This is a genomic window from Amycolatopsis halotolerans (genome assembly GCF_042647905.1).
Lineage (GTDB): Bacteria > Actinomycetota > Actinomycetes > Mycobacteriales > Pseudonocardiaceae > Amycolatopsis > Amycolatopsis halotolerans.
Genome location: NZ_JBHRWI010000055.1, coordinates 1 through 54,920, shown reverse-complemented (window position 1 = coordinate 54,920; position 54,920 = coordinate 1). Strand labels below are relative to the sequence as shown.

58 protein-coding genes (1 of these 58 running past the window's edge) are annotated in these 54,920 nt (G+C 67.9%); 28 read left to right on the top strand and 30 right to left on the bottom strand.

Annotation, left to right across the window (positions count from 1 at the left end; all coding sequences use genetic code 11):
- Nucleotides 1-350: the 5' portion of a TetR/AcrR family transcriptional regulator gene (locus ACFORO_RS36945; protein ID WP_377869689.1), read on the bottom strand. 205 nt of this gene lie to the left of the window's left edge; only the first 350 of its 555 coding nucleotides appear in the window; its start codon is at nt 348-350; its stop codon lies beyond the left edge, outside the window.
- A 100-nt stretch (nt 351-450) separates the two neighbouring features.
- Here ACFORO_RS36945 and ACFORO_RS36940 point away from each other — a divergent pair, with 100 nt between their 5' ends.
- Nucleotides 451-1,155: an SDR family NAD(P)-dependent oxidoreductase gene (locus ACFORO_RS36940; RefSeq protein ID WP_377869688.1), complete on the top strand. Its 705-nt coding sequence runs from the start codon at nt 451-453 to the stop codon at nt 1,153-1,155.
- A 5-nt stretch (nt 1,156-1,160) separates the two neighbouring features.
- Here ACFORO_RS36940 and ACFORO_RS36935 read toward each other — a convergent pair whose 3' ends face one another.
- Nucleotides 1,161-2,414 carry a primosomal protein gene (locus tag ACFORO_RS36935; protein ID WP_354742329.1) on the bottom strand — a complete coding sequence of 418 codons (1,254 nt, stop codon included), beginning with the start codon at nt 2,412-2,414 and terminating at the stop codon, nt 1,161-1,163.
- A gap of 152 nt (nt 2,415-2,566) precedes the next feature.
- Here ACFORO_RS36935 and ACFORO_RS36930 point away from each other — a divergent pair, with 152 nt between their 5' ends.
- On the top strand, nt 2,567-5,071 hold the full coding sequence (locus ACFORO_RS36930; RefSeq protein WP_377869687.1) for a DEAD/DEAH box helicase: 2,505 nt from the start codon (nt 2,567-2,569) through the stop codon (nt 5,069-5,071).
- Between the two features lie 37 nt (nt 5,072-5,108).
- On the opposite strand, the gene ACFORO_RS36925 is transcribed toward ACFORO_RS36930, so the two are convergent.
- Nucleotides 5,109-6,275: an FAD-dependent monooxygenase gene (locus ACFORO_RS36925; RefSeq protein WP_377869686.1), complete on the bottom strand. Its 1,167-nt coding sequence runs from the start codon at nt 6,273-6,275 to the stop codon at nt 5,109-5,111.
- A 21-nt stretch (nt 6,276-6,296) separates the two neighbouring features.
- A complete protein-coding gene (locus ACFORO_RS36920; protein ID WP_377869685.1) occupies nt 6,297-6,878 on the bottom strand; it encodes an NADPH-dependent F420 reductase in 582 nt (193 codons plus the stop codon).
- Between the two features lie 73 nt (nt 6,879-6,951).
- Here ACFORO_RS36920 and ACFORO_RS36915 point away from each other — a divergent pair, with 73 nt between their 5' ends.
- Complete coding sequence (locus ACFORO_RS36915) at nt 6,952-7,269, top strand: winged helix-turn-helix transcriptional regulator (RefSeq protein ID WP_377869684.1); 318 nt, start codon at nt 6,952-6,954, stop codon at nt 7,267-7,269.
- 34 nt (nt 7,270-7,303) lie between these two features.
- Here the strand turns inward: ACFORO_RS36915 and ACFORO_RS36910 are convergent, their stop codons facing one another.
- Nucleotides 7,304-8,293 (bottom strand): sugar-binding transcriptional regulator, encoded by a 990-nt coding sequence (locus ACFORO_RS36910; RefSeq protein WP_377869683.1) that lies wholly within the window; start codon nt 8,291-8,293, stop codon nt 7,304-7,306.
- A gap of 131 nt (nt 8,294-8,424) precedes the next feature.
- Between ACFORO_RS36910 and ACFORO_RS36905 the strand changes: the two genes are divergently transcribed.
- From ACFORO_RS36905 to ACFORO_RS36880, 6 genes are all read left to right on the top strand, one after another.
- Nucleotides 8,425-9,432, top strand: coding sequence for a zinc-dependent alcohol dehydrogenase family protein (locus ACFORO_RS36905; RefSeq protein WP_370932073.1), 1,008 nt, complete (start codon nt 8,425-8,427; stop codon nt 9,430-9,432).
- A complete protein-coding gene (locus ACFORO_RS36900) occupies nt 9,419-10,765 on the top strand; it encodes an ABC transporter substrate-binding protein (RefSeq protein ID WP_446681591.1) in 1,347 nt (448 codons plus the stop codon). The genes ACFORO_RS36905 and ACFORO_RS36900 overlap by 14 nt, the downstream gene beginning before the upstream one ends.
- Nucleotides 10,762-11,694 (top strand): carbohydrate ABC transporter permease, encoded by a 933-nt coding sequence (locus tag ACFORO_RS36895; RefSeq protein ID WP_377869681.1) that lies wholly within the window; start codon nt 10,762-10,764, stop codon nt 11,692-11,694. The genes ACFORO_RS36900 and ACFORO_RS36895 overlap by 4 nt, the downstream gene beginning before the upstream one ends.
- A gap of 89 nt (nt 11,695-11,783) precedes the next feature.
- Entirely contained in the window at nt 11,784-12,572 is a 789-nt protein-coding gene (locus tag ACFORO_RS36890; RefSeq protein ID WP_116201681.1) for a carbohydrate ABC transporter permease, read from the top strand.
- 12 nt (nt 12,573-12,584) lie between these two features.
- The gene (locus ACFORO_RS36885; RefSeq protein ID WP_377869680.1) at nt 12,585-13,667 is read left to right on the top strand and encodes an ABC transporter ATP-binding protein; all 1,083 of its coding nucleotides are present in this window, start codon (nt 12,585-12,587) and stop codon (nt 13,665-13,667) included.
- 111 nt (nt 13,668-13,778) lie between these two features.
- A complete protein-coding gene (locus tag ACFORO_RS36880; protein ID WP_377869679.1) occupies nt 13,779-14,348 on the top strand; it encodes a DUF3995 domain-containing protein in 570 nt (189 codons plus the stop codon).
- A gap of 30 nt (nt 14,349-14,378) precedes the next feature.
- On the opposite strand, the gene ACFORO_RS36875 is transcribed toward ACFORO_RS36880, so the two are convergent.
- Complete coding sequence (locus tag ACFORO_RS36875) at nt 14,379-14,978, bottom strand: TetR/AcrR family transcriptional regulator (RefSeq protein ID WP_377869678.1); 600 nt, start codon at nt 14,976-14,978, stop codon at nt 14,379-14,381.
- Between the two features lie 51 nt (nt 14,979-15,029).
- Here ACFORO_RS36875 and ACFORO_RS36870 point away from each other — a divergent pair, with 51 nt between their 5' ends.
- Nucleotides 15,030-15,833 (top strand): class I SAM-dependent methyltransferase, encoded by an 804-nt coding sequence (locus ACFORO_RS36870; protein WP_377869677.1) that lies wholly within the window; start codon nt 15,030-15,032, stop codon nt 15,831-15,833.
- A gap of 174 nt (nt 15,834-16,007) precedes the next feature.
- Here ACFORO_RS36870 and ACFORO_RS36865 read toward each other — a convergent pair whose 3' ends face one another.
- The 3 genes from ACFORO_RS36865 to ACFORO_RS36855 are packed head-to-tail and all read right to left on the bottom strand — an operon-like array spanning nt 16,008 to nt 18,685.
- Complete coding sequence (locus tag ACFORO_RS36865; protein WP_116201635.1) at nt 16,008-16,202, bottom strand: ferredoxin; 195 nt, start codon at nt 16,200-16,202, stop codon at nt 16,008-16,010.
- Nucleotides 16,203-16,242: 40 nt separating this feature from the next.
- Nucleotides 16,243-17,448 carry a cytochrome P450 gene (locus ACFORO_RS36860; RefSeq protein ID WP_377869676.1) on the bottom strand — a complete coding sequence of 402 codons (1,206 nt, stop codon included), beginning with the start codon at nt 17,446-17,448 and terminating at the stop codon, nt 16,243-16,245.
- A 10-nt stretch (nt 17,449-17,458) separates the two neighbouring features.
- A complete protein-coding gene (locus ACFORO_RS36855; protein WP_377869675.1) occupies nt 17,459-18,685 on the bottom strand; it encodes a cytochrome P450 in 1,227 nt (408 codons plus the stop codon).
- A 205-nt stretch (nt 18,686-18,890) separates the two neighbouring features.
- On the opposite strand from ACFORO_RS36855, the gene ACFORO_RS36850 reads away from it, so the two are divergent.
- Nucleotides 18,891-19,523 (top strand): TetR/AcrR family transcriptional regulator, encoded by a 633-nt coding sequence (locus ACFORO_RS36850; protein ID WP_377869674.1) that lies wholly within the window; start codon nt 18,891-18,893, stop codon nt 19,521-19,523.
- Nucleotides 19,524-19,569: 46 nt separating this feature from the next.
- Nucleotides 19,570-20,208 (top strand): DUF4232 domain-containing protein, encoded by a 639-nt coding sequence (locus tag ACFORO_RS36845; protein WP_377869672.1) that lies wholly within the window; start codon nt 19,570-19,572, stop codon nt 20,206-20,208.
- 12 nt (nt 20,209-20,220) lie between these two features.
- Here ACFORO_RS36845 and ACFORO_RS36840 read toward each other — a convergent pair whose 3' ends face one another.
- The 10 genes from ACFORO_RS36840 to ACFORO_RS36795 all read right to left on the bottom strand — a co-directional run bounded on the left by ACFORO_RS36840 (nt 20,221) and on the right by ACFORO_RS36795 (nt 29,163).
- Nucleotides 20,221-21,069 (bottom strand): helix-turn-helix domain-containing protein, encoded by an 849-nt coding sequence (locus ACFORO_RS36840; RefSeq protein ID WP_354742299.1) that lies wholly within the window; start codon nt 21,067-21,069, stop codon nt 20,221-20,223.
- A 140-nt stretch (nt 21,070-21,209) separates the two neighbouring features.
- Nucleotides 21,210-21,449, bottom strand: coding sequence for a hypothetical protein (locus ACFORO_RS36835; RefSeq protein ID WP_377869671.1), 240 nt, complete (start codon nt 21,447-21,449; stop codon nt 21,210-21,212).
- Between the two features lie 139 nt (nt 21,450-21,588).
- On the bottom strand, nt 21,589-22,341 hold the full coding sequence (locus ACFORO_RS36830) for an ESX secretion-associated protein EspG (protein WP_377869670.1): 753 nt from the start codon (nt 22,339-22,341) through the stop codon (nt 21,589-21,591).
- Nucleotides 22,342-22,356: 15 nt separating this feature from the next.
- Complete coding sequence (locus tag ACFORO_RS36825) at nt 22,357-23,700, bottom strand: hypothetical protein (protein ID WP_377869669.1); 1,344 nt, start codon at nt 23,698-23,700, stop codon at nt 22,357-22,359.
- A complete protein-coding gene (locus ACFORO_RS36820) occupies nt 23,700-24,329 on the bottom strand; it encodes a DUF3558 domain-containing protein (RefSeq protein ID WP_377869668.1) in 630 nt (209 codons plus the stop codon). The genes ACFORO_RS36825 and ACFORO_RS36820 overlap by 1 nt, the downstream gene beginning before the upstream one ends.
- Entirely contained in the window at nt 24,326-24,763 is a 438-nt protein-coding gene (locus tag ACFORO_RS36815) for a hypothetical protein (protein WP_377896725.1), read from the bottom strand. The genes ACFORO_RS36820 and ACFORO_RS36815 overlap by 4 nt, the downstream gene beginning before the upstream one ends.
- A gap of 362 nt (nt 24,764-25,125) precedes the next feature.
- The gene (locus ACFORO_RS36810; RefSeq protein ID WP_377869666.1) at nt 25,126-25,992 is read right to left on the bottom strand and encodes an aldehyde dehydrogenase family protein; all 867 of its coding nucleotides are present in this window, start codon (nt 25,990-25,992) and stop codon (nt 25,126-25,128) included.
- Complete coding sequence (locus ACFORO_RS36805; RefSeq protein ID WP_377869665.1) at nt 25,985-27,418, bottom strand: aldehyde dehydrogenase family protein; 1,434 nt, start codon at nt 27,416-27,418, stop codon at nt 25,985-25,987. Before ACFORO_RS36805 ends, ACFORO_RS36810 begins: the two co-directional genes overlap by 8 nt.
- A 1-nt stretch (nt 27,419) precedes the next feature.
- Nucleotides 27,420-28,394, bottom strand: a complete 975-nt coding sequence (deoC, locus tag ACFORO_RS36800) for a deoxyribose-phosphate aldolase (protein WP_354742283.1) — start codon at nt 28,392-28,394, stop codon at nt 27,420-27,422.
- Between the two features lie 136 nt (nt 28,395-28,530).
- Entirely contained in the window at nt 28,531-29,163 is a 633-nt protein-coding gene (locus ACFORO_RS36795) for a DUF1707 SHOCT-like domain-containing protein (protein WP_377869701.1), read from the bottom strand.
- Nucleotides 29,164-29,268: 105 nt separating this feature from the next.
- Here ACFORO_RS36795 and ACFORO_RS36790 point away from each other — a divergent pair, with 105 nt between their 5' ends.
- Both ACFORO_RS36790 and upp read left to right on the top strand, forming a co-directional pair.
- Nucleotides 29,269-29,712, top strand: coding sequence for a protein-tyrosine phosphatase family protein (locus ACFORO_RS36790; protein ID WP_377869664.1), 444 nt, complete (start codon nt 29,269-29,271; stop codon nt 29,710-29,712).
- A 452-nt stretch (nt 29,713-30,164) separates the two neighbouring features.
- A complete protein-coding gene (upp, locus tag ACFORO_RS36785; RefSeq protein ID WP_116205731.1) occupies nt 30,165-30,788 on the top strand; it encodes a uracil phosphoribosyltransferase in 624 nt (207 codons plus the stop codon).
- Here the strand turns inward: upp and ACFORO_RS36780 are convergent.
- Nucleotides 30,781-31,371, bottom strand: coding sequence for a TetR/AcrR family transcriptional regulator (locus ACFORO_RS36780; RefSeq protein WP_377869663.1), 591 nt, complete (start codon nt 31,369-31,371; stop codon nt 30,781-30,783). The genes upp and ACFORO_RS36780 overlap by 8 nt on opposite strands.
- Before the next feature lie 94 nt (nt 31,372-31,465).
- Between ACFORO_RS36780 and ACFORO_RS36775 the strand changes: the two genes are divergently transcribed.
- From ACFORO_RS36775 to ACFORO_RS36740, 8 genes are all read left to right on the top strand, one after another.
- Nucleotides 31,466-31,867: a MerR family transcriptional regulator gene (locus tag ACFORO_RS36775; protein ID WP_354739482.1), complete on the top strand. Its 402-nt coding sequence runs from the start codon at nt 31,466-31,468 to the stop codon at nt 31,865-31,867.
- On the top strand, nt 31,864-32,844 hold the full coding sequence (locus ACFORO_RS36770; RefSeq protein ID WP_377869662.1) for an aldo/keto reductase: 981 nt from the start codon (nt 31,864-31,866) through the stop codon (nt 32,842-32,844). The genes ACFORO_RS36775 and ACFORO_RS36770 overlap by 4 nt, the downstream gene beginning before the upstream one ends.
- A gap of 199 nt (nt 32,845-33,043) precedes the next feature.
- Nucleotides 33,044-34,588: an NAD(P)-binding domain-containing protein gene (locus ACFORO_RS36765; protein WP_377869661.1), complete on the top strand. Its 1,545-nt coding sequence runs from the start codon at nt 33,044-33,046 to the stop codon at nt 34,586-34,588.
- Nucleotide 34,589: 1 nt separating this feature from the next.
- Complete coding sequence (locus ACFORO_RS36760; protein ID WP_377869660.1) at nt 34,590-35,615, top strand: alpha-hydroxy acid oxidase; 1,026 nt, start codon at nt 34,590-34,592, stop codon at nt 35,613-35,615.
- Complete coding sequence (locus tag ACFORO_RS36755; RefSeq protein WP_377869659.1) at nt 35,612-36,934, top strand: cytochrome P450; 1,323 nt, start codon at nt 35,612-35,614, stop codon at nt 36,932-36,934. Before ACFORO_RS36760 ends, ACFORO_RS36755 begins: the two co-directional genes overlap by 4 nt.
- Nucleotides 36,931-38,202 carry a cation:proton antiporter gene (locus ACFORO_RS36750; RefSeq protein ID WP_377869658.1) on the top strand — a complete coding sequence of 424 codons (1,272 nt, stop codon included), beginning with the start codon at nt 36,931-36,933 and terminating at the stop codon, nt 38,200-38,202. Before ACFORO_RS36755 ends, ACFORO_RS36750 begins: the two co-directional genes overlap by 4 nt.
- Before the next feature lie 92 nt (nt 38,203-38,294).
- On the top strand, nt 38,295-38,942 hold the full coding sequence (locus tag ACFORO_RS36745; protein ID WP_354739736.1) for a response regulator transcription factor: 648 nt from the start codon (nt 38,295-38,297) through the stop codon (nt 38,940-38,942).
- Complete coding sequence (locus tag ACFORO_RS36740) at nt 38,939-40,120, top strand: sensor histidine kinase (protein ID WP_377869657.1); 1,182 nt, start codon at nt 38,939-38,941, stop codon at nt 40,118-40,120. The genes ACFORO_RS36745 and ACFORO_RS36740 overlap by 4 nt, the downstream gene beginning before the upstream one ends.
- Here the strand turns inward: ACFORO_RS36740 and ACFORO_RS36735 are convergent.
- Nucleotides 40,095-40,787 (bottom strand): YczE/YyaS/YitT family protein, encoded by a 693-nt coding sequence (locus ACFORO_RS36735; RefSeq protein WP_354739470.1) that lies wholly within the window; start codon nt 40,785-40,787, stop codon nt 40,095-40,097. The genes ACFORO_RS36740 and ACFORO_RS36735 overlap by 26 nt on opposite strands.
- A gap of 23 nt (nt 40,788-40,810) precedes the next feature.
- Nucleotides 40,811-42,505 (bottom strand): adenine deaminase C-terminal domain-containing protein, encoded by a 1,695-nt coding sequence (locus ACFORO_RS36730; protein ID WP_377869656.1) that lies wholly within the window; start codon nt 42,503-42,505, stop codon nt 40,811-40,813.
- Nucleotides 42,506-42,695: 190 nt separating this feature from the next.
- On the opposite strand from ACFORO_RS36730, the gene ACFORO_RS36725 reads away from it, so the two are divergent.
- A complete protein-coding gene (locus ACFORO_RS36725) occupies nt 42,696-43,604 on the top strand; it encodes a LysR family transcriptional regulator (protein ID WP_354739466.1) in 909 nt (302 codons plus the stop codon).
- 117 nt (nt 43,605-43,721) lie between these two features.
- Here the strand turns inward: ACFORO_RS36725 and ACFORO_RS36720 are convergent, their stop codons facing one another.
- Nucleotides 43,722-44,075: a hypothetical protein gene (locus ACFORO_RS36720; protein ID WP_370940397.1), complete on the bottom strand. Its 354-nt coding sequence runs from the start codon at nt 44,073-44,075 to the stop codon at nt 43,722-43,724.
- A 40-nt stretch (nt 44,076-44,115) separates the two neighbouring features.
- Nucleotides 44,116-44,550, bottom strand: coding sequence for a hypothetical protein (locus tag ACFORO_RS36715; protein WP_377869655.1), 435 nt, complete (start codon nt 44,548-44,550; stop codon nt 44,116-44,118).
- Nucleotides 44,551-44,711: 161 nt separating this feature from the next.
- Here ACFORO_RS36715 and ACFORO_RS36710 point away from each other — a divergent pair, with 161 nt between their 5' ends.
- Complete coding sequence (locus ACFORO_RS36710; RefSeq protein ID WP_377869654.1) at nt 44,712-45,095, top strand: hypothetical protein; 384 nt, start codon at nt 44,712-44,714, stop codon at nt 45,093-45,095.
- Nucleotides 45,096-45,131: 36 nt separating this feature from the next.
- A complete protein-coding gene (gene hisS, locus ACFORO_RS36705; RefSeq protein WP_377869653.1) occupies nt 45,132-46,427 on the top strand; it encodes a histidine--tRNA ligase in 1,296 nt (431 codons plus the stop codon).
- 454 nt (nt 46,428-46,881) lie between these two features.
- Here hisS and ACFORO_RS36700 read toward each other — a convergent pair whose 3' ends face one another.
- Both ACFORO_RS36700 and ACFORO_RS36695 read right to left on the bottom strand, forming a co-directional pair.
- Nucleotides 46,882-47,331: a flavodoxin family protein gene (locus ACFORO_RS36700; protein ID WP_354739458.1), complete on the bottom strand. Its 450-nt coding sequence runs from the start codon at nt 47,329-47,331 to the stop codon at nt 46,882-46,884.
- Nucleotides 47,332-47,341: 10 nt separating this feature from the next.
- Nucleotides 47,342-48,970, bottom strand: a complete 1,629-nt coding sequence (locus ACFORO_RS36695) for a phospho-sugar mutase (protein ID WP_377869652.1) — start codon at nt 48,968-48,970, stop codon at nt 47,342-47,344.
- Between the two features lie 57 nt (nt 48,971-49,027).
- On the opposite strand from ACFORO_RS36695, the gene ACFORO_RS36690 reads away from it, so the two are divergent.
- Entirely contained in the window at nt 49,028-50,179 is a 1,152-nt protein-coding gene (locus ACFORO_RS36690; protein ID WP_377869651.1) for a glycosyltransferase, read from the top strand.
- A 102-nt stretch (nt 50,180-50,281) separates the two neighbouring features.
- On the opposite strand, the gene ACFORO_RS36685 is transcribed toward ACFORO_RS36690, so the two are convergent.
- The 3 genes from ACFORO_RS36685 to ACFORO_RS36675 are packed head-to-tail and all read right to left on the bottom strand — an operon-like array spanning nt 50,282 to nt 52,466.
- A complete protein-coding gene (locus tag ACFORO_RS36685; protein ID WP_354739453.1) occupies nt 50,282-51,067 on the bottom strand; it encodes a purine-nucleoside phosphorylase in 786 nt (261 codons plus the stop codon).
- Entirely contained in the window at nt 51,064-51,492 is a 429-nt protein-coding gene (locus ACFORO_RS36680) for an ABA4-like family protein (protein ID WP_377869650.1), read from the bottom strand. Before ACFORO_RS36680 ends, ACFORO_RS36685 begins: the two co-directional genes overlap by 4 nt.
- Complete coding sequence (locus ACFORO_RS36675; RefSeq protein WP_377869649.1) at nt 51,489-52,466, bottom strand: hypothetical protein; 978 nt, start codon at nt 52,464-52,466, stop codon at nt 51,489-51,491. Before ACFORO_RS36675 ends, ACFORO_RS36680 begins: the two co-directional genes overlap by 4 nt.
- A 116-nt stretch (nt 52,467-52,582) precedes the next feature.
- Here ACFORO_RS36675 and ACFORO_RS36670 point away from each other — a divergent pair, with 116 nt between their 5' ends.
- A complete protein-coding gene (locus tag ACFORO_RS36670) occupies nt 52,583-53,203 on the top strand; it encodes a MerR family transcriptional regulator (RefSeq protein ID WP_377869700.1) in 621 nt (206 codons plus the stop codon).
- Nucleotides 53,204-53,243: 40 nt separating this feature from the next.
- On the opposite strand, the gene ACFORO_RS36665 is transcribed toward ACFORO_RS36670, so the two are convergent.
- Complete coding sequence (locus ACFORO_RS36665; protein WP_377896727.1) at nt 53,244-54,596, bottom strand: FAD-dependent monooxygenase; 1,353 nt, start codon at nt 54,594-54,596, stop codon at nt 53,244-53,246.
- 120 nt (nt 54,597-54,716) lie between these two features.
- Between ACFORO_RS36665 and ACFORO_RS36660 the strand changes: the two genes are divergently transcribed.
- On the top strand, nt 54,717-54,887 hold the full coding sequence (locus ACFORO_RS36660; RefSeq protein ID WP_377896724.1) for a hypothetical protein: 171 nt from the start codon (nt 54,717-54,719) through the stop codon (nt 54,885-54,887).
- Nucleotides 54,888-54,920 lie beyond the last annotated feature (33 nt).

Sequence of the window (54,920 nt, the reverse complement as noted above, 5' to 3'; positions counted from 1 at the left end):
CTCAGCGGCAGCCGCCGGGCGAGTGCGTCGCTGAGTCCGTGGTCCTTGGCCTGTAAGGCAAACAATCCGTCGAGGAAGCCGGTGAAGCCCTGCCACGGGTCCGGCTCCGCCAATGCCTTCGTCGCCAGGTCGTCCAACGCGGCGAGTTGCGCGGGGAGGATCGCGTCGACAAAAGCGTCTCGCGTCGGGAAGTGCGCGTACAGCGTGCCGATGCTGACCCCGGCGCTGCGGGCGATCTGCTCCAGCGGCGCGTCGAGGCCGTGCTCGCCGAACGCGCGCGTCGCGGCGGCCAGCAGCTTGTCGCGGTTGCGGGCGGCGTCCGCGCGCAACGGCTTCGATCCGGTGGCCATGGGACCCATCGTACAAAGTCGAGGGTGTCCTCGGGTTTTGTGGTAGCTTGGCGAACGAAGTCGAGGGCACCCTCGAGTTAATCCTGGGGAAGGACAAGCCATGACCACTCGCCCGACCGCTGTCGTGCTCGGAGCCGGACCCGGCCTCGGAATGTCGATGGCACACCGGTTCGCCGACGAGGGTTACCACATCGCCCTCGTTTCGCGTACCGCTGAGCGGCACCCGGCCTACCTGGCCGAATTCGAAAACGCGGAAGCGTTCGTCGGCGACGTCCGCGACGGCATCGGGACGACGCTCGACGAAATCACCGAGCGGTTCGGGATCATCGACGTCGTCTACTACGGTCCGGCCGCGATCGAACCGGACAGCATTCCCACGGACATCGCCGAAGCGACCGCGGACGCCGTTCAGAAGGCGATGAGCTGGGTGTATCCGGCGGTCGAGGTGGTCGGCAAACTGCTGCCGGGAATGCTGGAGCGCGGCAGCGGCGGATTCCTGTTCGCCGGCGGGCTCAGCGCGGTGCGGCCGATGCCCGCGCTCGGCGCGCTCGCGGTGTCGTCAGCGGCGTTGCGGAACTACGCGCGGACGCTGCACGAGGGGCTGGCCGGGACCGGGGTGTACGCGGGCAGCCTCATCATCGGCGGGCTGATCGAACGCGGCGACATTCACCGGATGGTCGCCGGGCAGCCGGAAAAATACGGCGACGCCGGCGGCCACACCCTGGATCCGGATGCGATCGCCGGCGTCGCCTGGAAGATGTTCTCCGCCGGTGACTCGGCCGAGAGCGTGTTCGACGCCCTCTAAAAGGTTCAGACCACCGTGAGGCGGTTTTCGAAGTCCTCCACCAGCTTGCGCCACGCGCTCTGCTCGGTGTCGAACGGAGCGCTCGGCTCGAGCCGGCTCGGGTCCGGCCGCAGCACGAAGGACACCAGCCAGCCGAGGCTTTCGTTGGCCGCCAGCGCGGTTTCGACGGTGTCGTCGCCGGCCCATTCGGCGGCGTCGGTGATCAGCTCGACAGCCAGCTCGAGCTGGGTCGGGTCGATCGACTCCGGGCCCTCGGCGATGTCGTCGTCGAGGCCGGGGAACACGTAGGTGTTGTCGGTGTCGACCTCCACCTCGAGCTCGTCGGCCGCCGCCTTCTCGCGGACCTCGTCCCAAGTGGACACGCCGGCGATGTCGGTGTCGGCCAGTTCGTCGCCGGCCTTGATCGCCTTGAGCAGCGCCTTCGGCGAGCTGAACACGTCGATCTCGCCGTCGTTGCCGAGGAACACCGGCTTGTCGTCGAGGTAGCAGCGCAGCGTGTAGTACTCCGCGCCGGAGGTGACGATCTTGATCGGGTCGATGCCGACCTCGCCCCAGAAGCCGACCGGCTCGTCCTCGGCGTCCTCGTCCTCACCGTCGACGGCCTCGAGGTCTTCCGGCCCGCCGTCCTCCTCGCCGGCTTCCGCCTCAGCGGACTCCTCGTGGAAGGCGGCCAGCTCTTCGGCGGTCTGCTCCAGCACCGCGGCGTCGACGTCCGGCACGGTCACCAGGTTGTCGATCGCGTCGAGCACGGTGTCCCACTTCTCGGAGACGGCCTTCGACAGGTCGTTCCACAGCGCTTCGCCCTCGCGCCCGGTGAACGGCAGCCGGCCCTGCTCCAGCAGCGAGAATCCCTCGTAGGCGTCGAGCACCTCGTGCACCTCGTCGAGCTCGCACACGTCGGCGAGCGAACGCACGATGCCGACGATCTCGGCCAGTTCGCCGATCGTCCACGAGTCCGGCTCCTCGGCGACCAGTTCGGGCACGCCGACGAGGTCGTAGGAGTGGTCGTCGTCAGGGATCAGCTCGGGCACGTTCAGCGCGGGCACCGCGTCCCACGCCGGGTGGTCGAGCAGGTCGTGCTGCTCGGCCGTGCGCACGAAGGCGGCCAGGTGCGCGGCGTCCGGGAAGGCGTACAGGTCGTCCTCGTCGCCGAGGAACGCTTCCCACTCCTCGCCGTCCTCCCGCCAACGGGGGGCCCAGAGGGTGACCACGTCGCCCTGCGGCAGCCCGAGTTCGATCGGGATGATGTCCTGTGCCATTGCCGAATCCTCCGCGAGTACCGCCCGTGTGCGCGCCCGCCTGTCCGTCCCCTCCGGCAGCGCGCGGTACCGGAAGCCTACGGGTTAGGGCAAGCACCCGCGATCTCCCCTGCACCCGCGGCCGGGGACGGGATGGCACGATGGTCGACACAATGACTCTCACCGACCTCCTGCCAGCGGATCCCGACGCAGATGCCCTGTTCGAAGCCTTCACGACGTGGACGGCCGAACGGGGGATCGAGCTGTACCCCGCGCAGGAGGAGGCGGTGATCGAGGTCGTCTCCGGGGCCAACGTGATCCTGTCGACGCCGACCGGATCCGGCAAAAGCCTCGTGGCGGTCGGCGCGCACTTCACCGCGCTCGCACACGGCAAACGCAGTTTTTACACCGCGCCGATCAAGGCGCTCGTGTCGGAGAAGTTCTTCCAGCTCATCGAGATCTTCGGGGCTGAGCAGGTCGGCATGATGACCGGCGATTCGAGCGTCAACGCGGACGCCCCGATCATCTGCTGCACCGCGGAAATCTTGGCGAACATCGCGTTGCGCGACGGCGCCGACGCCCCGGTCGGCCAGGTCGTCGCGGACGAGTTCCACTTCTATTCGGAACCGGACCGCGGCTGGGCGTGGCAGGTCCCGCTGATCGAGCTGCCGAACGCGCAGTTCGTGCTCATGTCGGCCACCCTCGGGGACGTCTCGTTCTTCGAAAAGGACCTGACCCGGCGGACCGGACGGCCGACCGCGGTGGTCACGTCGGCGCAGCGGCCGGTGCCGCTCACCTTCCGGTACGCGCTCACGCCGCTGCACGAGACGATGTCCGAGCTGCTGGGCGGCGGCCAGGCGCCGGTGTATGTCGTCCATTTCTCGCAGGCCGCGGCCATCGAGCGGGCGCAGACGCTGATGAGCATCAACGTCACCACCAAGGCGGAGAAGGAGGCGATCGCCGACCTGCTGGGCGACTTCCGGTTCTCCGCCGGATTCGGCAAGACGCTCTCGCGGCTCGTGCGGCACGGCATCGGCGTGCACCACGCGGGCATGCTGCCGAAGTACCGGCGGCTGGTCGAAACGCTGGCGCAGTCCGGGCTGCTGAAGGTGATCTGCGGGACGGACACGCTCGGCGTCGGCATCAACGTGCCGATCCGGACGGTGGTGTTCTCGGCGCTGACGAAGTACGACGGCGTGCGGCAGCGGCATTTGAAGGCGCGCGAGTTCCACCAGATCGCCGGACGCGCGGGCCGGGCCGGGTACGACACCGACGGTTACGTCGTCGTGCAGGCCCCGGATCACGTGGTGGAGAACGCGAAGGCGCTGGAGAAGGCGGGCGACGACCCGAAGAAGAAAAAGAAGATCGTCCGGAAGAAGGCGCCGGAGGGCTTCGTCAACTGGACCGAGAGCACGTTCGACCGGCTGATCGCGGCCGATCCGGAACCGCTCACGTCCAGCTTCCGGGTCAGCCACTCGATGCTGCTGAACGTGATTTCGCGCCCCGGCAACGCTTTCGACGCGATGCGGCATCTGCTGGAGGACAACCATTCGGACCGTCCGACGCAGCGGAAGCTGATCCTGCGGGCGATCGAGATCTACCGTTCGCTGCTGGCCGCCGGTGTCGTGGAACGGCTGCCCGAGCCAGATGCCGAGGGGCGCATTGTCCGCCTGACGGTGGATCTGCAGTTCGATTTCGCTTTGAACCAGCCGCTTTCGCCGTTTGCGCTGGCCGCGGTGGAATTGCTCGACATGGAGTCGCCGTCGTACGCTTTGGATGTGGTGTCCATTGTGGAATCCACTGTGGACAACCCGCGGCCGGTGCTGTCGCAGCAGCAGTTCAAGGCGCGTGGTGAAGCCGTGCAGGCGATGAAGGCCGATGGGATCGAGTACGACGAGCGGATGGAGCTTCTCGAGTCCGTCACGTACCCGAAACCGTTGGAGGAATTGCTTAACGCGGCATATCAGTCTTATCGCGCCGGGCATCCGTGGGTGGCGGATTACGAGCTGTCGCCGAAGTCGGTGGTGCGCGATATGTACGAGCGCGCGATGAACTTCGTGGAATACGTGGGCTTCTATCAGCTCGCTCGTTCTGAGGGTTTGGTGCTGCGCTACCTCGCCGACACTTACGACGCGTTGCGGCACACCGTGCCGGACGAGGCGAAGACCGAATCGTTGCAGGACCTCATCGAATGGCTCGGCGAATTGGTGCGCCAGGTCGACTCGAGCCTGCTGGACGAATGGGAAGCGCTGCGGCATCCGGACGAGGAGGGCCCGGTTTCGCACCGCCCGCCCGCCGAACCGCCCGCGGTCACGCGCAACGAGCGGGCGTTCCGGGTGCTGGTGCGCAACGAATTGTTCCGCCGGGTGGAGTTGGCTTCGCGCCGGGCTTACGACACCCTGGGCTCACTGGACTCCGGCTCCGGCTGGGACTCCGGCGCGTGGGAAGACGCGATCGAGGACTACTTCGACGAGCACGATTCGCTCGGCATCGGCCCGGACGCGCGTGGCCCGGCTTTGCTGCTGATCGAGCAGGAGCCGGACTTGTGGCGGGTGCGGCAGATCTTCGACGATCCGGCCGGGGACCATGACTGGGGGATCAGCGCGGAGGTTGATTTGCGTGCTTCGGACGAGGTGGGCACTGCTGTGGTCCGGGTTGTGGATGTGAATCAGCTCTGAGGACTGCTTCAAGTCCGTGAGGGGAACCCTGAGGGACTCAGAGTCCCTCAGGGTTCCCCTCACGGACGTCCAAGATCGGCGGTTGCCAACGGGTGTAGCGCAGCATCGACCGGGCCATCACCGACGTCGGCATGGCCCGGAACATTAGATTCCGCACCGCGATCCCGACCGGGTTCGTCAGCTGCTGGCCCATCCGGCCGGTGCGTCGGGCGGCGAGGGCGACGGCTTGGCTGCGCGGGCGGCGTTCGGCGTCGTATCGGGTGAGCGCGGTGTCGATGTCGGCGGACGACAGCGCGGCCGCCAGCGTCACGGCGTCTTCCAACGCCTGGCAGGCACCTTGTCCGAGGTTCGGTTGCATAGCGTGTGCGGCATCGCCGAGAAAGGCAACGCGACCGGCCACATAGGACGACAACGGCGTAACCAGCTCGTACACATCGTGGTGCAGAACAGCTTCCGGTTCAGTCGCGTCGAGCAACGCGGTGATCGGCTCGTGCCAGGAGCCGAAGCGGCGGCGCATTTCGGCCAGCGGATCCGGGTACCGGGTGCCCGGCGGAACGGTCAACACTGCGTGCCATTCCGCTCGGCCGTCCGCCAGGACGATGTGGCCGAACTCCACTCCTCGGCCCCAGGTGAGGTTGAAGTCCGCAGAGGACAGTCCGATCGGTTCGGCGGTAATGGCCCGCACTACCGAAGATCCACTGTAGACAGACCCGGGATGCGAGGGAAAGAAGTGCTTGCGCAGTCGGCTGTTGACGCCGTCGGCGGCGATAACCACGTCCGCTTCGTGGCGGCCGGACGCGGTGAGCACAGTGTTGCCCTCGACGGCGGTGACCTCATCTCGCACCACCGGCGAGGGCAGCAGCGACCGCAACAACCGATGCAGTTCGTACCGTGCGATGCCGACGATCGGGGTTCCGGCGACGCGTTCGAGCTCGGCTCCGTCCATGCGGGCCAGCCAGGTGCCGCGGGGGTCGCGGGTGCTCACCGTGCGCTGGAAGCGGCCGGCGGCGCGGAGTGCGTCGCCGGCTCCTAAAGCGTCGAGAGCTCGAACTCCGTTGGCGGCCAGGGAAATGCCGGAACCGGCGTCGTCCAGTTCGCCGGGCAGGCGTTCGAAGACCGTGGCTTGCCAGCCGGCTCGGGACAAGCCGATCGCTGCGGCCAGGCCGCCGATTCCCCCGCCGACAATGATCGCTGATCCGCCCATAGGCGACCAGGATAGGCCCGATCAGCTCCCCATGAGCATGGAACGCGCGTCCAAGCCGTCGAACCACAGGCCGATCGCCAGCCCGGCGGCGGCTTCCAGCAGGGCGGCTCGCTCCAAGCCGCCAGCGGGCAGGGGAGTGCAGCCCAGGTCTTGGACCAGCTCCGTTGCCACCGCGACGGCGTCCGGGGCACCGCACAGCGGGACACCGAGCGGGCGGCCCTCGAACAGCGGCGGGGTCATGCGCCAGACGTCCACGTGGGCGAGGTTGAACGCCTTCACCACCGACGCGCGGGGGGCGTATTCGGCGATCCGGGCGGCCACCGGTTCGCCGGTCGCGCCGGGGGTGTTGGTGCAGTCGATGAGGATCTTGCCGGCCAGGTCGAGCGGCGTGAGCAGGGCTTCCAAGGCGGTGGTGGGGACGGCCAGCAGGATGGCGTCCGCTCGGGCGGCCGCGTCGGCCCAGTCCGCGGCCTCGGCGCCGAGCTCGGCTGCCAAGGCGGCGGCACCGGCGGGGGAGCGGCCGGAAACGGTCAGGTCGTGCCGGGTCCATTGGCCGCCGAGGGCGGACGCCATTCCGCCGGTGCCGAAGAGGGCGATGCGCATGGGAAGGTCTCCTGTCGTCGCGTGGTTGTACGGAAGCGACGTTATGGACCAGCGCAGGAACCGAAAGGTAACCATGGAGTTCATCGCCGATTGCCGCACCCGGCTCGCGTTCGACCTCGTGGCCAACACCTGGCATCCGGTCGTGTTGTGGGCGTTGAGGAACGGCCCGCTGCGGCACGGTGAGCTCCGCACGCGCATCGGCGGGATCAGCGCGAAGGTGCTCACCGAGGCGGTGCGCAGGCTGGAACGCGACGGGCTCGTCGAGCGTGCGGCAGGGGCGTATCAGCTGACTGAGCTGGGGGTGAGTTTCCTCGGGCCGATCGAGGGGTTCGGAAGGTGGGCGGAGGAGTACGGGGATCGGGTGGTGGAGGCGCAGGCTCGGGTGTCGTGAGTGGCAATGCCGGTTCTAACCGGCGCGCCAGCACTCACGACGGGTCCGGTAACGGCCTGGCCCGCGCGAGCTCCAGCAGCGGCACGGCGGCCGCGGCGTCGGTGACCAGCGTCGACACCAGTCCGGACCGCAACACGGCGTCCACCGCCTCGGCTTTCGGGCGGCTGTAACCGATCGCGATCACCTCGGGCACTGAGCTCAGCTCCTCGTGGCTGATCGCCAGCACGTGGTGCGCGAGCCCGGTGCCGAGCGAATTCCCGTCCGCGTCGAACAGCCGCGCGGCGACCTCGGCGGTCGCGCCCCGGGCGGCGATGGCGGCGCGTTCGGCCTCGTCCAGCGCGTCGTACACAGTGGACTCCCCGGCTTCCCACGAACCGATACTCACCACGGCCTTGGTGAGTTTTCCGAACTGCGCGAACGTTTCCGCGATGCCCGGCTGGTGCCGCAGGATCTCGGTGGTCCGCCGGTCGGGCAGGACGAGCGGACCGAAGATCGGGTACGAATCGCCGCCGGACACCGACGTCACGCGGCTGACCGTCTCCACTGAGCGGCCGCGCATGTCCATCCCGGCCTGCACCCCGCACAGCTGCACGATCGGGCAGCGCGGCAGGGTCCGGATCGCCTCGGTCATCGCGTTGACCGACCGCGCCCAGGACAGCCCGATGACGTCGTCCGGCGTCGCGATCTCCTCCAGCAGCCGGGCGGCCAGCGCGCCGACCTGCTTGCGGACGATCTCGCGCGGCTCCGTCTCGGATGCTCGTTCGAGCACGAGGACGCGGTCCAGCCGGTAGGCGCGGCGGATGTCGTCGGACAGTTCGACGTCGATCGGCGCGGGCAGGTCGAACTCGATCCGCACCAGTCCGGACTCGAGTGCCGCGTCCAGCATCCGCGCGACCTTGAACCGGCTCATGCCGAACTCGTCGGCGATCTCCAGCTTCGAGGCGCCCTGCACGTAGAACCGCCTGGCCATGGTCGCCAGCAGCAGCGTTTCGGTCAGCGGCGGTGGCCCCTTTTTCCTGCTCACATGAGCAGGATAGCGCAAAAATGAGCTTTGCCGGTTGACGGATCCGCAGGCAGGGGCCTGTAATGCCTACGCATGTTACCTACGGCATAAGTCAAAATCGCTCAAATGAGCATCTTGGAAGGTGATGACGCATGCGCGCCGCGATCGTGGACCGGCCCGGGGAGATCCGGGTCGGCGAGGTTCCCGATCCGAAGCCCGGGGAGCGCCAGGTCGTCGTGAAGGTGGGTGCCTGCGGGATCTGCGGCACGGACCTGCACATCGCCGACGGGCATTTCCCGCCGACCCCGTATCCCATCGTTCCCGGGCACGAGTTCTCCGGGGAGATCGTCGAACTCGGCGCGGACGTGCCCGCCGAGTGGAAGGTCGGCGACCGGGTCGCGGTCGACCCGTCGATCTACTGCGGATACTGCACCCCGTGCCGGTCCGGGCACGGCAACCTCTGCGCGAACTGGAACGCCACCGGCGACACGGTCAACGGCGCTTTCGCCGAGTACGTCGCGGTGCCCGCCGACACCTGCTACCGGATGCCCGACTCGATGACCTGGGAACAGGGCGCGCTGGTCGAACCCGTTTCCTGCGCGGTGCACGGCGTGCGCCGGATCGGCGTGGAAGCGGGCGAGCGCTTCCTCGTCGTCGGCGCGGGCACGATGGGCCTGATCATGCAGCAGCTCCTGCTCCGCGCGGGCGCGCACGTGACGATGGTCGACCGCAACGCCGCGCGACTGCCGCGGGCGACTGATCTCGGTGCGGCCGCGGTGGCTTCCGATGTGTCCGAATTGGACGATGAACGCTTCGACGCCGCCGTGGACTGCACTGGCGCGGCACCCGCCATCGAGGCCGCGTTCAACGCGCTGCACCGCGGCGGCCGGTTGCTCGTGTTCGGCGTCGCCCCGGCTGAGGCACGCGTCGCGCTTTCGCCGTTCCGCATCTACAACGACGAAATCACCATCGTCGGTTCGATGGCCGTGCTGAACAGCTACGGCAACGCGCTCGACCTCGTCGCGAACGGCTACATCGACACCGAAGCGCTGATCACCGACACCCTTCCGCTCGAGCAGTACCCCGAGGCGCTGGCGAAGATGCGCAGCGGGTCCGGCCTCAAGATCCAGGTGCTGCCCGGAGGTGGTGGCGGTGCGTAAACTCCTGTGCCTCCTTGCCTCGACAGCGTTGTTAGTGACGGGATGCGCCGGAGCCGGGGCGCTCGGCACCGGCGGGCGGACACTGGTCGTCGCGATCGTGTCCAATCCGCAGATGAAGGACGCCATCTCGCTCAAGGGCGAGTTCGAGCAGGCCAACCCCGGGATCAAGCTGAAGTTCGTCTCCCTGCCGGAAAACGAGGCGAGGGCGAAGATCACCGCGTCCACCGCCACCCAGGGCGGCGAGTTCGACGTGGTGATGATCAGCAATTACGAGGCTCCGCAATGGGCGGCCAACGGCTGGCTGGAAAACCTCGAACCGCACATGAAGGCGACGCCGGGGTACGACGAGGCCGACTTCATCCCGAGCATCCGGCAGTCGCTGTCCTATGAGAACCAGATGTACGCGGTGCCGTTCTACGGCGAATCGTCCTTTGTGGTCTATCGCAAGGACCTGTTCCAGAAGGCCGGGCTGGACATGCCGGCGCACCCGACGTGGCAGCAGATCGCCGGTTTCGCCGCGAAACTCGACGACAAGCAGGCCGGGATCGCGGGAATCTGCTTGCGCGGCAAGCCGGGCTGGGGCGAGAGCCTCGCGCCGTTCACCACGATGGCGAACACCTTCGGCGGGCAATGGTTCGACAAGGACTGGAACGCGAAGCTGACCAGCCCGGAGTTCACCCAGGCGGCGAACTTCTACGTCAACCTGCTGCGCGACCACGGCGAGGTCGGCGCCTCCAGCGCCGGGTTCACCGAATGCGGCACGAAGTACGCGCAGGGCAACGCCGCGATGTGGTACGACGCCACGTCGATGACCGGCACCACGGAAGACCCGAAGAGCAGCCACGTCAGCGGCAAGAACGGCTACGTCGCCGCGCCGGTGGAGAAGACGCAGGCGAGCGGCTGGCTCTACACCTGGTCGCTGGGCATTCCGAAGGTCGGCAAGAACAAGGACGACGCCTGGAAGTTCATGGCGTGGATGACGAACAAGGAATACGCGAAGAAGATCGGGCAGACCTACGGCTGGAACCGGGTGCCGCCGGGCACGCGCAAGTCCACCTATGAGATCCCGCAGTACAAGGAAGCCGCGAAAGCCTACGCACAGCCCACTTTGGACGGCATCGCGGCGGCCAACCAGCAGAAGACGATGGTGAATCCGGTGCCGTACCCGGGCATCCAGTTCGTCGGGATCCCGGAGTTCCAGGACCTCGGCACCCGGGTGAGCCAGCAGCTGTCCGCCGCGATCGCCGGTCAGACCTCCGTCGCCGACGCGCTCGCGCAATCGCAGAAATACGCGGAATCCGTCGGAAAGTCCTATCAGGAGGTGCAGCGATGAGCACCCTCTCCGTCCCCGCCGGAACCGCGCCGGCGACCGCACGGCCCGCTGCGAAAAAAGTGACCGGTTCGACCGGGAAACGGCGGCTTCCGCTGCTGCCCGCGTTGATCTTCGTGATCGCGGTGACGCAGATTCCTTTCCTGCTCACCTTGTTCTACTCGTTCCAGTCGTGGAACCTGGTGCGCCCGGGCTCGCGGCACTTCGTCGGTTTCCGCAACTATGTCGACGTCTTCACCGACACGACGTTCCTCGGCGCGCTGCTGAACACTGTGGTGCTGACCGTGGTCTGCGTGTTCCTTTCGCTGCTGCTCGGACTCGGGCTCGCGGTGCTGCTCGACCGGAAGTTCTTCGGCCGCGGCTTCGTGCGCACGCTGCTGATCACGCCGTTCCTGATCCTCCCGGCAGCGGGTGCGCTGCTGTGGAAGACGACGGTGTTCGATCCGAGTTTCGGATTGCTGCACTTCGTGTTCGGCACGGACACCGACTGGCTTTCGCAATTCCCGATGGCCGCGGTGATGGCGCAGATCATCTGGCAATGGACGCCGTTCATGACGCTGCTGATCCTAGCCGGGCTGCAAAGCCAGTCGAAGGAGGTGCTGGAGGCGGCGTCGGTGGACGGCGCGAGCCGCTGGCGCACCTTCGTGTCGATCACGCTGCCGCACCTGTCGCGCTTCCTGCAATTGGCCACGCTGCTCGGCGCGATCTACATCGTGAACAGCTTCGACGCGATTTTCCTGATGACGCAAGGCGGTCCGGGCACGGCCAGCACGAACCTGCCGTTCTACATCTACCAGCGCGCGTTCGAGGGCTTCGACATCGGCCAGTCGTCCGCGATGGGCGTCGTCGTGGTCATCCTGACGATGATCGTCGCGACGTTCGCGCTGCGGCTGATGTTCCGCGCGTTCTCCGTGGACGGAGGAGTCAAGTGAGCACCGCAACCGCCACCGCCTCGCCCGCGGCCACCGACACCGCGCCGCCGCCGCGGCGCAAGACCAAACGCCGCTACGGCCCGGGCACGCTGACCGTCGCGACCTGGATCATCGCGATCCTCTTCGTTTTCCCGTTGCTGTGGATGATTCTCACCGCGTTCAAACAAGAAAACGACGCCTACACCGATCCGCCGAAGCTGTTCTTCACGCCGACGTTCGACCAGATCTCCGGTGTGCTCAACAGCGGTTTCCTGCCGTACCTGGGAAATTCGGCGTTCGTCACGGTGATTTCGACGCTGCTCGTGCTGCTGCTGGGAATCCCGGCCGCGTACGCGCTGTCGCTGGCCCCGGTCAAGGGCACGAAGAACGCGCTGGGCTTCTTCCTGTCGACCAAGATGCTGCCGATCGTCGCGGCGATCATCCCGCTGTACGTGATCTCGCAGAACACCAACCTGCTGGACACGGTGTGGGCGCTGATCATCCTGTACACCGCGATGAACCTGCCGCTGGCGATCTGGATGATGCGGTCGTTCTTCCTGGAAGTCCCCGGCGAAATGATCGAGGCGGCGCGGATCGACGGGGCGAACCTGCCGACGCTGCTGCGCAAGATCATCATGCCGGTGGTCGCGCCCGGCATCGCGGCGACCGCGCTGATCTGCGTGATCTTCTCCTGGACGGAGTTCTTCTACGCGGTCAACCTCACCGCCGCCCGGGCCGGCACGGTGCCGGTGTTCCTGGTCGGCTTCATCACCAGCGAGGGCCTGTACTGGGCCCAGCTGTCCGCCGCCGCGCTGCTGGCCTCGCTGCCGGTGATGATCGTGGGCTGGATCGCGCAGAACCACCTGGTGCGCGGGCTTTCCATGGGTGCTGTGAAGTAAGGGAGAACGCAGATGTCCGCTGAAGTGATCTACGACAAGGCGTCGCGCGTCTATCCCGGCAACCCGGGCGTCCGCGCGGTCGACCAGTTGAGCCTCGAAGTGCCGGACGGCGAATTTCTCGTGCTCGTCGGCCCGTCCGGCTCGGGCAAGTCCACCGCGCTGCGGATGCTCGCCGGGCTGGAGGACGTCAACGAGGGCGCCATCCGGATCGGCGACCGCGACGTCACCGACCTGCCGCCGAAGGACCGCGACATCGCGATGGTGTTCCAGTCCTACGCGCTGTACCCGCACATGACGGTCGCCGACAACATGGGTTTCGCGTTGAAATTGCGCGGTTTCTCGGCGGCTGACATCAAGAAGCGCGTCGACGAGGCCGCCGCGATGCTCGACCTGTCCCGTTTCCTCGACCGCAAGCCGAAGGCGTTGTCCGGCGGGCAGCGGCAGCGGGTCGCGATGGGCCGGGCGATCGTGCGCGAGCCGAGCGTGTTCCTGATGGACGAGCCACTGTCCAATTTGGACGCGAAATTGCGCGTCGAAACCCGCGCCAACATCGCGAAACTGCAGCAACGGCTCGGCACGACGACCATCTACGTGACGCACGACCAGGTCGAGGCCATGACGATGGGCGACCGGGTGGCCGTGCTGAAGGACGGCGTGCTGCAGCAATGCGCCGCGCCGCGGTCGCTGTACGAGAAACCGGAGAATTCGTTCGTGGCCGGGTTCATCGGGTCGCCGGCGATGAACCTGGCGACGCTGCCGCTGTCTGACGGCGGCGTGCAGCTGGGCGACCTGGTGGTGCCGCTGCCCACCGAGGTGCGGACCGCGGCCGCGGGACTGTCGGAGATCGTGTTCGGGATCCGGCCGGAGTCGCTGCGCCTGGTCGGCGAGGCGGACGAGGGCTTCGAGCTGGTGGTGGAGCTCGTCGAGGAACTGGGCGCGGACGCGTACCTGCACGGCAAGGTCGGCGACGACCGGTTCGTGGTCCGGGTCGACGGGCGGACGCCGCCGCGGATCGGCGACAACGTCCGGGTCGCGTTGCGCGGCGAGGGCGAGACGCACGCGTTCGACCCGAAGACGACGCTGCGGCTGGGCTGAACGGAAGTGCCGGTGCTGGCTCTATCCGGCACCGGCACTTCGCTCTCACGGGGGAGACGCTTCCCTCTCGCGCCCGATCCTTTCGGCCGCCCGCCAGACGACGCTTGACGCATGTCGTCGAAGCAAGCCGAGTTGACCCAATGGCCGGGCTACGCCGCCGCGGCCTGGGGAGTGTTGTTCGCGATCCCCAGCTTCGTCTGGGCGACCGGCACCACCTTCGGCGCAACCTCGACGGTATCGCCGTCGCTGGTCAAACTCGCGCAGGACCGGGTGCCGTGGTTTGTGGCCGTCCTGGTGATCACCGGTCTGCTCAAGGTCTTCGGTGCCGTGATCGGCATCAGCCTGACTCAATCGCGTGGCCGGTGGCTAAGCCGCACGATGGTGTTCTGCGGTGCTGGCGCGGCGATCCTGCTGACCTGGCACGGCGGGCTGTTCGTCGTGCAGGGCGTGCTGGTCAAGACCGGAGCTGTCGCCGTCGATCCGGCGTTGTCCGACCTGGTCGGCTGGTACCTCTATCTGTGGGGGCCGTGGTTCATCGCTGGCGGTCTCGCGTTCGTCGCGACTGTCGCGCTGTACCTGCGGCACCACGATGACCGACGCACGTTGACGCGCTACGGAGTGGCGGGCGCGCTGGGTGCGTTGGCCGTGTCGGTGGCCGCGGTGGCCACTGGCATCGGGTGAACTGGGGGTCGTGAGTGTTGATCCCGGATTCTAACCGGGATCAACACTCACGAGCACTCCGGCGAGGACGGTAGCCGCCATCTGCCGCACCGCTTCCTCGGTCGGCGGCTCCCCGGTGCGATCGGCGAAGAGCAGATGGCCAGCCCCGATGAGCGTCGGAGCGAGCGTCTTTACGTCCGATTCCGGAGCGAGCCGACCGAGATCTCGTTCCGCGGCAAGGTAATCCGCGAGCACGTTCGCCGCGTCGGTGGCCAGCGGAATCCCCGGGCCGGGCCGCGCGGCCCGGAGCCGGTGCCGCAGTTCGTCGCGGAAGGTGATCAGGGCGACGATCGACACCGCGACCGACGAGAAGACTTCGGTGAGCACCTCGGCCACTGTCTCGACCAGGTCGCCGGTTCCGGCCCGCAGGTCGTCCGCGCGGGCTTCGAGGCGATGGATCCGGTCGAGCACCAGCGCGGCGAGGAAAGCGTCGAAATCCTCGAAATGCCGGTGCAGCACGCCCTTCGCGCAATCCGCCTCTGCGGTGACGGCGCGGCTGGTGAGGCCGCTGGGGCCCTCGCGCAGCAAAACCCGTTCTGCGGCGTCGAAAAGCTGGGCGCGGACGTCGCGGAGATGGATCCCGGTGGGCACCTCGAAGGTCCTTCCTGGCCATAGTGGGCGCTTGCCCACTATGGTGGGCACATGCCCACTTTACCCCGTCCCGAACCCCATCAGCACCGGACTATGGCGGAGTCGTTCGGCGTCGATCCCGAGCGCTACGACCGGGCTCGCCCGCGTTACCCGGACGAACTGGTGACCGCCCTCCTCGAAGCGAGCCCGGGGAAGGAAATTCTCAACGTCGGCTGCGGAACCGGCATCGAGGGGCGGCAATTTCGCGCCCACGGCGCCGCGGTGCTCGGCGTGGAGCCGGACGAGCGGATGGCGGAGTTCGCCCGGCGCGGTTTCCCGGCCGAGGTCGCGAAATTCGAGGATTGGGACCCGGCGGGGCGGACGTTCGACGCCCTCGTGTCCGGGCAGGCATGGCACTGGGTCGACCCGGTCGCGGGAGCCGCGAAGGCCGCGCGGGTGCTCCGTCCGGGCGGCCGGTTCGCCGCGTTCTGGCACGTCTTCATGCCGCCGGCAGAAATTTCGCACGCACTGGCGGACGCGTTGCGCCGGGCGATGCCGGATTCGCCGTTCAGCGGCAACTACCTGAAAAGCCCCGGCCCGGACGCCTATCAGCCGATGCTCGACAAAGCCGCGGCCGGTTTGGCCGAGACCGGCGCGTTCGCGGAAGCGGAGAACTGGCGCTACGACTGGACGCAGGACTACAGCCGCGACGAGTGGCTGGATCTGCTCGCCACCCAGGGCGGCGTCACCGTGGCGACGCCGGAGCAGCGTGACCAGGTGCTGGCCGAGGTCGCCACGGCGATCGACGCGCGCGGCGGCCACCTGACGACGAATTACTCGACCGCCGTGGTGACCGCCGTGCGTCTCGCGTCGTGAGTGTTTATGCCGGTTAGAGCGGACACGGTGCTGGCTGCTTACGGTGAGGAGCGCCCCAATGTGGCATTGGGTGCGTCGGATGCACCCAATGTGGCGTTCGGTGCGTTGAGCGCACCCAATGTGGCATTGGGTGCGCAAGACCGCGCAACCCGAACCCGCAGAGCGCCACGAGGGTCACTCCTCCAGCGAAAGCGCCTGGCTCGGGCAGATGTTCACGGCCTCGCGCGCCTTCTCGATCAGTTCGCCGTCCGGAGTGTCGTTGAGGACGATGACCGTGCCGTCGTCCTCGCTCTGGTCGAACAGCGCGGGCTCGGTGAGCACGCACTGGCCGGCGCCGACGCACTTGCCGGTGTCCGCGATGATCTTCATGATGGCCTCTTCCTGGCTTGTGGTGGGAGCACTCTGATCTCTACCAGGTCACCGGCAACTGGTACAGGCCAAAGATCGTCGCGTCCTTCTTCACCGGCAGCTCGGCGGCCGGGAGCGTGCACGTGAGCGTCGGGACGCGGCGGAACAGCGTGTCGAACACGATCTGCAGTTCCATCCGCGCGAGGTTCTGCCCGAGGCACTGGTGCGGCCCGAACCCGAACGCGACGTGGTGGCGCGCGCCGCGTTCGAGGTCGAGCTTTTCCGGGCTCTCGAACACCTCCGGGTCCCAGTTCGCGGCGTAGCCCAGCACGAGCACGCCCTCGCCGGCCTTGATCGTGACGCCGCCGATCTCCACGTCCTCGGTCGCGACCCGCGCGGTCGCGCCTTCGACGATCGTGAAGTAGCGAAGGAGTTCCTCGACCGCGAGGAGCGTCTTGCCGGGGTCGGCCTCGATCGTCGCGCGCTGCCCGGGGTTCTCCAGCAGCCCGATGGTGCCGAGCGAAATCATGTTCGCGGTGGTCTCGTGCCCGGCGACCAGCAGCAGGAAGGCCAGCCCGATCATCGCGTCGTGGTCGTAAGTGCCTTCCTCGCGGCGCTTGACGATCTGCCTGCCGAGCAGGTCGTCGGTCGGGTCCTTCTCCTTCGCCGCGACGAGTCCGCTGAGGTATCCGCGCAGTTCCTCGGACGCCTTCTTGCGATCCTCGACGCTGGTGCTGCGGCGGATGAGCGCCATGGTGCGTTCTTGGAAGTAGTCGTGATCGCCGTACGGGACGCCGAGCAGCTCGCAGATCACCAGCGACGGCACCGGCAGCGACAGCTTTTCCACCAGGTCCGCCGGTTTCGGGCCGGCGAGCAGGTCGTCGATGAGGCCGTCGACGATTTCCTGGATCCGCGGCCGCATCGCTTCGACCCGCTTGACGGTGAACTCGCCGAGCACCTCCCGGCGGGCCTCGCCGTGCTCGGGCGCGTCCATCCCGATCATGGCTTTCTGCTTGACGTTGGTGAGGATCGCGGCCCCGCCCTCGGCCAGGAACGGGAAGTTGGGCAGGAACCGGTCGGAGGAGAACCGGCGGTCGCCGAGGATCTGCCGGGCTTCCTCGTGCCGCACGGCCACCCAGGCTTCCTTGCCGCCGGGGATCTGCACGCGCTGGAGCGCGCTTTCCTCGCGCATCCGGACGTACTGCTCCGGCTGGGAGAACGGGCAGGTGCGGGCGACCGGCATGCGGAGTTCTTCAGTGGCAGTCATCGTTTCCCCTTCACCAGGTCACCGGGAGGCAGTAGAGCCCGAAGACGCCGGAGTCGTGTTTGAACGGCAACTGGTCGACCGGCGCGGCGAGACGCAGCGTCGGGATGCGGCGGAAGAGCGTGTCGAACACGATCTGCAGTTCCATCCGCGCGAGGTTCTGGCCGAGGCATTGGTGCGCGCCGAAGCCGAACGCGACGTGGTGCCTGCCGCCGCGGGTGATGTCGAGCTGTTCGGGCTCGGGGAAGACGTCGGGGTCGAAGTTGGCCGCGTAGCTCAGGCCGAGCACGCCTTCTCCGGCTTTGATGGTAACGCCCGCGATGTCGACGTCCTCGAGAGCGACGCGAGTGGTGGCGAATTCCGCGATGGTGAAGTAGCGCAGCAATTCCTCGACGGCGTCGAGGGTTTTGCCCGGATCCTCCTTGATCGCGGCGAGCGCGTCCGGGTTCTCGAGCAACGCGACGGTGCCGAGCGAAATCATGTTCGCGGTGGTCTCGTGCCCGGCGAGGAGCAGCAGGAAGGCCATCGACACGAGGTCGTCGCGGTCGTAGGAGCCCTCCTCGCGCTTCTTCGCGATCTGGCGGCTGAGCAGATCGTCCGCCGGTGCGGTTTCCTTCGCGGAGATCAAGTTGGACAGATACTTCTGCATTTCTTCGACCGAGGCGCTGCGTTCTTCGCCGCTCACTTCCCGGTTGAGGAGCCGTGAGCTGTGCTTCTGGAAGAACTCGTGGTCGGAGTACGGGACGCCGAGTTGTTCGCAGATCACCAGCGACGGCACCGGAAGCGAGAGCGCGGACACCAGGTCGGCGGGCTTGTCGCCGGCCAGCATCGCGTCGAGGTGCTGGTCCACGATCTCCTGGATGCGCGGCTGCAAAGCCTTCATCCGCTTGACGGTGAACTCGCCGACGACGGCGCGTCGCGCCGGGCCGTGGTCCGGCGCGTCCATCCCGATCAGCGAAGGACGCAGTGTCGGGCGGCGCTGCTGGCCGTCCTTGAACAGGATCGGGAAGCCGGGGTTGAAGCGGTCCGAGCTGAATCGCGGGTCGTTCAGCATCGCCCGCAGGTCCTCGTGCCGGTGGAGCACCCAGGCGTGCTGGCCGGTTCGTTCGAGTTCGACGTAGTGCGCGCGAGCGTCGCGGAACCGGTCGTAGCCCGGCGGCGGCGCGAACGGGCAGGTCCGTTTCATCGGGAAAGCGGCCTGTTCCGGCTGGATGCGGCTGGGCTGGGCGACTTCGGTCATCAGAACCCCCTGTGGTGGGTTTGCCCCGTTACGGAATGAATGTGGAGGATTACATTCCGGTTCACTGCCCAAGGTACCGAAGTGGAGGATCGCCGTCCACTAGCAACGGGGTGACAATTGCTGTCCGGCCCGGCTCGCCGGCACGTTTGCGCAGTTGGCCGGGCATGCGAGAATGCGCGCCAACCGGAAGAGGGAAGGCCGGGTTATGAGTGCAGACCCCGAGACGCCGCTGCGGGCGGACGCGCAGCGCAACCGCGACCAGATCATCGCCGCGGCTCGCGTCATCTTCGCCAGTCATGGTCCCGAGGTCCCGATGGAGGAGATCGCGCGCGCGGCCGGAGTCGGCGTGGGCACCCTCTACCGGCGCTTCCCGGACCGCGACGCGCTGATCCGCGCGGTGGCGGTGGACAACTTCGCGGGCGTGCTGGACAACGCCAAACGGCTGTCGGTGGAGGCTCCGTCCGCGTGGGAAGCGTTGGTGCAGTTGCTGTACCACGGCGCGGAACTCCAGCTGTCGATGCAGCTGGCGATGCTTTCGCAGCGGGCGCACGAAATTCTCAAGGACGATCCCGAGGTGGCGCACCTGCGCGAAGCGGTGCTGCTCGAGGTCGACGACCTGGTGGTCCGGGCGCAGGCCGAGGGGGCGCTGCGGAAGGACGTGGGCGCGGGCGACGTCGCGGTGGTGTTCGCGCGCATCGTGCGGCAGCTGCCCGCGCACCGGCTGAAGACGCCGGAACTAGCGACCGCTCGCAGCATCGCGATCATGATCGACGGCCTGCGCGCCGGTCCGGTCACCCCGTTGCCGGGGCGGCCGCTCGGCAAAGACGACTTGATCTGACCCTCTCTTCGGACGCGGCGGGCGGTCCGGGGTTGCTCCGATAGGGGTGATCACACAACGGGCCATCGGGATCCGGCCGGGGACGTCTTATCTCGTGAAAGCCGGTGCGGAGCCGCCGGAAAACGCGAGAGGGGACGAGATCATGAAGAACATCCGCCGCATTGCCATCGCCGTCGCTGTCGCCGGGGGCGCTGCCGCGGCCTTCGCCGGGACGGCCGCCGCCACGACCGCGAGCACGGACTCGTCGGCGCTTCCGTGCACGGCGAACCAGTTCAGCACCAAGCTCGTCTACGGCGGGGCCGGCGCGGGCCAGCGCCAGGCGGCGCTGCAGTTCACCGCGAACGAGGGCGAGCGGTGCGTCCTGTCCGGCCGGGCCGACGTCAACCTGGTCGGCGCGCACGACGTCCTGGTCAACAACGAGGCGCCGGCCGACGCGCCGCCGGTGCTGATCGCGAACGGTTCGTCGGCGTACGCGCCGCTGCACTGGACCGCGATCGGCGGCGAGGACGAGCAGCAGACGCCGAACGCGGTGACCATGACCGCTCCGGCCGACTCCAACCCGCACGGGGACCCGATCGACCCGAACGTGACGGTGGACTGGACCTTCGGCGCGGTGGACGCCAGCGCGGACAGCCACACCGTCGACGTCGGTGCGCTGACCGCCGGTGAAGCGCCTGCCGCGTAAGGATTTCCTGGCTTAGCTCGGCGGTGTTGCGCGGGTGAGGGAATCGAGGACCCGCAGCAGCACCGCCCGGGCGGCGTCGCCCTCGGCCGCGACTGTCCACAGTAGATCCGCGACCTCGTGGTACGGGTCGGCGTCGCTCGCGATGTGCTCGCCCTCCGGGGTTTCGACCATCGCGACGTCGTCGACGACCCAGAAGTCCGCGGTGACCGGGTAGGGCAGGACGACGTCCGCGGGGATGATGCCGAAGCGGATGTTCGGGGTGCCGAGCAGCGCGAGCAGCTTGTGCGCCTGCGCGATCATCACCTCGTGTGGCGCGTTCGGGTAGCGCAGCGCGGCTTCCGAGGTGAGCAATTCGATGGTCCGGCCGGGTTCGTAGAGGATCTGCTGGCGCTGCATCCGCGCCCGGACCGCCTCGGTGATGTCCTGGCCGCCGCCGTGGATCCGGGCGTGGGCGAGCAGCGTGTGCCGCGCGTACTCTGGAGTTTGCAGTAATCCGGAGACAATTCGGAGGTCGACCGCGCGAATTCGTAGCGCGCGGGCCTCTCTGGCAATGGATTCCTCTTGTCTAGCCCGGTGCCCGTCGCGGACCTTGTCTTTCCAGCTGGCGTGCGCGTCGCGGACCCCGACAAGCTGCTCCCGCAGCTGTTCGGCCAGCTCCGGCGGCCCGCCGACGGCGGCGATCCAGGCATCGAGGTCGTCGTCGCCGACGGTCTGTCTGCCGTTCTCGATTTTGCTGACCTTTGGCGCGTTCCAGCCGATGGCCTTGGCGAAATCCTTCCCGGTCTCGTAGCCCGCGTCGACCCGGAGCCGGCGCAGGCGGTCGCCAAGCTCTGCCCGGCGTTTCTCGAAACTGGTAGGCACTCGCCCTCGCTATCGCATGCGGAATTCCTCGAACCCGATGGCATCTTCCCACACCTGGGGTCGAGTTTCGAGAAATCCTGGGCGGCTAGTGCGTCTGAATCGCCGAGTTGCCCTTGCCTCGCCTGCGCCGGTCGTCGTACTCAGGCTTCCTGCGGGAAGAACCTGAGCAGGCCGACGGGGATTTCGACGGCCGTCTCGGTGTCCGGCATGCCGCGTTCGTGCAGTTGCCGCAGCGCCTGCTCGTCGGTGACCCGGTAGCCCTGGACGACGAACGTGCCGCGATTGGTGCGATAAGCGTTGGGGCAGTTGCCGCCCGCGCTGGTGGTGCCGAGGAACTCGAGGGCGAGTGCTTCTTCGGGCTGAGCGGGACGCAGGGTCATGCGGAGTCCTCCTGACGTGCTGGCGGCGCCTGAACCGGACACGGGGCGTCGAAATTTCCCCAATGGCTCATGTTGGCAGAGAATTTCGCGAAAGGATAGAGGCGTGGCGCGAAATGTTGCCGCCTCGTTGATCCTTCGCTCAGCCGAGTTCGGCGAGCGTCAGCGCCAGCGCGTCGACGAGATGCGAGCGGGTGCCGGAGTAGACGTTGATCTGCAGTCCGCCGGCACCGTCCGGGCTGACGAAACTCAACACGCGCCCGCGTCCGGTGAGGTCGATCGCGGACAGCGGGGTGCTGTGCGTCCGGCTTCCGTCCTGCCCGCGGACAGCGACGTGCATCAGGTGCACCGCGTCGCGCCGGGCCCGCATCAGATGCCGCAATTCGTCCGCGCTGGCCGAGGATTCGGCGAGGGGATCGGCGGATGCGCTGTCGTAGTAGTCCTTGGGCACCTTGAGCGGCCGGAGCTTCGCCGGGTCGCAGCAGGGGAGCAGATCGACCAGGCTGCCGCCAATGTCGCGCGGTGAAACGGGTTCGAGCTGCACGGACCGGTTGTCCGTCACGAGCCGCACGGCCTCTCGTCCCGCTGCCGCAACGAGAATCGCGCCGTTGTCCCCGCGCCGATTGCCGAAATCGCTCCAGGAATACACCTCGCGCCGGGCCTCGGCGAGGAGTTCGAGAGTGTCGCGCAGCCGCGGACTGGGCGCGCCGCTCGCCGCGAGCCCGAACCTCGACAGGAGTCCGTACGACTGGACCCGGAGCTTCTCGGAGAACTCGTCGGTCATGAACATCGGCGCGTGCTCGACGACGACCGGCGGTTCGCCGAGTTTCTCGTGGCCCCACAAGGCGAGAAACGCCAACCGCGGCATCCGGACCGGTCTCTCGAGGATCGGCATCGTCGGCGATCTCCCTTAGCCGCCGATAGTCGGTGGCGTAGGAGGCAAGCCAGTGCGGGGGTCCACGGTGCGTTCGCCGTCGTCGTCGACGAGGGAGAAGGCGGCGTCGGTGTCCAGGCCGTATTTGCGGTGGTGTTCTTGGGAGTCTTGGTCTTTGTCTTTGCCGCGGGTCGGGTTTACTCCGCCTGCGCCTGGGGCGCCTCGGGATCCGGGCGTGCCGCGCGGTGTGGTGTTTCCTGGGCGCGCTTCTTCTCTTGTCCCGGTTCCGCTGCCGATGCCTGGCCGGGGCGAGCCGCCGGTTCGGCCGCGGGGTTCGCCGGCGCGGTTGCCTTCCCCGTCTGCTCGTCCGGCGACGTAGCCGCCGATATTGCTTGCGTTTCCGCGTCCGCCTTGCACGGGAATCGATGACCAGGTGGCGCTGCCGCTGCTTGGTCCAGTGCTGTCGGGCATTGCAGAGGGCAGGCCCCAGTGCCTGGTTTCCGTCGAATGCGATGACGGCGGTGCCCACCCGGAAGTCTCTGTCTGGATGTCACTGCTTCCTAGCTGAGATGCCGTACGTGGCCGGGCCATTTGGTCGGGCTCGCGCGTTACGTCAGGTCTGGGAGCTCCATCAGAACTGTGCGCTGGTGAAGGCGTGCCAGGAGACGGGGGCGATTCGTCGGGAGGGGCGCCGGCTCCTTTGTGTCGCGGGCCCGTACCTGGGTGCTTCTCGGGCGGAGCCTGGCCGGGATCGGGGCCAGTCGCGATGTCCTGCCCATCGAAGCTGTCGAGCCGACCGTAGTCGGTTTGCAGATTCTGGCCGTTAGCACCGGAATGCTGCACATAGGCCTGGTAGCGATCGACATTGTGCTGCGCTAGCGCGTTGTAGTCGCTGATCTCCCTCTCTGTGTTGGTCTCCCAGGGAGAGATCCGGTCGAAGAAGTTCAGATGAGGCGGGACGGGTGGCATCTGCTCCAAGGAAGATTTCATCGCATCGAATCCGTGCGCGATGTCGGTCAAATTGAAGCCGTTGGCATCGTAGATCGCCGCGGACACGGTCGTTGTCTCAGCGAATCGACGGATCCGAGCCTTCGCCGCATCCGCACCCCTGCCGGTCCAGGCAGACTCCAATCCTGTGCTCACCCGGGAGAGCAAATCGCTGGCCTCGTTGTGCTGACTGGAGAGGGCTTTCGCCTGTTCCGCTCCGCCGTGCCAACTGGCCGTGCCCGGGCCCGTCAGGATTTTCTGGACCAGTTCGGGTGCGGGCAGCGCTTCTGGGCCAGAGTCCCCATGCCAGAGTGTTGAGGCGAACTTGCCAAGGTCGTCGACGCGATCGCCGATCCAGTGACCAGCATCATCGATCATCTCGAAGAAACCCATCAGGAGCCTGCCCGTTGCCACAGGTTGGCGGCAACGATTCCGGCAGCTTGCGCGGCGACCCCGCAGGGATCGACCTTTCCGGCTTTGCTTTCGCCGAGGGTGATCGTCACATCGACAGACAAGTCGTCTGAAGTCCCAAAGCTGACCTGGCACGTACTGTTGAGTCCAATACCCTCGAAATCGGAGAAGGCGACCGCTGGGAGTCCTTGAATCGGAGGGAGCGGTCGCCAGACCTTCGCTTTCGGTTGGCTGTTCTGATAGACGGCGCTGAGCCCCTGATGATCCTCGGTGACGTACCCCACGCGCACGGCAGCTCCGGAGTCGATGTTGTGCCAATCGCAGGTCGGGCCGAGTCTTGCCTCAATGCGCGGTTTACCAGGGGGTGTCGTGGTGATGATGCGACCCACTTGTGTTTCGGTCAGGGCGGTCCGGCAGGGATCTCCCGACAGGGCCGACGCGGGCAACGGGTGCTCGACTTTGGGTGCTCCGCTGTGTGGCAGTGCGCTGGAGGTTGATGGCGCGGGGTGAGCTGCGCCGGTGGGGGCGGGTGCCGGGCCTCTGGAACAAGCTGTGGCGAGGACGGCGAACCCGATCGCAGCGATCGGGGCTAGGGCATGACGGGGAGTCATCCTGCGAGTCCTGTTACGTTCTTGCCCGACGCGGCGTTTTTCACGGAATCAGCAGCTGATTCTTCGGAATTCTCAGTAGTCCTGAGTGCTTCTTCCAGTCTTAGTACCAATTCGTTGGAGTAAGCATGCAGGTGTTGCACGTTCGCAATGCCAGCTCCGAATGCTCCGGTCGCGGGCTCGTTGCCGAGCAGCTTCGCCTGGTAGGCGTTACTCGCAACATCGTCTGCGGGAGCGGTGAGCCGAAGCAAGGACAGGGCAGCTGCGCGCATGTCGCCGAACTGCTTGCGGGCCTGCTTGGCCAGTTTGAGCATGCTGCGGGCGTCGTCGCGGCTTATGGTGAAGCCGGGGCCCGGCGGTGTTCCGGTGCCGTCGGTGATGGTGATGGTGAAGTCCGGCAACCAGTTTCTACCTGCGTTCGCGGCAGGCTGGTCCATGTCCTCGCCCTCCCCAAGACACGGCGGACATTTCGCGCAACGGTCGGTTCGGTGCCTCGCGGCGGTATTCACCGTAACCGACGGAGCACGGTAAGTCGTGGGGGTGCGGCGCATTCGCAGGAAATCGGCAAGGGATTCGCGCAATTGGGCGAATGTGACTGTTCGAAAGGAATACGGCTGCGGAAATCTTTGTGCGGAAAAGCGACGTTGTGGCTTGTCGGGCACAGGGCGGTTCACTCTACTCCTTCTTGGTTGGCCGCCCAACCTAAGGAAAGCCTGCCCGACGCGCAATTTTTCGAGCTTCCGCAGACAAAACCGCCGTTCCGGGTTAACCGGAACGGCGGTCTGGGTGAACTCGAATGTCAGACGCCCATCGGGTGCCAGACGGTCTTTGCTTCCAGGTACCGCCGAATGCGGGACAGGTCTGGCTCCGCGGTCCAGTCCGGTTCGGTGTCGGGGACGGACAGGACTCGCTTCACCGTCCCGGCGGCTTCTTGGGCCAGGGTGACTCGGTCGGCGGGGGTGGCGCCGGTCGGGTCCAGGGCGTTGACGTCGCCGTGGGAGGCCAGCCAGGGGCCCAGTTCCGCGGCTCGGCCGGTGAGGATGTTGGCGGTGCCGCCGGGGACGTCGGAGGTGGCCAGGACCTCGGACAGGGTGATGGCGGGCAGGGGGCGGTCCGCGCTGGAGACCAGGACCGCGGTCGAGCCGGTGGCCAGGACTGGGGCCAGGACCGTGACCAGGCCGAGCAAGGACGACTCTTGCGGGGCCAGGACTCCGACAACTCCGGTGGGTTCGGGGGTGGTGAAGGAGAAGTACGGGCCGGCTACCGGGTTGGCGGCGCCAAGGACTGACGCGATCTTGTCGGTCCAGCCCGCGTACCAGACCCAGCGGTCGATGGCGGCGTCCACAATGGACTCGGCCTTCTTCACGGCGACGCCTTCGCAGGCGGCTACCTCGGCGGCGAACTGGGCGCGGCGGCCTTCCATGACCTCGGCGACGCGGTACAGGACCTGGCCGCGGTTGTATGCAGTTGCCGACGACCAACCCGGGAACGCCTTGCGGGCTGCCGACACCGCGTCGCGCAGGTCTTTGCGCGATGCGTGGGCCGCGTTGGCCAGGAAGGAGCCCTTGGAATCGGTGACGGGGTAGACCCGGCCCGATTCCGAGCGGGGGAATTTTCCGCCGATATAGAGTTTGTAGGTCTTCGCCACCGAAATTCGGTCAGACATTGAGGTAGGCCTCCAAACCGGTGCGTCCGCCTTCGCGGCCGAAACCGGACTCCTGGTAGCCGCCGAACGGCGCGGCGGGGTCGAAGCGGTTGAACGTGTTGGCCCAGACAACGCCTGCCCGGAGCTGGTTCGCCATCCACAGAATGCGCGAACCCTTCTCGGTCCAGATGCCCGCGGACAGCCCGTACGGCGTGTTGTTCGCCTTCGCCACAGCCTCTTCCGGGGTGCGGAAGGTGAGGACCGACAGCACGGGGCCGAAGATTTCCTCCCGCGCGATGCGCATCGACTGGTGGACTTCGGAGAACACCGTCGGCGCGAAGAAGAAACCGCGGTCGGGCACCGGGCACGGGCTGGTCCAGCGTTGCGCGCCTTCGGCGTCGCCGGATTCGACCAGGCCGCGGATCTTCGCCAGCTGCTCGGCCGAGTTGATGGCGCCGAGGTCGGTGTTCTTGTCCAGCGGGTCGCCGAGGCGCAGCGTCGAGACCCGGTAGCGGAGTTTCTCCAGCACCTCTTCGGCTACCGACTCCTGCACCAGCAGTCGCGAGCCCGCGCAGCAGACGTGGCCCTGGTTGAAGAAGATCCCGTTGACGATCCCCTCCACCGCCTGGTCCAGCGGGGCGTCGTCGAACACCACGTTCGCCGCCTTGCCGCCGAGTTCCAGGGTCAGCTTCTTTCGGGTGCCCGCGACGGTGCGCTGGATCAGCTTGCCGACCTCGGTGGAGCCGGTGAACGCGATCTTGTCGACGTCCGGGTGCTCCACAATGGACGCTCCGATGTCGCCGGCGCCGGGCAGGATGTTCACCACGCCCGGCGGCAGCTCCGCCTGCTGGCAGATCTCGGCGAACACCAGCGCGCTCAGCGGGGTGGTCTCGGCAGGCTTGAGCACCACGGTGTTGCCGGTGGCCAGCGCCGGCGCGATCTTCCACGCCAGCATCAGCAGCGGGAAGTTCCACGGGATCACCTGGCCCGCGACGCCGAGCGGTTTCGGGTCCGGGCCGTAGCCCGCGTAGCCGAGCTTGTCCGCCCAGCCCGCGTGGTAGAAGAAATGCGCGGCCGCGGTGGGCACGTCGGAATCGCGCGATTCCTTGATCGGCTTCCCGTTGTCCAGCGTTTCCAGCACCGCCAGCTCGCGCGAGCGTTCCTGGATCAGCCGGGCGATGCGGAACAGGTACTTCGCCCGTTCGGTGCCGGGCATTTTCGACCAGACCGACGTGTACGCCTTGCGCGCGGCCTTCACCGCGGTGTCCACATCGGACGCTGACGCGGTGCCGACCTCGGCGAGGATCTCCTCGGTGGCCGGGTTGATCGTCTTGAGCGGCTCGCCGGAGCCGTCGACGAATTCGCCGTTGATGAACGGCTTGTAATGCTCTTTCAGATTGGCCAGAGCGCGCGATTCCGGCGCGGGCGCGTATTCGAAGATGCCCATGTCAGTCCACCGTCACGTAGTCAGGGCCGCTGTAGTGGCCGTCCACCTGGGTGCGCCGCTGCAGCAGCAGGTCGTTGAGCAGGCTCGACGCGCCGAACCGGAACAGATCCGGCGTGAGCCACTGCTCGCCCGCGACCTCGTGCACGGCGACGAGGTACTTGATCGCGTCCTTCGTCGTCCGGATCCCGCCCGCGGGCTTGACGCCGCGCAGTTCGCCGGTGCGCTCGTGCCAGTCGTGCACCGCCTGCAGCATCACGTGCGTGACCGGCAGCGTCGCGGCGGGCGACACCTTGCCGGTGGACGTCTTGATGAAGTCCCCGCCCGCCAGCAGCGCTAGCCAGGACGCGCGGCGCACGTTGTCGTACGTCGCCAGCTCGCCCGTTTCCAGGATCACCTTCAGGTGCGCCGAGCCGCAGGCCTCTTTCACGGCGCGGATCTCGTTGAACACCTCCAGGTAGCGGCCTTCGAGGAAGGCGCCGCGGTCGATCACCATGTCGACCTCGTCCGCGCCGGCTTCGACGGCCATCCGGGTGTCGGCCAGCTTGACCTCGCGGCTCGTGCGGCCCGCCGGGAAGCCGGTCGCGACGCTCGCCACCCGCACCCCGCTGCCCGCGAGCGCTTCGACGGCCGTCTCCACCAGGTCCGGGTACACGCACACGGCCGCGACGCGCGGGCAGTCCTGCCGCTCGGGGTCCGGCCGCATCGCCTTGGCGGCGAGGCCGCGGACCTTGCCGCGCGTGTCGGCTCCCTCGAGCGTGGTCAGGTCGACCATCGACACCGCGGTGTCGATCGCCCACCGCTTGGCTTCCTTCTTGATGCTCCGGGTCGCGAGCCCCGCCGCGCGCTGCTCGACGCCGACCTGGTCGACACCGGGCAACCCGTGCAGGAACCGCCGCAGGCTCGCTTCGTCGCGAGTGACGTCCGTCAGCGGCGACGGGGTTTCCGGCGCCGCTGCCGGGCTGGTGGTAGCTGTCATACCGCTGAGTGTAGGTGCGCGACAGCAGGCGCCGGAGCGCTCACCGGAATCTGTGGACAGCTGGTCACGGGCTCGCGGTTGTCCACAGCCGCGAGCCGGGAGCGGTGGTTTTTGTCGGTGCTGTGTGCAGTCGGGTTCAGGACTCGATCCGCGGCGCGTTCATGTCCTTGGCCGGCTTGCGGTAGACCACGACGCCGCCCCAGAAGCCGAGGCCGTTGATCGTCACGGTCGGGGCGGTCGGCGGGGCGGGCGGCGCGCCGGACTTGTCCTCCAGCATGAACGCGCCCATGAAGCCGATGCCGGTGACGTTCACGTTGATGTCGTCGGGCACCGTGATCTCGATCCCGCCCATGATCGCGACGGCGGTGATCGTGCAGGACTTCTCGGCGAACCGGGCGCTGCGCAGGTCGATCTCGGCACCGCCCCAGAACGCGAAAGTCGTGTGCTGCTGCGGCAGGACCCAGCTGCCCTTGCGCACGGCCCCGGACATCACGCCGATTGACACGGCGGAACCCGGATGCCCGCCGACGCGGTTGTCCGGCAGCCCGAGCGCGCGCGAGGGGGCGGGCTGCAGCGCGGCCGAAGCGGTGGTGGCGACCGCGGCGCTGCCGGGCAGGTCCGCCGTCACCGGTTTCAGATCGGCGAACGTTTTCGCGGAGTAGACGCTGGAGAGCCGCTCCTCCAGTTCGTTGATCGTGATGCGGCCTTCGGACAGCGCCTGGTGCAGTACCTGCGCGACCTGCTCCCGATCGGCGTCCGACACTCGCATCTGGTCCGGGCCCGGCGTGGCTGGGTCTTCACTCACCTGGGGCAGCCTAGTCCTGTCGGGTCTGGCTTGGGTCCGTCGAACGGTGGATAGGGGGATCATGGCGTGATGGATTCTGCGTTGGTGGGGACCTTGGTGCTTCCGGACGGGGCTGTCGTGCGGGCCCGGGGGCTGGGGAAGCCGAAGCCGGAGGGGCCGGAGCCGGAGTTCGGGTTGTATCTGGGGTCTCGGCGGATGCGGGCCAAGTACGACCCGTCGTTGGGGTGGGAGCGGCGGTGGGTGCTTTGGCCGGACTTTCTGCTGCCGAGGGATCGGGAGGGGGCTCGGCGGGAGATTCTGGGGTTGCATGAGCGGGCGGTTGCTGGGGAGGCCGTGGAGGTGGCTTGTCTTGGTGGGGTTGGGCGTAGTGGGACTGTGTTGGCTTGTTTGGTGACGATTGGTGGGGCGGGGGCTGACGAAGCCGTCGCTTGGGTTCGGGAGAACCATCACGCTCGGGCAGTGGAGACGCCTTGGCAGCGGCGGTGGGTTCGGTGGTTTGCTGAGTCTCGGTAGGGGGCGGCTCGTCGCCTGGCGGCGACATTGCGCCCGGTGGTTGCGTGGGGCACCCCGAAGGTTGATTGTGCTGACGGTCTGGGGGTGCTTGTCAAGGCGGGAAAGATGCCTTGACAAGCACCCCCGAACCGCAGGGAGGCTTCGTATCGGGGTGCGGGGGAGGGGCTGGGTGCCTCGAACGTTGGGTGCATCGGCTGCGGTTTGGTGGTTGGGGCTAGCGCCCCAATGTGGCATTGGGTGCGTCAGATGCACCGAACGCCGCATTGGGTGCGTGGGACGCACCCAATGCCACATTGGGGCGCATCTCGGAGGGGTTCGCGCGGGTCGGAGGTACGTGAGGGGAACCCTGAGGGAATCAGAGTTCCTGAAGGTGGCCCTCACGGACGTAATCGGGCCCACGAACGCGCGGGGAATGAGTGGCGTCCCTGAACTGGGCGGCTAAGTTGTGCGGCATGGATGTGCACGTCGTCGATCACCCGCTGGCCAAGGCTCGTCTCTCGACCATGCGGGACGCTCGGACGGACAGTGCCGCGTTCCGGGCCGCGTTGCATGAGTTGACTGTCATGCTCGTTTATGAAGCCACGCGGGATGCGCCGGTGCGTACTGAGCGGATTCATACCCCGGTCGCGCGGACCGACGCGTATCGGCTGGCCAGTCCGCCGTTGCTGGTGCCTGTCTTGCGGGCTGGGCTGGGGATGGCTGACCAGGCGCACAAGCTGATCCCGGACGCGCAGATGGGGTTCGTCGGGCTCGCTCGGGACGAGGAGACGCTCAAGCCGACTCCCTACCTCGAGTCGCTGCCCGAATCTCTCGCGGATCGGCCGGTGCTGGTGCTTGATCCGATGCTCGCGACTGGTGGGTCGATGGAGTACACGATTCGGCTGCTGACCGATCGTGGGGCTACTGACGTCACCGCGATCTGTGCGCTTGCCGCGCCGGAGGGGCTCGCGCATCTTGAGCAGACTGGGCTGCCGGTTCGGGTGGTCACCTCGAGCATTGACGAGCGGCTCAACGACTCTGGGTTCATCGTGCCGGGGCTGGGGGACGCGGGGGATCGGCAGTACGGGGCTAGGTAAGCCAGCCGGAAGCGTTGGCGTGCAAGGCCTTTTCATACGCGTCGGAGACGCTGAAGCCGGCTGGCAGGCGGCCGGACAGTTCCAGGGACACCAGGCCGTGCACGAAACCCCACAGGCTGACTGTGATCAGTTCCGGCGCGACGTCCTGGAACTGGCCGGACGACACCGCGGCGCGGACGACTCCGGTCAAGGGGGCGAGGGTTGACTGGGCGACCTCGTCGGCTTCGGCGTTCGGTTCGAAGCCGGGGACGGAGCGGCTGAACATGATCGCGTACAGGTGCGGGTCGGCCAGGGCGCTTTCGCGGTAGGCGATGCCCAGGCGCACGAGGTCGGGTACTGGCTCGCCAGTGAGGGGGACCGTCGCGAGGCGGGCGCCGAAGCGGCGGAAGCCTTCTGCGTACAGGGCGTTCACCAGGTCCGGTTTGCTGCCGAACAGCGAGTACACCGCGGTGGTCGACGTGCCGGAGTCGGCGGCCAGTTTTCGCAAGGACAGCGCCTTGGGGCCGTCCGCGGAGATCAGTTCGCCTGCCCGGTCCAGGAGCTTCAGCCGGAGGGATTCGTCGTGGGTACGGGGGCGAGGCATGTACCCAGCGTAACGCAACAACGTTATAAAACGCGACCGTGACCGTCGTTGAAGATTTGACCTGGAGTGCACTCCAGGTCGTACTGTCGAGCGCATGAGCTACTCGATAGCGGAAGCCGCACGACGTAGCGGCCTGTCGATCGACACCCTCCGGTACTACGAACGGATCAAGCTTCTCGAACCGCCCGCTCGCGATTCGGCGGGGCGGCGCGCCTACTCCGACGAGGACCTGAACTGGCTCGGCTTCCTCACGAAGCTGCGGCTCACCGGGATGCCGATCAAGAGCATGCGCGAGTACGCCTCGCTGCGCAGGCACGGGGTGGCCAGCGCCGGACGGCGCAAGGCGATCCTCGTGGAGCAGCGGCAGTCGGTCGCCGACCGGATCGCCGAGCTGCAGGGTTGCCTCGACATCCTGGACTACAAGATCGCCAACTACGAGCAGGTCGAGCGCAAGGCCTTCGGCGTCGCGCCCGAAATGGAGGGAATTTCCGCGTGATCGGTACGAGGAAGCTCGGCGCACTGGAGGTCGGCGCACAGGGGCTCGGCTGCATGGGGATGAGCTCGGCCTACGGCGTGCGCGACAACGACGGCGAGTCCGTCGCCACGGTGCACCGGGCGCTGGAACTGGGGGTGACCCTGCTCGACACGGCCAACGTGTACGGCGCGGGGGAGAACGAGAAGCTCGTCGGCAAGGCCATCGCGGACCGTCGCGACCAGGTGGTTCTCGCGACCAAGTTCGGCATCGTGCACACCGACGCGGGCATGACCGCGCGCGGTGACGCCGCGTATGTGAAGCAGTGCTGCGACGAGTCGCTGCAGCGGCTCGGGATCGACCACATCGACCTCTACTACCAGCACCGCGTCGACCCGAACGTCCCGATCGAGGAGACCTGGGGAGCGCTTGCCGAGCTGGTCGAGGCCGGGAAGATCCGCTACGCCGGGATTTCCGAGGCGGGCGCGGAGACGATCCGCCGGGCGCACGCGGTGCATCCGGTGACCGCGTTGCAGAGCGAGTGGTCGCTGTGGACGCGCGGGATCGAGGACGAAATTCTCGGTACTTGCCGGGAGCTGGGGATCGGAATCGTGCCGTTCTCGCCGCTGGGCCGCGGGTTCCTGACCGGCGCGGTCACGTCGGTGCAGGAGCTGCCCGAGGGCGACATGCGCCGCGGCCTGCCGCGGTTCGCCGAGGACAACCTCGCGCGCAACATGGCGATCGTCGAGGCGCTGCGTGCGCTGGCCGCGGACAAGGGCGTCACGGCGGGGCAGCTGGCGCTCGCCTGGGTGCAGGCCAAGGGGGCCGACGTCGTGCCGATCCCGGGCACGAAGCGGCGGAAGTACCTGGAAGAGAACGTCGGCGCGGCCGAGCTGGAACTGTCCGAAGAGGACATCGCGGCGATCGAGAAGGCCGCTCCGGCCGAGGCGGTCGCGGGTGCGCGGTACCCGGAGGCGCTCGCGCGCGTCACCGGCAAGTAGCGGTCGAGCCGAACGCCCCAATGCCACATTGGGTGCATCTGACGCACCCAATGTGGCGTTCGGTGCGTCGCACGCACCCAATGCCGCATTGGGGTAGCGGCGCCGGTGTCCCAGGGACCGGGTACGTTCTGAGGGATTTCTGAGATCTTCCGACCACTCTGATCGCCGTCAGATCAAGGCGACGCGGGAGGTCGGTGTCATGGCGGACGTGCTGGACTACCTGGTGGTCGGAGCCGGGCCGGCGGGATTGCAGCTCGGGCGGCAGCTGGGCGGGGCCGGGCGAAGCTACCTGGTCCTGGAGCGCGGGTCCGTGCCCGCCGCGTTCTTCACGCGATTTCCCCGGCACCGCACGCTCATCTCGGTCAACAAGAAATACACCGGATGGACCGACCCCGAGCTGAACCTGCGGGTCGACTGGAACTCGCTGCTCGACGACGGGCCGGACCCGCTGGTCTTCACCGACTACAGCGCCGAGATGTTCCCTCCGGCGGAAGCATTTCTCAGCTACACCGCCGATTACGCGGCGAAACACGACGTCAAAATCCGGTATGACACCGAGGTTGCGCGAATTTCGCGCGCGGACGACGTCTTCACGGTCACCGCCGGCGACGGGGAGAAGTTCCGCGCGCGGCGGCTGATCATGGCAACCGGCGTGACCAAGCCGTATGTCCCGGACGTGCCGGGCATGGAGCTGGTCGACCAGTACGCCGATTACGACACCGATCCGGAGCAATTCATCAACCAGCGCGTTCTCGTGCTGGGCAAGGGAAACTCCGCATTTGAGACGGCCGACAGCATCAACGCCTTCGCCGCGGTGCTGCACGTCGCCGGCCCGCGACCGGTCAAGCTCGCGTGGCGTACGCACTTCGTCGGACACCTGCGCGCGTTCAACGCGGGCGTGCTCGACATGTATCAACTCAAGCTGCAGCACGCGATCCTCGACGGCGACGTCCGCGAGATCACCAAGGACGACGACGGCTATCACGTCAAATTCGCCTTCGCGCGTGCCAATGAACTGGTCAAGGAGATCCGGTACGACCGGGTCATCGCCGCGACGGGGTTCCGGTTCGATGCCTCGATGTTCGACGAGGGTTGCCGCCCGGAGATGGCGATCAACGACCGGTTCCCGGCGCAGACCTCGTCGTGGGAATCGGTGAACGTGCCGGGACTCTATTTCGCCGGGACGATCACTCAGGCCCGCGACTTCAAGAAGGCCACCAGCGCGTTCATTCACGGCTACCGCTACGGCGTGCGCGCGCTTTCCAAGGTGCTCGACGAGCGTTACCACGACACCGAATGGCCGAGCACGGCGGTGGCCAATAAAACCCCCGAACTCGTCGACGCGGTCATTCAGCGAATCAACCGTACTTCCGCGCTGTACCAGCAGTTCGGCTTCCTCGCCGACGTCCTCGTGGTCGACGGCGACCAGGCCCGCTACTACGAGGAAGTCCCGGTCGACCGGTTCAAGGACACCGCACTGGGGGAGAGCGCCAACGCGTTCGTGATCACCCTCGACTACGGGCCGGACCACGACAAGATCGATCCGTTCGACTTCACCGTCACCCGCGCGAGCCAGGACGTCGCGAACGATTCCGGCGAGGGGCATTACCTGCATCCGATCGTCCGGCATTACCAGGGCGGCGAATTGGTCGCGACCCATCACGTCACCGAGAACCTCGAAAACGAGTGGAATCGCCCGGTGCACGTGGACGCGTTGACTGCCTTCTTCACCAAGCAGCTCTGACATGCGCACGATCGCGGAGCTGGAAGCCATCGCACGCGAACGGATGGAACCAGCGCACTACGACTATTACGCCGGTGGAGCGGGCGAGGAAGCCACCTTGCGCGCCAACGAAGAAGAATTCCGCCGCCGGGTGCTGGTGCCGCGTGCACTGCGCGGAGTCGGCAAACGCGACCTGACGGTGGAAGTCTCCGGGTCGACGATGTCGATGCCGATTTTGGTTTGTCCGACGGCATTCCACCGTCTCGCACACTCCGACGGAGAACTCGCGACCGCGCAAGCAACTGCGGAAGCGGGCACCGTCTTCGTGTGCAGCATGGCCTCGACGACGGCCGTCGAGGACGTCGCCAAGGTCGCCGACGTGTTCTGGTTCCAGCTATATCCCCAATCAGACCGGGAGTTCACCGAAGCGGTCATCAGCCGGGCGGAGAACGCGAGCGCGCGGGCATTGGTGGTGACGGTCGATTCCGCGGTGCACGGACGGCGGGAACGCGACCACCGTCACGCATTCCACGATCTCCCTCCGGGGCTGGCCGCCGAGAACATGCGCGACGCTACCGGCCGGGTGCGGGATATCGAGATGCCCGCCGACCTGACCTGGGACGATCTCGCCTGGTTGCGCGAAACCACGAAAATGCCGGTGCTGCTCAAGGGAGTGCTGCATCCGGAGGACGCCCGTCGCGCGGTGGCGGCCGGAATCGACGGGCTCGTGGTGTCCAACCACGGCGGACGGCAACTCGACGGCGCGATCTCGAGCCTGGCCGCGCTCCCCGAAATCGTGTCCGTTGTGGACGGTCAAGTGCCGTTGATCCTCGACGGCGGCGTGCGAAGCGGCGCGGACGTCGTCAAAGCGCTCGCTCTCGGCGCAGACGCGGTCGGCGTCGGCAGACCGGTGCTGTGGGGGCTCGCCGCGGCGGGTCAGGAAGGGGTCGCTGAAGTGCTGGAGCGGTTGCGCGAGGAGACGGACACCGCGCTCGGGCTTTGCGGCGCGCGGACGCCCGGCGAGCTGACAGCGGACCTGGTCCGATGAAACGGCTCGTGCTCGCCGCCGCGGCCGGGCTGGTCGCGACCAGCCCGAGGTGGCTCCCGGGCCGGGTCGTCGCGATGCGGAACCGGATCTTCACCCTGGTCAACGGGGACGAGGGCTACCAGGTGCCGGTCGAGGACTTCCGCCGGGTGTACGCCGATCCGGCAGCCGACGGACGCAGCGAGGGCGCCGCGCTGTCCGACCTGTTCTGGTACTGGCTCGCGCCCGGACCGCAGGTGCACCAGGAACATCTGGAACCGGGCCCGCGCTACGACGAGGTCGCCAAAACCACCCGGAACATCCTGGTCAAGTCCAAGGCCGAATCGCAGGCGCTGACCGAACGGGTCGCCGCGCGCGTGCTCGGCCGGATCGAAACCGGGCCGGGACGGCTGCTCCGGCTGCGCGACGAGATGATGCCGGTCTGGGCCGAGCTGTACTACGAGCTGGTGTTCGGCGAACCGTGCCCGCCGGAGGCCCGGGACCTGATCGTCGGGCACGCCGACGACGTCGTGTCCGCGCTGAAATGCGTACGCCCGCGCAACATGCGTCGCCGCGCTCGGCTGACCGCGTACCTGCGCCGCCGGCTCGACGACGTGCCGCATCCGCTGCCGTCGCGGCTCACCCGCGAGGAGCAGGTGTTCTACCTGCAAGGGACGTTCTTCAACACCGCGGTCGTGCAGATGTCCGAGGCGATGGCGCACCTGCTGATGGTGCTCGCCGAACATCCGCAGGTGCAGCGCAGGCTCGCCGAAAACCCGGACGACGACGAGTATTTCGACCGCGTGCTGGACGAATGCCTGCGCACGTACCCGCTGTTCGGCATCGCGCACCGCATCACCACCGGCGACATCGAACTGGCCGACCGGACCATCGACGCGGGCACCGTGCTGTTGTTCAGCTACCCGGAGTTCCACCACGCCGGAGTGGACCGTGCCGACGAGTTCGACCCGGTGCGCGGGGCCGGTTGCCCCGCGCACCAGCAGCGAAATTTCTTGCCGTTCGGCGTCGCGCAAAACCGGCCGTGCCCCGCGCGCGGCCTCGCCCCGGTGACGATGCGCGTGGTCACCAGGGAATTCCTGCGCCGGTTCGCCCTCACTACGAGCGCCGCGCACACCCGCTCGATTCCCAATCGCGGACCGGTTTTCGCCACCCCGCGCGGATCGCGGCGAAATCCCCGCACCGCATTGGCCTACCTGGCGGTGCGCGATCGCTGGGAAGACGTGTGGCGCAGCCTCGCGCAGCTGGTCTTCGGCACCTACATGGTGCTCGACGCGCGGCGGCTTCGGTTGTGCACCAAACACTTCCAAGGAGGAACCCGATGAGTGCCGTAGAAGCCGCACCCGCGTTTTTCCTGGCGGCCGTGGTGATCCTGGTGGCCTGCCGGGCGGTGAACGCGCTCGCCGTACGCCTCGGGCAGCCGCCCGTGGTGGGCGAGATGGTCACCGGTGTGCTGCTGGGTCCGTCGCTGCTCGGACTCCTGCTCCCGGGCGTACAGGAATGGCTGTTCCCGGACTCGGTGCGCACGCTGCTCTACCTCGGCGGCCAGATCGGGCTCGTCATCTACATGTTCGGCGCGGGCTACGAGTTTCGGCTGAGTGCGCTCAAGGAAGGGAGGAAGACCGTCGCGGCGGTTTCCGCCGCGGGCACAGTCGTGCCGCTCGCGCTCGGCGTGGGGGTGAGCGTGCTCGGCGCGAACTGGGCCGGAATCCTGAAACCCGGGGTGTCGCCGGTGGTTTCGGCGGCGTTCGTCGCAGTGGCGCTCGCGATCACCGCGTTCCCGATGATGGCCCGGATCATCACCGAACGCGGCTTGGGCAGCACCCGATTCGGCTCGCTCGCGCTGGCGTGCGGCGCTCTCGACGACGTGCTCGCCTGGATCCTGCTGGCCGTCGTTCTCGGCATGCACGCCGGCACGGCCGGTCCGATCGCGACGGCCATCGGCGGCGGCCTGCTGTTCGTGCTGCTGATCTGGCTGGTGGTCCGGCGGATCGTGGCGCGGGTGATGGACAACCCGCGGGTCCCGGTGGATCAGCGGATGCTCGTCACCGCCATGTTCCTGTTCGGTGCCGCCTGGTTCACCGACGTCATCGGCCTGTACGCGGTGTTCGGCGCGTTCATGCTCGGGCTGGTGTTCCCGCGCGGCGAAGCGGCCGACGCGGTGCTCGCGCGGATCATGCCGGTCGGCCGGGTCGTGTTCCTGCCGCTGTTCTTCACCTATTCCGGTCTCAACACGCGATTCGCGCTGCTCGCCGACCCGAAGCTGCTGATGTTCGCGCTGGTCTGCATCGCGGTCGCGGTGGTCGGCAAACTCGGCGCCTCGTGGGGCGCGGCGCGGCTGACCGGCGAACCGCAACCGGTCGCGCTGCGGATCGGCGTGCTGGTGAACGCGCGCGGACTGATGCAATTGGTGGCGTTGAACGTGGGGCTGTCCGCCGGAATCGTTTCGCCCGCGCTGTTCACCGTCCTGGTGCTCGTCGCGCTCGTCACCACGATCATGACCTCGCCGGTGCTCGGCTGGCTGGACAAACGCGACGCCCGCCGGTACGCCGACGGAGAAATGCCCGAATTTCTCCTCACCGGACGAAGCTGAACGATTGCCTACGAAAGTCGAGGGTCGGATGGCCGGATCACTGCGAGTATGGACCTGTGCACGATGAGGCAGAGACCCCGGCGGCTTCCCGGGTGCTCCTGGTCGAGGACGATCGCGATCTCGCCGGGATGCTCGTCGAATTGCTCGCCGGAGAAGGTTACGAGACCGAAGTGGCCCACGACGGCCAGCGCGGCCTGCACCTCGGGCTCACCGGACGGCACGCGGTGGTGATCCTCGACCGGCGGCTGCCGGTGGTCGACGGCCTCTCGGTGCTGGCCCAGCTGCGCCGCCGGGCGGTGCCCGCGCGGGTGCTGGTGCTGTCGGCGCTGGGCGAACTGGCCGACCGGGTGCACGGCCTCGACACCGGGGCCGACGACTACCTGGTGAAACCGTTCGAGACCGACGAGCTCCTCGCCCGGGTGCGCGCGTTGTGCCGCCGCGACGAGGAGCACGCCGAATCCCTCCCGCTCGGCGCGGCGGCGCTGGACCTGCAGCGGCACGAGGTCGTGCTGCCGCGCGGCGAGCGGGTGACGCTGTCCGGACGCGAGTTCGAACTGTTGCGCACGCTTGCCCAGCGGCCCAAAGCAATCCACCCGCGGGCGTCCCTGCGCGCGGGGGTGTTCACCGAGTCCGCCGCCGAGTCCATTGTGGACACCTATGTGTACTACCTGCGGCGGAAGCTGGGGCGGGACGTGGTGAAGACGGTGCACGGCCTCGGCTACCAGATCGGGGCGGTGTGACCACCGTCGTCGCCCCGGAGGCGCGGGCGCTGCGGCGCGCGCGGCGGACCATCGCGGGCCAGATCGCCGTGGTGATCACGATGGTCGTGCTCGCCGCGGGCGTGATCGCGTACTGGGTGCTCCTGCGCGGGCAGTCCGCGGAGACCGAGCGGCAGCTGGAATTCGCGTTGAGCCACGGGCTTTCCGCGACCCCGCCCGGATGCACCTACCTGGTGACGCCCGAGGGACACGCGCCCGCCGGGCGGCTGCCGTTCACGCTCCCGCCGGTCCCGCAAGTGCCGCACGACGGTGATGTGGCGACGGAAGAACGCGTGCTCGACGGCGCGACGTACACCATCCGCACGGTGAACCGCGGCGGCGAAGTCTGGCAGGCGTACTTCAACGAGCATTACCTGATCTCTGACCGCGAGCAGCTGTTGTTAGGGCTCGGGGTGGCCGAGCTGGTGGTGCTGATCGCGTCGGTGATCAGCGGGTATCTGCTGGCAGGGCGGGCAATTCGGCCGCTGGGCGAGGCATTGCGCCGGCAACGGACATTCGTCGCCGACGCGTCCCACGAGCTGCGTGCGCCGTTGACCCGGTTGCACACCCGCACGCAGCTCCTCGCCCGGCGCGGCGGCGCGGGACCGGCCGAGCTGCAAACCCTGGTCTCGGGCACTCGGGAATTGGGCGCGGTGGTCGACGATCTGTTGTTGTCCGCGCAGGCCTGTGCCGAGCGGCCGCACCTGGAGCCGGTGCAGCTGGCGGTGCTGGCGGAACAGGCGGTGGCGGCGGAATCGGTCCGCGCGAACGACCGGCAGGTGGACCTCCGGCTGAGTCGTTCGCCGGGGCTGGAGGACGTGGTGCCGGGCGTGCCGACCGCGTTGCGGCGGGTGCTGTCCGCCTTGCTGGACAACGCGATCGGGCACACGCCGCCCGGCGGGTCGATCGAGGTGATTCTCGCCAATCCGGACGCCCGGCACGTCGAACTGCGCGTGTGCGACACCGGAACCGGCTTCCCGCAGCAGGAAGCAGAACGGCTTTTCGAACGGTTCGCCCACGGGGTGCACGGCGAGGGACGACGGTTCGGGTTGGGATTGGCGTTGGTGCAGGAAGTCGTGACCGGACACGGCGGGACCATTGCCGCGTTCGGAAAGCCTGGGGTCGGCGCGACGTTCACGCTGCGCTTTCAACGGGCTTGAGCTTTCGGGCCTGGAACTTCTTGTACAGGAAGAAATAGAGCTTGATGTACTGGCCGACCAGGACGGCGTTGATGATCGTGCCCTCCCGGATGAAATGCGGTCCGCCGAGGAAGATCAGCCCGATGCCCGCCGAGATCGCCAGCAGCGTGCAGTCGAAGACCGTCTTGATGTTTCCCCATTTGCGGCCGGTCTTCTTTTGCAGGGTGTTGACGAACAGGTCGATCGGCATCAGCACCAGATTGGCGCGGATCATCAGGAAGAGCCCGAACGCCAGCATCGCGTCGGCGAGGAACAGCAACGCGAGATTAGCCGCGTAGGGCGCGAGCGAGATCCACTTCGTCGCCATCAGGTTGAAGTCGAGCAGTGCGGCCAGAATCAGTGCTGGAACCAGCGAGAACAGATTCTTGAGTTTGAAGGCCCTTGGCAGCACCAGGAAAGTCAGCCCGAGCATGAGCACTTCGAGCATGAGATTGAACGTGCCCTGGCTGAGCGGCGGGAGCACGAGCGTCATCGTGCGGGTCAGGCTGCTTTGCGGGGAGATGCCGATCCCGGCCCGGATGGCCAGGCCGAGACCGAGCGTCAGCAGGTAGATGCCCGCGATGTAGGTGATCCACCGCCGCACCACGTTTCCGGTGTCGATTACTCCCGCGTCTTTGTCGTAAGGCACGACCGCGACCTCCTCGTTGAGGGTTACTTCATGAATCCGAAACGGTCGAGCGAGATGAACAGGGTCAGGAGTTTGTTGACGACGGGCTCGCCCTCGTTGCGGTTGCCCAGTTTCTCGAGCGCGGCGTCGACCGAGCGGGTCGCGTCGACGAGTTCGGCGAGGTTCATGTCAGCCATCACGCCGTAGAATTCCAAGGGCAGACAGGCTTTCGTCTCGCCTTCCTCGGTCACGATGCAGCCGCCGACCAGGGTGTCCAACTGCTTGAGGTTGGCGTACATTTCCGCGCTGTCGCTGCCGACGCTCACGAAGTACGCCGACGGGGCGGGCCAGAACGTCGACACCGCACCGCGGTCGATCGAGACGCCCTTGAACAACCCAGTGACGATGTGCCGCTTTCCGTCGGCGTAACGCTGCACGACCGAGATCCGGTTGAGCCGCTCGCCTTCGTGCTCAGGCACGACCGCGCCGTCGCGGAACGGTACCCAGATCTCTTGGGCGAACTTGAGATGCCCGCGCCCGTAGACGTCGAAAAGCAGCACCTTCGCCTGGTCGCCTTCGGGCGAAATTTCGAGCGGCACCAGGTCGAGTTGCTCGGCGGTCAAATCGGCGAGACCCGGCTTCGGTTCCTTGGCCAGGCTGGAGTAATCGATGCCGACACGGTTGAGCAGCTTGCGGTCGCGCGCGACGAGTTCGCCGCCCTTGAAAACATACCGCGGGTTGATCTTCGCGAGGCTGTCGGTGAGGACGATGTCGGCGAAGCGACCCGGGCTGAGCGAACCGAGGTCGCGGTCCTTGCGGAACGAGCGGGCGGCGTACAGCGTGCCCATTTTGATTGCCTTGATCGGCGGCATTCCCATTTCGATCGCCAGCGAGATCACCCAGTCGATATGGCCTTGCCGCAGGACTCGGTCGACCGAGATGTTGTCCGCGCAAAGCTGGAAATTCTCCGCGGGCCAGCGCCGTTTCACGATGGCACGCAACATGGTCCGGATGACCTCGGGACTTCCGACGCCGAACTTGATCTGCGTGTTCAGCCCGTAGCGGACGCTCTTTTCGATGTCGTCCTCGTTCCAGACGTCGTGATTGTTGTCGACGCCGATCGCGGGCATGTAGTTCAGCAGCATGTCCGACAGCGCCGTGACACCCCAGTGGCAGTTCACGAACCCGGAATTCGCCCGGCCCAGCGCGGACTTGCGGAAGTCGTCGGCGTCCCCGGTCATGTAGGACAGGTGGGCCAGTTCGCCCAGCCCGATCACCGGATCCATCTTCAGCATGGCCTCGGTGACGTCGGTCGAGGTCTTCTTCCCCGGCGCGAACGCGTAAAGCCGATACGGCAGCTTTTCGTGGTCGGCAAACAACGTCTGGACGGCTTCCACCGCCTCGTCCCCGGCCGCGCTGGCGAAGTCCAGGGTTTCCCCGAAGACCGTGGTCGTTCCACTCGGGACGATCGCCTCCCCGAACGCGGCCGGATGCGCGAGCTGCGACTCGAAATGCAGATGCGCGTCGATCAAACCGGGGATCGCGTAAAGCCCTTCGCCGTCGAAGACCTCGCGCACCCGCACGACCGACTCGTCGGGGTTCAGCGCGACGATCCGCTGCCGGTAAACGAGAAGCGAGCCGGGATAGACACTTTCCGTGTGCACGTCGACGATGTGGAGATTGCGCAGCAGCAGGTCCGCCTCCTGCTCGCCGGAGAGGATCCCGAAGATCGTCCGCACGTGATCTTCTTGCGCGGCAACGTCTTCGGCCGGGATCGGGGGATACGTCGTCGGATCCTGCACAGTGTCCTCGCTTCGCTGTCGTTGGTGCACTGATAGAACCCGGCGCATACCGTTGCTGACAAGCATTCATTTTCGTACGACGTGTACTCTTTTTTCGTACGCTAAGGAGGGCTAGGGAGGTTCACCCGTGCTCCACTCGCGGTTGCTGCAGTACATCGACGAAGTGGCGCGCCTCGGCTCCATCCGCGCGGCCGGCGCGCGGCTGCACGTCGCGCCGTCGGCGATCAACCGGCAGATCCTGCTGCTGGAGGCGGAACTCGGCCAGCCGCTGTTCGACCGCCTGCCGCGCGGGATGCGCCCGACGCCGGCCGGCGAGGCGCTGCTCGCGCATGTCCGGCGCACGCTGCAGCAGTACCGCGAGACCGTCGCGGACATCCGCGACCTGCACGCGCTCGGCAGCGGCGAGGTCGTGATCGCCACGATGACCGGCCTGGCCAGCAGTGTCGTCGCCACCGCCGCGGCGGCGTTCCGGGCGCGACATCCGCGGGTCCGCATCTCGATCCGCACGATGACGACGCAGGACATCCTGCACGCGGTCGAGGCCAGCGAAGCCGATCTCGGGCTCGGCTTCAACGTCCCGCCGTCGGCGCACCTCGAGGTCTGCTGGCAGATGAACACCCGGCTCGGCGTGGTCGTCGCCCCGCACCATCCGCTCGCCGGCGCGGACCCGATCCCGCTCGCGCAGTGCCCGCCCTACCCGCTGATCTTCGCCGACCGCTCGATGGTCATCCACGGCATCGTCGCGGAAGCCTTCGCCAAAGCCGGTCTCGACATCGAACCGGCCTTCCACACCAACTCGATCGAGACGATGAAACGACTCGCGGCCTCCGGCGACGCCATCGCGTTCCTCAGCGAATTCGACATCGCCGAGGAGATCCGCGACGGCCGCCTCGTCTTCCGCCCGGTCCGCGACGCGTTCAGCAACAACGTGGTTTCGTTGGTGCGGCGGGAAAAGCACGGCCACGGACTGGCGAGTTTGTTGCTGGCCGAGGACATCGTGGGCGCGCTGGCCCACGCGCAGACTCCGCGGCCGTAATGCTCAACCCGCCCGGCTCTGGCCTGACGCTGCGAAAGTACGTGAGGGGAACCCTGAGGGAATCAGATTCCCTCAGGGTTCCCCTCACGTACCTCTGCGGGAGTCGAGCTGGGCGGGTCAGTCGGTGAGCGTGTCCGTCGGCAGCAACGCCCGCAGCCGCCGAGTCGTCGCCTCATATTCGACGTAAGCGCGCGAGTTATCCGGCCCTCCGGCGGCCATCAGTTCGTCGTGCGCGATCGCCTGTTCCGCGATCACCGACGCGAGCAGCACCAGAAACCGAGCCGAACGCTCGGAACGGACCGCCATCTCGGCGGAACCCGGCAGACCCCGCTCGGCGAACCCCTCGAACACAGCAGTGTTCTCGCGCTGCTTCTCCGCCAGCAACCGGCAGGTCGCCGATTGCTGGCGGAGTTGGTCGGCATAAGCCACCTGCGGCGAAGCGGCATCCCCGGGCTGGCTCACGCCCGACATGATGCCCGTTCCCCGCCGCGGGCAGCCACCGGCTCGGTTCCTAGAGCACGACCACCGCGAACACCTCGGAGGTGGCGGTGGCGAACAGGGTGGTTTCGGGGTGGAAGACCCGCAGCGTCAGCGTCCCGGACACGTTCAGCCGGAGGCCGAGGTCGAAGTCGTTGTCCGGCAAGCACGAGGCGGAGGCGAGGTTCACCCAGACCCCGGCCTGGGTTTCTTCCTGCAGGTACAGGATCTCGTCGTCGGCGCGGCCCGCCGGTCCGGTCGCCACGTGCCCGTGGATCCGGATCTGCTCTCCCTTGTGCACCCTGGACTTGACCGGCCCGGCCTTGATGTGGACCGGCTTCTTCTTCGCGGCCTGGTGCGCGGCCGGAACCGCGGCCTGAGCGGGCACGGCGGTCAGACAGAGGCCGCTGAGAGCGAGGGACAAGGCGAGACCGGCCCATCGGGCGGGTCGCCGCATCGAGGTAGTCATGAACTTCACCGCAGTCCACTGCCGCTCGCGCCGCTGCCCAATTCCCTCGACGGTCGGGGGACAGCCACCGGCAAGAGGGAAGGCGTGACCGTCGGTGAGAAGTTTCGTGACAGTGTTTTAAAACGGTGTTATGGTCGCTTCCGCACCCCAAGGAGGCGACCATGCACGGCCCAGTCCAGTTGTTCACCGTCATCGCGCTCGTATCGCTGCCGACCGTCATGTACGGCGGCTACGCGCTCAGCGGCGTCCTGCGCCGCGGCGACCTCACCGAGAAGCAGCGCGGATTCTTCCGCGCCGGACATGCCCACGCCGGCGTGCTGCTCGTCCTCACGCTCGCCGCGTTGCAGCTGGTCGAGCACGGCGGCCTCGGCGACACCGTGCGCTGGATCGTCTGCTTCCTGCTGCTGTTCGGCGTGCTCGCGCAGTCCGGCGGGTTCTTCCTCGCGATGCTGCGCACCCGCGTCGGCATGAGCGTCACCACCGGCGGCGCGGTGCTGCTCGGCGCGGCCATGCTCCTCACCGCCTACGGCGTCGCGTTCCCCTGACGAAACGGCTGGCGCCGGGTCGTTAAGCTGGATGACGTGCCTGAATACCTGTCAACTGCGCCTGTCAAGGGGACCCGAGACTTCCTCCCCGCCGAGATGTCCGTCCGTACGCAGGTGTTCGGCCATCTCTACGACGTGCTGGAGCGCTACGGCTACCTCCGCTACGACGGCCCGGTCCTGGAGCAGGCGGAGGTCTACGAGCGGAAGTCCGGCCAGGAGATCGCCGACCAGCAGCTGTACACGCTCACCACGCGCGGCGGCGAGCGGCTCGCGCTGCGCCCGGAGATGACGCCCTCGGTGGCCCGGATGATCGCCGGCCACGCGAAATCGCTGTCGTTCCCGGTGCGCTGGTACAGCCACCCGAACTGCCACCGCTACGAGCGCCCGCAGCGCGGCCGCGTCCGCGAGCACTGGCAGATCAACGCCGACATCTTCGGTTCGGAAAGCGCGAACTGCGAGATCGAGATGTTCGAGCTGATCCACGACCTGATGGGCGGCCTCGGCGCGAGCCCGGACATGTTCGCGGTGCGCGTCAACGACCGGAACCTGCTGTCGTCGGCGCTGACCGACGTCGTCGGCATCTCGCCGGACCACCTGCCGCAGGTGTTCGCGCTCGTCGACCGGTGGGAGAAGACCTCGGCCGAGGAGCACGCGGCCAGCGCGGCCGAGATCGGGTTGTCGGACAAGCAGTACGAGAAGCTCGCCGAGGCGCTCAGCGCGGGCCCGGCGCTGCTCGACGAACTGCCCGCGGAGGTCAAGGCCGAGTCGAACCTGGTCAAGGTGCTGTCCAGCAGCGCGGCGAGCCTGGTCCGGTACGAGCCGCTGATCGTGCGCGGGCTGGCGTACTACACGTCGACGGTGTTCGAGGTTTTCGACACGTCGCCGCAGAACCGCCGCGCGCTGTTCGGCGGCGGCCGGTACAGCAACCTCGCCTCGATGTTCACCAAGGAGCAGATCTCCGGCATCGGGTTCGGCATGGGCGACGTGACGCTGATGGACTTCCTCGACACGCACGGCCTCACGCCGCAGCCGCGCAGCGAGGTCGACGTCACCGTCATCCCGGTCACCGAGGACCTGGCGGACCCGGCCCGCGACGTCGCGACGACGCTGCGGAAGGCGGGCCTGCGCACGTCGACCCCGCTGGAACTGCGCAAACTGGGCAAGGAGCTCACTCGCGCGGACAAGGCGGGCGCGGTCGCGGTCGTCATCGTGGGCGAGGAGGACTGGGCGGCGGGCCGGGTGACGGTCCGGAGCCTGGCCACCCGCGAGCAGCAGCAGGTCGCGCTGGCGGACGTGCCGGCGGCGGTGCGGGCGATGGTCTCGCCTGCCTGATTTTCGCCGAGACGGGCGTCGGTCTTCGGACCGGCGCCCGTCTTGTTTATCCGTCGAGCGGCGGATCCGGTGCGGTTTCGTCACTCACGGCAGTCGGTCGCCGCCGAATCGGCCACTCGACTGGACGCTCCACAATGGACAGTCAAGATCGCCGCGCTCGCCCCGGGCGCGAGGGTCGATGGTCCACTGACTGGGACGACGGCCGGGTCAGATCCAGGTTTCTCCGGCTTTGCGGGCCTGGTCGGCGCCCTCGGAGTTGATTCGAGCACGCTTGGTTGTCATTGCAGGGTCGTCATGATCGGTTCTTTGTAGTACCCTTGCGTAGTCGAGGTTGATCGCCTTCGTTGCGAACCCTTGACTTGGCCTGTTGCCGGAGGTCGACCCCCAGGGCTTCCGGTGACAGGCCTCTTTACTTTCCCCGCACTGGCTTTCGGCCCCGCTCAGCGGCCGCCGCTCACATGAGCGTCGCGGCAAGGGTTCCGCCGAGTTCGGTCACCGCTTCCAGCGCGGCTTTGTCCGGTTCGCCCGTCACGAGCACGGGCTCGGCCACCCGGGTCCAGCCGAGCCCGGTCGTGATCGCGTCGAGTTGCCGCACGGTCCCGGACGTGTCGTTGTTGCCGTGCACGTACGCCCCGAACGGACGGCCTTTCGTCGCGTCCAGGCACGGGTAGTACACGGTGTCGAAGAAATGTTTCAACGCGCCGCTCATGCTGCCGAGGTTCGCCGGCGTACCGAGGAGGTAGCCGTCCGCGGCCAGCACGTCGGCCACTGTCGCGCCGAGCGCGGGACGGCGGACGACGTCGACGCCTTCGATGTCCGGATGGTTCGCGCCGGCGAGCGCGGCCTCGAACATCGCCTGCATCGACGGCGACGGCGTGTGGTGCACGATCAGCAACGTGGGCATGGTTCTCCCGTCAGCGCAGCAGCGCGGTGATCTCCTCGCGGACCGCGTCGAGAACTTCCGTCGCGCTGCGCCGCGCGTCGGCGAGCTCCCCGGTCACCGGAGCCACCACTTGCAGGTACGCCTTCAGTTTCGGTTCCGTGCCGGACGGCCGCACTACGACACGCACGCCGTCGCCGCTCAGCCGGAGCACGTCGGCGTCCGGCAGGAGGTCTTCGAGCGTCACCGGCACACCGCCGAGAGAGGCGGGCGGGTTCGCGCGCACCGAGGCCATGAGGCGGCCGCGCACGGCGAGATCGGTGACCCGCAACGAGACTTGATCGGTGAGGTGCACGCCGTGCCGGGTCGCGATGTCGTCGAGGACGTCCAGCAGGGTGCGGCCTTCCGCCTTGAGCGTGGCCGCCAGGTCCGCGCCCGCGACCGCGGCGGAGATGCCGTCCTTGTCGCGAACAAAACTCGGGTTCACGCACAGTCCGAGGGCCTCCTCGTACGCGAACACCAAGCCGTCGCCCGCGCGGACCAGCCATTTGAACCCGGTGAGCGTTTCCGCGTAGCGCGCGCCCCTTTCCTTCGCCACTTCGCCGAGCAGCGACGAGGACACGATCGTGGTGGCCACCAACGGATCTGGATTGTCCGTTGTGGACAGAACGTGCGCCCCGAGCAGGACGCCGGTCTCGTCGCCGCGCAGCATCCGCCAGCCGTCGGGGCCGCGGACGCCGAGCGCGCACCGGTCGGCGTCCGGGTCGAGCGCCACCGCGAGGTCGGCGTCCACTTCGGACGCCAGCGCCAGCAGGAGGTCGGTCGCGCCGGGTTCCTCGGGGTTGGGGAACGAGACGGTGGGGAAGTCGGCGTCCGGTTCGGACTGGGCGGAAACCAGGTGTACATCGGTGAATCCGGCCCGCGAAAGCGCGGCCCGCAGGGTCTCCGCGCCGACGCCGTGCAGCGCGGTCGCGGCGATCCGCAGCTCGCGTGTCGTGCCGCGCGGCAGCGCGCCGACCGCGGAAAGGTACGCCTCGCGCGGGTCGACAACCTCGGCACCGGGCTTGCGCGGAATGCTCCGTGCGGCCGGGGCCGACTGGATCGCGCGCTCGATTTCGCCGTCGGACGGCGGCACGATCTGTCCGCCGGTGGCGTCGTAGAGCTTGTACCCGTTGTCCGCGGGCGGGTTGTGCGACGCGGTGATCTGGATTCCGGCGACCGCGCCGTAGTGCAGCACCGAGAACGCCAGCACCGGCGTCGGCAACGGCTGCGGCAGCACCTTCACCGCGAATCCGGCGGCAGTCAGCACTTCGGCCGCCGCGGTGGCGAACGCCTCCGAACCGTGCCGGGCGTCGCGGCCGACCACGACCACGCCGCCCGCTTGCCCCTGCGCGGCGAGCCACGCGGCGACGCCCGCGGTGGTCCGCGTGACGACCGCGACGTTCATCCCGTTCGGACCCGCGCGCACCGGCCCGCGCAGACCCGCGGTCCCGAACTCCAGCGGCCCGGCCATCCGGTCGGCGATCTCCTCGGCCGCGCCGGGCTCCTTGCCCATCGCGCGGGCGAGAACGGCGGTCAGTTCCTCGCGCGACGCCGGATCCGGGTCGTCGGTGATCCAGCGGTATACGGAATCGCGCAGGCGGGAATCGAGGCTGTCGGACACCCTGGCCAGCTTACGCGGATCCGGAAACTGGGTGGTGCCTGGCGATACGCTCGAGCGGTGCGCATACTTTTCACTTCCCTCGCGTCTTACGGACACCTCTATCCGTTGCTGCCGCTGGCCGTCGCCGCGCGCGCCGCGGGCCACGACGTGGTTTATGCGACCGCCCCCGACTTCCATCCGACGCTCGAGAAGGCAGGCCTCGAAACCGCCGCCGCCGGGCTGACCCTGCAGGAGGCGTTCGGCCGCCTGTTCGCCGGGGACACCCGCGGCCGCCACGAGATCCCGGAAGCCGAGTTGAACGAGGCGATCGGCAAGGGGTTCGGCCGGCTGCTGCCCACCGAGTTCATGACCGACCTCGCCCCGGTGCTCGCCGAGCGGAAACCGGACCTGGTCGTGTACGAAGTGGGCAATCCGGGCGGCGCGTTCGCCGCGCACCGGGCCGGGATCCCCGCGATGGCACACGGATTCGGCCGGGTTTCGCCCGGCGGCCTGGTGGAGCACATCGCCAAGCGGATCGGCGAGCTGGCCGCCGAACTCGGCCTCACCGGGGACAGCAGGCTGTTCTGGGGTCATCCGTTCGTGGACATCTGCCCGCCGTCGGTGCAGGCGCCCGAGTTCGTCGCCGGGGCGCGGCGCGTGCCGCTGCGTCCGGTCGGCTGGAGCGAACCGGGCGAGCTGCCGTCCGGCATCGAAGGCCGCGACCGCAGCCGTCCTCTGGTGTATCTGACGCTCGGCACCACCGGAGCGAGCCAGGCGCATCTGCTGACGTCGGCGTTGCGGGGACTGGCCGCGCTCGACGTGGACGTGCTGGTGGCGACCGGTCCGTCCGTCGACGTCGAGGCGCTCGGCGAGGTGCCGTCGAATGTGCGGCTGGAGGCGTGGGTTCCGCAGTCGGAACTGCTGCCGCACGTCGATCTGGTGGCGCACCACGGCGGAAGCGGGACCACGCTGGGCGCGTTCGCCGCCGGGGTGCCGCAGCTGGTGCTGCCGCAGGGTGCGGACCAGTTCACCAACGCCGACGCGGTGGTCGAGGCCGGTGCGGGCGCGAAGCTCCTCGGCGACGAACTGACGACGGACGCGGTTCGGGAGACCGCCAGCCGGTTGCTGTCGGACAGCACGGTGGCGGACGTCGTGCGCGCGCTGGCGGCGGAGGTCGCGGGGATGCCTTCGCCGGAAGAAGTAGTCGCGCAGCTGCCGCAATACGTGTGAGCTGCTTGCGCCCCAATGTGGCGTTGGGTGCGTGGGACGCACCGAACGCCACATTGGGTGCGTGGGACGCACCCAATGCCACATTGGGGCGCTCGCCGGAACTCACGCGCGGGCGACGAGTTCCTTCAGCAGCGAGCCCATCCGCGTCGCCGACTGCCGCCCGGCCTCGAGGACTTCCTCGTGGTTGAGCGGCTCGCCGGTCATGCCCGCGGCCAGGTTCGTGACCAGCGACAGCCCGAACACCTCGAGTCCGGCCGCGCGGGCGGCGATCGCCTCCAGCACGGTCGACATGCCGACCAGATCCGCGCCCATGGTGCGCAGCATCCGGATCTCGGCGGGCGTCTCGAAGTGCGGTCCGGGCAGGCCCGCGTACACGCCCTCCTCCAGCGAATCGTCGATCTCCCGCGCCAGGTCGCGCAGCCGCTTGGCGTAGAGATCGGTGAGGTCGACGAAGTTCGCGCCGACGATGGGGGAGCGCGCGGTCAGGTTGAGGTGGTCGGAGATCAGCACCGGCTGTCCGACGCTCATGCCCTCCCTCAGCCCGCCCGCCGCATTGGTGAGCAGCACGGTCCGCGCGCCCGCCGCCGCGGCCGTGCGCACGTTCTGCACGACCGGGTCGATGCCCTTGCCCTCGTAGTAATGCGTGCGGCCGAGCAGGACCAGCGCGCGCTTCTCGCCGATCCGCAGGGACCGCACCGTGCCGCCGTGGCCGACGGCTCCGGGCGGGGTGAAGCCCGGCAGTTCGCCGAACGGGATCTCCGCGTCGGCGGTCCCGATCACGTCCGCGGCCGGACGCCATCCCGAACCCAGCACCACGGCGATGTCGTGCTTCTCGACGCCGGTGCGCTCGGCGATGACGGCCGCGGCCGCCTCCTCCAGGTTGCTCATGCCGCCGAGCGTATCCGGGCACTGCGCACGACGAGGAACGCGACCAGGCCGAACGGCGACAGGAAGATCGTCAGCAGGAGCAGCGGGCTGAGCACCCACCACGGGATCCGGTGCGTGCGCGCCTCGAAAAACATCCAGCGCGCGATGAACAGGTCGAACGCGATGAGGTGCGCCCAGACCAGCGCGGCCCCGTACGGCGTGCTCAGAAACCCTTGCAGCACCCCGAGATCCGGTCGTTGCATGGCGTGCCACAGCTCCCCGAAATGCGGGACGGCCAGCACGAAGTACCAGACCAGCGGCAGCAGCGGCACCCACGGCGAGGCCAGGACCCGGCGGGTGCCGCGCCAGCCGGGCAGGAAGATCATCAGCGCCCAGAACGGCACCGCGACCGGGAACGTCCAGGCGAAGACGGTCAGGTCGCTCACCGGACCGCCTTGCGGACCGGCACCAGCACCGACGCCGCGACAGCCGCCGCGACGACGCCGACCAGCAGGCCGGCCGCGGCCAGCGTCGTGCCGCTCGGGTAGATGAGCGGCTCGCCGCGTTCGGCCTGCCACAGGATCAGCCCGACGAGACCCGCGTAGCCGATCGAACCCGTCCACACCAGCCGCACGCGCACCGCGCTCTCGCGCAGCCGGGGCAGTCGCGTGGCGAGCACCGCGAGTCCGAAAGCCAAGAGCGGCAACGCTTGCAGCCCGTGCAGGCCGATGAAGTGCGCGATGCGCAGGTCGCCGCCGGTGGTGCTCCAGCCGAGCAGCGGAAGACCGGGGCCGCCGTCCGCGACGCCGACGCTGTGCGCGCCGATGAGGTCGGAATGGCCGGTGGCCTTGATCGTGGCCCGCTCGATCGGAGTCGGCTGGGTCATGGTCGCGCCGAGACCGGCGCCGATCAGCGCGACGACCGCGCCGGTGCGCACCGCCCAGTACACCGCGCGGTCCTCGATCCGGGTGAACATGAGCACGACGGTGCCCACGAGCGTGGCGAGCCAGAGCGCCGCCACCATCACGCCCATCGCCTGGAACAGCGCGGCGTCGAACGGGGACGTATTCGCGAAGTGGCTCGGCCGGGCGCGGGCCGCCTGGAAGGCCATCGCCACGTATTCGGCGGCGAACAGCACGACGGCGACGGTCGTGGCGACGCTCGCGACCTTGCGCGACCGGCCGCGCAGCAGCGAAACGAGCCAGCTCCAGGTGAAGAAGTAGAGCCCGCCGGACACGGCGAACTTGAACGGCTTCGCCCACACCGGCGAGCCGAGCAGGGTCCGGTGGTCGATCAGCATCGCCGCGATGGAAAGCACGGTCGCGACGGCCATCGCCCCGGCGAACCACAGCGAAGGCCGGTGCCAGGTGCGCATCCGTGCGGTGTTCAGCGTCGCGGGCGGGTCGACAGTGGTGGTCATGAGGTTCCTCCCAGTATGGATAGTGCTGCTCTCCACTATGGGAAGTTAAACTATCCATCCTGAGATGTCCTCAGGGTTTTTCCCGGAAGTCCGGAAGTAGGGTCGAGCGGGTGCGGATGGCAGAGCTGAGCGCCGAGTCCGGGATCCCGGTGGCGACGATCAAGTACTACCTGCGGGAGGGGCTGCTCCCGGCCGGCGAGCGGACCAGCCCGAACCAGGCGCGCTACGGCGAGGAGCACGTGCGGCGGCTGAAGCTGATCCGCGCGCTGGTCGAGGTCGGCGGGCTGTCGGTGGCGACCGTGCGGGAAGTCGTGGCCGCGGTTGATTCAGATCGGGCCGCGTACAACGTGCTGGGGGTCGCGCAGCGGGCGCTGACCGTGTTCAAGGCCGAGGTTCCCGTCGATGACCGGGAGTGGGCGATGGGGTTGCTGACCTCGATCGCCAAGGAGCACGGGTGGAAATTCGGGCCGGACAATCCGGCGGCGGATTTGCTGGTGGGGACTCTCTGCACGATCCGTGCGCTGGGGCACCAGGCGTTGCTCGATCAGCTCGGGCGGTACGCGGAGATCGCCGATCGGATCGCTGAGGCCGACTTGGACACCCTTGAGGCGGGGGTGTCGATGGACCGGATCGTCGAGGCCACGGTGGTGGGGACGGTGCTGGGGGATCGGCTGTTCGAGGGGTTGCGGAGGCTGGCGCAGGCCGCGGAGACCGCGCGGCGGTATACGGAAGGGTGAGCGCGGTCCCCGGGAAGGCTTTCCCGGGGACCGCTTGTGGTCAGGCCAAGGGCAATTCGGCCATCGCGTTCGCCAACTGTCCGGCGGTGTCTCCGGCGGCCCAGACGTGTCCGTCCGGGCGCAGCAGCACGGCGGACGTCGGCCAGGGCAGTTCGGTTTCGTGCAGCTGGAGGTCCGCGTTCGCGGCCAGGTCCTTCAGCGCCGGGATGGCTTCCTTGGCGAGCAGCACCGGACGGCCTTCGCGTAGCAGGTGCAGTTGCTCGCGGGTGGCCGGGAAGCGCTGGCCTGCCAAGGGACTGTTGCCCGGGTAGCGCACGTCCAGTGCGGTGACCGTGTTGGCCAGTGCGGTTGCTACGTCGGGGTGGGTGCGCAGCAGGTCCGTCATGAACCGGCGCAGAGACTGGCCTTCCTCGGTGGTGGCGGTGATCAGGGCGGTCTGGGCCTTGGTGTGCTCGCCGAGTGCGACGCCGACGGGGTGGCGTTCCGGGTGGTAAGTGTCGAGTAGCGCGGGGTCCGCGTGGCCCCGCTGGACTGCGGCGAGCTTCCAGCCCAGGTTCATCGCGTCCTGGAGGCCTACGTTCAGTCCGACGCCGCCTGCCGGGAAATGTCTGTGCGCGGCGTCGCCTGCCAGGAACACCCGGCCTTTTCGGTACTCCGCCGCGAGCCGGGTCGCGTTGCCGAAGCGGGACAGCCATACCGGGGAGTGCAGGCCGAAATCTGTACCCGCGATCAGGTTTGCCGTCTCCCGCAGGGATTCCAGGGTCGGGCTGGGGTCGGACGGCGCGGAGCCGGTGACGCGCCACAGCCCGCCGGGGAGCGGGGCCACGATCAGCGCGCCGTGTTCGTTGTGCCAGTAGCCGGGTCCCTCCGGCGGGTCGGTCAGCTCGACGTCGCCTAGGAATCCGAAGACGGTCGAGTCAGTGCCGGGGAAGTCGATGCCTGCCGCGTGGCGGATGGTGCTGCCCGCGCCGTCTGTTCCGACGACGTAGTCCGCGGTGATCTCGTACTCCCCGTCTGGCCCGATGACCTGCAGTGTCACGCCGTGGTCGGCTTGGCTCAGCCCGGATACCCGGTGTCCGCGCCGGAGTATCGCGCCCTGGGCCAGTGCGTGTTGTTCGAGGAGTTCTTCGGTGCGTAGTTGCGGGTGGGCGAGTTGGAATGGGAACGGCGTGGCCAGGTCTTGGAAGTCCAGGCGGGCGGGCAGCATGCCGAAGTGCCCGTCCGGCAGGGACAGTCCGCCGTCGAGGAAGGCTTGTTCTTGTTCGCGCATCGCGAGGACTTCGATGGTGCGAGGGTGGATAGCCAGCGCTTTCGAGTGCGGGCTGCGGTGTTCGGCCTGTTCCAGGACTAGGGGATGGCTGCCGCCTAGGGCCAGTTCGGCTGCGGTCCACAGGCCTACTGAGGTTTTCTCAGTAGGGCTGGGCGGGGTGCGTGTCGCCGGGAGATGAGGCGTGGGGCCGCTGGTAGGACTGGATTTGCGAAGATCAAGTCCGAGAAAACCCAGGGGCCCCACGTGATTGCCTATGGTGCCACGCTCGACGTGGCGCGCGAGCTTGCCCTGTTCGTCGCGCGCGTCCTGCACGCCGAACGCCGCGCCCGGGGCACCCGCCGCGGCCGACGCGCGCTGACCCCGTATCGCCAGGCGGTGCTCGCGCTGGCCGACCCTGTCATGATTTCCGTGTAAGCCACGGATGGTTTCTTCTTTTATTCTAGTGGA

Coding starts and splice junctions, on each gene's coding strand:
- ACFORO_RS36940 (WP_377869688.1), top strand. CDS start 451: ATGACCACTCGCCCGACCGCTGTCGTGCTCGGAGCCGGACCCGGCCTC.
- ACFORO_RS36935 (WP_354742329.1), bottom strand. CDS start 2,414: ATGGCACAGGACATCATCCCGATCGAACTCGGGCTGCCGCAGGGCGAC.
- ACFORO_RS36930 (WP_377869687.1), top strand. CDS start 2,567: ATGACTCTCACCGACCTCCTGCCAGCGGATCCCGACGCAGATGCCCTG.
- ACFORO_RS36925 (WP_377869686.1), bottom strand. CDS start 6,275: ATGGGCGGATCAGCGATCATTGTCGGCGGGGGAATCGGCGGCCTGGCC.
- ACFORO_RS36920 (WP_377869685.1), bottom strand. CDS start 6,878: ATGCGCATCGCCCTCTTCGGCACCGGCGGAATGGCGTCCGCCCTCGGC.
- ACFORO_RS36915 (WP_377869684.1), top strand. CDS start 6,952: ATGGAGTTCATCGCCGATTGCCGCACCCGGCTCGCGTTCGACCTCGTG.
- ACFORO_RS36905 (WP_370932073.1), top strand. CDS start 8,425: ATGCGCGCCGCGATCGTGGACCGGCCCGGGGAGATCCGGGTCGGCGAG.
- ACFORO_RS36895 (WP_377869681.1), top strand. CDS start 10,762: ATGAGCACCCTCTCCGTCCCCGCCGGAACCGCGCCGGCGACCGCACGG.
- ACFORO_RS36885 (WP_377869680.1), top strand. CDS start 12,585: ATGTCCGCTGAAGTGATCTACGACAAGGCGTCGCGCGTCTATCCCGGC.
- ACFORO_RS36880 (WP_377869679.1), top strand. CDS start 13,779: ATGTCGTCGAAGCAAGCCGAGTTGACCCAATGGCCGGGCTACGCCGCC.
- ACFORO_RS36870 (WP_377869677.1), top strand. CDS start 15,030: ATGCCCACTTTACCCCGTCCCGAACCCCATCAGCACCGGACTATGGCG.
- ACFORO_RS36865 (WP_116201635.1), bottom strand. CDS start 16,202: ATGAAGATCATCGCGGACACCGGCAAGTGCGTCGGCGCCGGCCAGTGC.
- ACFORO_RS36860 (WP_377869676.1), bottom strand. CDS start 17,448: ATGACTGCCACTGAAGAACTCCGCATGCCGGTCGCCCGCACCTGCCCG.
- ACFORO_RS36855 (WP_377869675.1), bottom strand. CDS start 18,685: ATGACCGAAGTCGCCCAGCCCAGCCGCATCCAGCCGGAACAGGCCGCT.
- ACFORO_RS36850 (WP_377869674.1), top strand. CDS start 18,891: ATGAGTGCAGACCCCGAGACGCCGCTGCGGGCGGACGCGCAGCGCAAC.
- ACFORO_RS36835 (WP_377869671.1), bottom strand. CDS start 21,449: ATGACCCTGCGTCCCGCTCAGCCCGAAGAAGCACTCGCCCTCGAGTTC.
- ACFORO_RS36830 (WP_377869670.1), bottom strand. CDS start 22,341: ATGCCGATCCTCGAGAGACCGGTCCGGATGCCGCGGTTGGCGTTTCTC.
- ACFORO_RS36825 (WP_377869669.1), bottom strand. CDS start 23,700: ATGGGTTTCTTCGAGATGATCGATGATGCTGGTCACTGGATCGGCGAT.
- ACFORO_RS36820 (WP_377869668.1), bottom strand. CDS start 24,329: ATGACTCCCCGTCATGCCCTAGCCCCGATCGCTGCGATCGGGTTCGCC.
- ACFORO_RS36815 (WP_377896725.1), bottom strand. CDS start 24,763: ATGGACCAGCCTGCCGCGAACGCAGGTAGAAACTGGTTGCCGGACTTC.
- ACFORO_RS36810 (WP_377869666.1), bottom strand. CDS start 25,992: ATGTCTGACCGAATTTCGGTGGCGAAGACCTACAAACTCTATATCGGC.
- ACFORO_RS36805 (WP_377869665.1), bottom strand. CDS start 27,418: ATGGGCATCTTCGAATACGCGCCCGCGCCGGAATCGCGCGCTCTGGCC.
- deoC (WP_354742283.1), bottom strand. CDS start 28,394: ATGACAGCTACCACCAGCCCGGCAGCGGCGCCGGAAACCCCGTCGCCG.
- ACFORO_RS36795 (WP_377869701.1), bottom strand. CDS start 29,163: ATGCGAGTGTCGGACGCCGATCGGGAGCAGGTCGCGCAGGTACTGCAC.
- ACFORO_RS36790 (WP_377869664.1), top strand. CDS start 29,269: ATGGATTCTGCGTTGGTGGGGACCTTGGTGCTTCCGGACGGGGCTGTC.
- upp (WP_116205731.1), top strand. CDS start 30,165: ATGGATGTGCACGTCGTCGATCACCCGCTGGCCAAGGCTCGTCTCTCG.
- ACFORO_RS36780 (WP_377869663.1), bottom strand. CDS start 31,371: ATGCCTCGCCCCCGTACCCACGACGAATCCCTCCGGCTGAAGCTCCTG.
- ACFORO_RS36775 (WP_354739482.1), top strand. CDS start 31,466: ATGAGCTACTCGATAGCGGAAGCCGCACGACGTAGCGGCCTGTCGATC.
- ACFORO_RS36765 (WP_377869661.1), top strand. CDS start 33,044: ATGGCGGACGTGCTGGACTACCTGGTGGTCGGAGCCGGGCCGGCGGGA.
- ACFORO_RS36760 (WP_377869660.1), top strand. CDS start 34,590: ATGCGCACGATCGCGGAGCTGGAAGCCATCGCACGCGAACGGATGGAA.
- ACFORO_RS36755 (WP_377869659.1), top strand. CDS start 35,612: ATGAAACGGCTCGTGCTCGCCGCCGCGGCCGGGCTGGTCGCGACCAGC.
- ACFORO_RS36750 (WP_377869658.1), top strand. CDS start 36,931: ATGAGTGCCGTAGAAGCCGCACCCGCGTTTTTCCTGGCGGCCGTGGTG.
- ACFORO_RS36720 (WP_370940397.1), bottom strand. CDS start 44,075: ATGTCGGGCGTGAGCCAGCCCGGGGATGCCGCTTCGCCGCAGGTGGCT.
- ACFORO_RS36715 (WP_377869655.1), bottom strand. CDS start 44,550: ATGACTACCTCGATGCGGCGACCCGCCCGATGGGCCGGTCTCGCCTTG.
- ACFORO_RS36710 (WP_377869654.1), top strand. CDS start 44,712: ATGCACGGCCCAGTCCAGTTGTTCACCGTCATCGCGCTCGTATCGCTG.
- ACFORO_RS36700 (WP_354739458.1), bottom strand. CDS start 47,331: ATGCCCACGTTGCTGATCGTGCACCACACGCCGTCGCCGTCGATGCAG.
- ACFORO_RS36685 (WP_354739453.1), bottom strand. CDS start 51,067: ATGAGCAACCTGGAGGAGGCGGCCGCGGCCGTCATCGCCGAGCGCACC.
- ACFORO_RS36675 (WP_377869649.1), bottom strand. CDS start 52,466: ATGACCACCACTGTCGACCCGCCCGCGACGCTGAACACCGCACGGATG.
- ACFORO_RS36670 (WP_377869700.1), top strand. CDS start 52,583: ATGGCAGAGCTGAGCGCCGAGTCCGGGATCCCGGTGGCGACGATCAAG.